Genomic DNA, 57,671 nt, shown 5'->3' with positions numbered 1-57,671 from the left:
GCCGCACTCTCCGGCACTGGCTGACCGTGGTAAAGCCTTCTTTCTTTCAAGAGGGGGAGGAGCGATTGGGCGAGGAGATCCGCGAGCCGCTTCGGCAGGCATGGGAGCGGTGGGTGGCGGGACAGCTCGACTTGTACCGCGACCGACCTCTCCTGGAGCTGCTTCCTGCCTCCGGGCGGGAGCGGATTGACGAGGCTATGGCTGAGGTGAGCCGTCTCTTTTTGGGGAAGGCGCGGGAGTACGTGCGCTCACAGGAAGGCGTCGAGACGCTGCAGCAGATGGTTCGCGGTCTGGTCGGCGGCGGGGGCGGCATGTTTGGCGGCCTGGTGGGCATGTTCCTCGGCGATGACAAGATCATCGGCAAGCTGCTGCCCCATCTCGACGAGCTGCTGCGCAATCCGGCGCTTGCGGGGAAAATCCATCAAGTGCTGAGCAGCGAGGCGGACAAGCTCTTGCACAAGACTGTCGGTGAGGTCGTCGAATGGATGGGCAGCGAACAGGTGGAATCCTGGGCGAGGGCCATCTTCGCCAAGCTGGAGCAAGAAGCGCTGCGCTTGGCGGACAAGCCGGTGTCCGAGCTGCTCGCTCCGTTCCGCCAGACGATTGTCACGGAGCTGATCCCGAAGGCCGCCAGGTGGATGGTGGAAAAGCTGGAGACGAATATCGATGCGCTGTTTGAAAAGCTGCCGATTCGCGAGATTGTGACCAGGCAAGTGGAGAGCTTTCCGATCGAGCGGATCGAAGAGATGGTCGTGGGCATTTCCGGACGGGAGTTTCGCATGATTACGATCCTCGGCTTCATCCTGGGCGGCGTTATCGGGCTGGTGCAGGGCGTGCTGGCTCTCCTGTTCACCTGACCGGCGATATTGAAACGAAACTGTAAACCCGTTGTAATGGTCCTGTAATATTTCCGGGGTAAGATAAAAGCACGATGAAAACCCCCTTAATGATATACTTTCTGCCGGTGTAGCCGAAAAGCTACCCTTTTTTTTTGCCCGCCCATCGGGTATATTGATGCAAGAGACTGGAATTATCGGATGGTCTGAAGAAAGGGGAGGGGGGCACTACAAACATGGCAACCAAACATGAACAAATCCTTCAATATATAGACAAACTGCCAATCGGCTCCAAAATATCGGTGCGTCAGATCGCCAAAGACCTCGATGTCAGCGAAGGAACGGCCTACCGCGCCATCAAGGAAGCGGAGACGCAAGGCTATGTCAGCACGATCGAGCGCGTAGGCACCGTGCGGATTGAGAAAAAGCAGAAGGAAAATATCGAGCGGCTCACCTTCGCCGAGGTGGTCAACATCGTGGACGGCCACGTGCTGGGCGGACGCGAAGGACTCCACAAGACGCTGAACAAATTCGTCATCGGCGCGATGCAGCTGGAAGCGATGATGCGCTATATCGATGCGGGCAGCTTGCTGTTGGTCGGGAACCGTTTTCAGGCGCACAAGATCGCGCTGCAGCAGGGGGCGGCGGTGCTGATTACCGGCGGCTTTGACACCAGCGAAGAAGTGAAGCAGCTGGCCGACCGTCTGGCCCTGCCGATCATCTCCTCCAGCTACGATACATTTACCGTCGCCTCCATGATCAACCGGGCCATCTACGACCGCCTGATCAAAAAAGAGATCGTCATGGTCGAAGACATCCTCAAGCCGCTGGCGGAAACGCCGGTCTTGCTGCCTTCTGATCCCGTAGCCAAATGGCATCAATATACAGAGCTGTACCACGACACCCGTTTTCCCGTCGTGGATGAGCAAATGAGACTGATCGGAATCGTCACCTCCAAGGATATTATCGGACATGAGGAGACGGCCACCGTCGAAAAAGTGATGACGAAAAATCCGATCACCACGTCGCCGCGCGTCTCTGTCGCCTCCTCCGCGCACACGATGGTCTGGGAGGGCATCGAGCTTCTGCCCGTCGTGGACAATCAGCGCAAGCTGGTCGGGGTGCTGAGCCGCAACGACGTGCTGAAAGCCTTGCAGTACACGGCCAAACAGCCGCAGATGAGCGAGACGTTCCCCAATCTGATCATGTCCCACTTCCGCGAGGAGCGGCAGGGAGATGAACTGGTCTACACCGGCGAGGTTACGCCGCAGATGACCAACCATCTGGGAACGATCGCGAGCGGCATCATGACCACCGTCATGGCCGAGGCAGGCTGCAATCTGCTGCGCAATCACCGCCGCGCCGATATGGTGCCGGAAAATATCACGGTCTACTTTTTGAAGCCGGTACAGATGGAGAGCAAGATCCAGGTGCGGCCGCGCCTCTTGGATATCAGCCGCCGCTTCGGGAAGGTGGAGGTGTCGGTCTATCAGGGGGACGTCCTGGTGGGCCAGGCGATGGTGTCGGCGCAGATTATTGATCGGTGAGTGAAAAGAAGAGGTACGTAGCAAAAGCTGGGTCATTGTTCCCAGCTTTTTTCATGGTGTGGGGAGCAGTGGGGAGTGAAAGACGGGTAGGAAGTGACTTTTCATACATGCAAATCGTCTTGATAAATATGGAACTAATTCTAGGATTGGTTATCGATAGCGTCTGATCGCATTCCTAAGAAATGGGGGTGTGAATACCTTGCTTGGAAGGTATATCGCATTGCTGATTGCTTCTTTGGTTTCTATTCTTTATTTCATCTGGAGGAACCCGGATCAACATGTGCTGGTCGTCTTTGTGTACAGCATCGTGATCGTCGTTGTCTTTTTTACTGTATCCATCCCCGTTGCGTTTCTGGCGGATGTCCTCACTGAACGAATGAAGCAGATCAGGTGGGTGGTTGCCGCTCTCATCCAAATCTTTCTAACGATTCTGGTCCTGACGCCTATCCTGTTAATCCCACTATTATTATTGTATTTACGTCGCAGCACCGAACTTGATTTTCACTTGTTTCTGATGTTCTCAAGCCCCTTTTGGAAACCTGTCCTATTCAACTCCCTCCTCTTTTGGGGAGTAGACGAGATGGTTCGTGCTGTTCAACTTCGATTCTGTCACCGCCGGATATAATTACCTAGGTTCGCCGGAATGAAAATGCGCCTTAAGCTTATTTATATATTCCCATCGAGAAAGTCACTCACAAAATTCGGAGGGAGACACCTGCTAAGGAGTTGGATAGTGCCAAAAAAGCAGGATCTTTAAGACCTTGAAACTATCGATAAATGCAATTAAATCCGTTGGATTTATACAATATTTTACAATATATGTATTATATGGTACTGTATTTTTATAATTAATTTAAACTGAGGGGAGATTAAATTTATGAAGAAAAGATTAATGGGTTTATTTAGTGGTTTAATATCAGTAGTGATATTATCCACACCCGTTTATGCTGAAGATGTTGAACACTTAGAGTTGGCACCAGTAATTAGTAAGGAGAACCAAATTGAGCTTTCCTGGAATAAGATTGGTGAACGTTATCAAGTTTTTTCAAATGGGGAATTAATCTATGACGGCGAAGACACCAGTTATAAACATGTAAAGTTATATGATTCAACACCGTATAGTTATTTAATTAAAGCATTCAATAAAGAAGATGAAGTTATTGATGAAGTAAACGTAAAAACCATGACTCGTCCCAAAGAGAATACAGAACTATTCTCGAAGGCTTCGAATGAAACTGTTAGTAAAATGAAAGAAAATCCCCTTACAGATTTACAGATTGATACCATTACAAGTAATAAAATGGTAATAATTGATTGGCCAGATATCGAGGGTGTTAACAATTACCGAGTATTTCGTGAAGGCGAATTTCTATTCGAAACCAATGAAAGCAAAGTTGTAGACAAAAGAGTTAAACAGGGTAGCCAATATATTTATAGTATTGAAGGTGAGAGGCAGATCAGTGAGGAAAAGAAAGTCGAGATACTTCGTCAAATAAAATCAAGTGGATTTGGAGCAACCGACTTAGCTAGTGAGGAAACTTTTTATCAAGCGATAACTATAATACGTGAAATAGATTTAGGTGAAAAAATTGAGTTGGATTCAACTGTACCTGTGCCCAAAAAGTGGCAACTGCGGTATAGGACATTTATACCGGAGAATATGGTACCCAATCCGTTTCCTGATTTGGACAATAAATACGAATATTTTGGTGGAGATGGGAGTGATAGGGATTTTAATCCGGCCGATGATCGTTATCGGACACATACAGAATTAAGGGTATGTATATTTTGTAATAGCAATGGAACTGGAGCATCAGTTGGGATTACAAGCATAGACGTTTCACCAACCAAAGCTTATGATTCAAACAAAGAACTGGTTGCCGTTTCAAGAGAAGGTTCTGGAGATATTAATTTTCGATATGAACCAATTGTTGACCAGAAAAACGGTAAGGTAGAGTTTGTATTCGATCATGCTGCAGGTAACCCATTAGTACCAGGTCCGGACATTGATTACTATTACCACGGTAGGTTTTGGGGCGGTGGTACTTATTCCGTTGATGGAGGAAATGACCTAGCTCCCAGTCATGAATTTTCAATAATAGAGCCTGGGAGTAATCGTTGGGTTATAAAGCATGCGACTGCCCATCGAGATTTTAATCGTTTGTTTCCACCTTTGGATCACTTCTTTAATTTTGGTAGATAAGATGTTGAAGGGATGGTGGAGTTTCACTATCCCTTCAGTACTTAATTAAAGAGAAGATGGTGGAGCGGACAGTTACACCCCTTGCGGGGCGGAGCCCGGAGCCAAGCAGGGGAACATGCTTCTTCCCCCCACGGCCGCTTTCCTAGCATTTTTCAAAAAGCAGCATACAAACTAACATTATTCTCCAAGGAATCCGAACATAAAAAAAGACAACCGTCGGCACTGCACTCGGTTGTCTGAAGCAAATAGAATGTCACACACGCTCATTATAGCGTAGGCAAAAAAAGATTAGCCAGAAAAAACAGTTGCCAATCCAGGAAAATGATTCCCGCTACGAGCTTTTTTTCATCTCCGCCATCCAGGCCGAGCGGTAGCGCAAGTAATTGCGGGTCCCCAGCACCAAATTCATCACGCCCACGAAAAGGAGCAAGAGTCCCACCACGATCCGGATCGTGTCCAGATCGTCAAAAGAGAACTGGTTCAGGCCAAACAGCGAAACCAGCACCCCGAGCGATATATTCATCTTGCCCAGGATCATCCGGGAAGCGAGCGGGTGGGTGCCGCGCTGGCGAGCCGTCACACTGTAGTAGACGCTGGCGACAAGTGAAGCGACCACGCCGGTCATATAGGTAGCAAACCACATAAAGGGAGTCATCCTCTCTACCAAACTAGGATTATCCTACTAAAGATTGCAAATCTGGTCAAATTCATGTATGGGAATGTTTGTTCTGGTTATCCTTTGTGGTATAATTTTCTTGTACAATCCAAGACAGCTTTCCAGGGCGGCGTGCTCATCCCCATTTCCGAGGAAAGGGGGTGATGCGTTGACTGTATTTGAAGCTATCAGTCTGATGCTGTCTTTCGGTTCCCTGGTCGTTCTCCTCGTCACCCATGATGCAAGCAAAAAGAAATAGCCTGCCTCGCAGCGGAAATGAGCAAGGCGGCCATTTCACCGGGCGGGCCGCTCCCCTGAGAAGCTGGCACCGATTGTACATGGACCGGAGCGCGGCAACGCTTCGGTCCTTTTCTTTCACTATACCGTAATGCTTTCCGGCTTGTAAAGGCAGCGAAGATCAAAACCTGTCGAGGATTGCGGTATAATGAAAGGGGAAGAAAAGACGACGGAATCGCAGGAGAGGGAGGAAAAACATGACCCCCTTTGTGCATTTGCATGTGCATACGGAATACAGTCTGCTGGACGGAGCGGCGCGCGTCGAGGAGCTGGTCAAGCGGGCAGCGGAGCTGAACATGAAGGCGCTCGCAATGACCGACCACGCCAATTTGTACGCGGCCGTCCCTTTTTACAAGGCGTGCAAGCAGGCAGGGATCAAGCCGATCATCGGCATGGAGGTCTACGTCACGGAGGGCAATCTGCAGGACCGGGTGAGGAGCGCACCGCCGCCCAGCCATTTGATTCTGCTGGCGGAAAATGACCAGGGCTACGCCAATCTGCTCCGGCTGGCGACCATCGCCAATACGGAGGGCGCGTACATCCTGCCGCGTGTTAATAAGGAGGCGCTCTTCCAGCATGCCGCCGGACTGATCGCGCTGAGCGGCTGCCTGGAAGGGGAGGTGCCACGCCTGTTGCTTTCGGGTGACAGCGAGGGGGCGAAAGCGGCTGCCCGCTGGTACCTGGAGGTTTATGGACCGGATCGCTTTTTTCTGGAGCTGCAGGATCACGGGCTGGAGCGGGAACGCAGGCTGAATCAGCGGCTGCTGCGGCTGGGTCACGAGACGGGTCTGCCGCTGGTTGCCACCAACAATGTCCACTACGTCTACCAGCAGCAGCACCGCGAGCATGACATCTTGCTCGCGATCGGCGAGGGCAAGACGATAGATGAAGAAAATCGCTTTCGCTATGAGACGGATCAGTATTATCTGAAAAGCGCAGAGGAGATGGCCCAGCTCTTTTCCTATGCGCCGCAGGCGTTGGAGAATACGGTCCGCATCGCGGAGAGCTGCACGTGGGAGCTCGCCTTTGGCCGGCATATTCTGCCCTCCTATCCGCTGCCGGCGGGCGCAGAGCCGGATCGTTATTTGCGGGAGCTCTGCGAGCAGGGCTGCATCGAGCGGTACGGAGCGATTACCCCACAGATCAGGGAGCGGCTGGATCACGAGCTTTCCGTCATCACGCGGACAGGCTTTACCGACTACTTTTTGATTGTCTGGGACTTTATGCGCTTTGCTCACGAACAGGGGATCCCGACCGGACCGGGACGGGGCTCGGCTGCGGGCAGTCTGGTCGCCTACTGTCTCAAAATCACCAACGTCGATCCGCTCCGCTTTCAGCTGCTTTTCGAGCGGTTCCTCAATCCTGAGCGTGTGACGATGCCCGATATCGACATCGACTTTTCCGTGGAGCGCCGCGACGAGGTGATCCGCTATGTGGCGGACAAATACGGGCGTGACCGCGTCGCGCAGATCATCACATTCGGGACGATGGCGGCCCGGGCGGCCGTCCGCGATACGGGCCGGGCGCTGGGACTGTCGATGGCGCTGATCGACCGCGTCGCCAGGATGATCCCGCAATCGCCGGGGATGACGATCGACAAGGCTTTTCAGCTGAATCCCGATCTGGAAAAGCTCTGCGCGGAGAATGCCCAGGCGCGGCAGTTGATCGAGGCCGCGAGAGGGGTGGAGGGACTTCCCCGCCACGCCTCCACGCACGCCGCCGGTGTAGTGATCGCGCCGGAGCCGCTGACCGCCTACGTGCCGCTGCAGACAGGCAGCGAAGGGCTGATGCTCACGCAATTTCCGATGGAGGATCTGGAGGAAATCGGCCTGCTGAAGATGGACTTCCTCGGCCTGCGCAACCTGACAATCATTCAGGAAACGCTGCGCCATCTGGAGAAAGCGGGCGTGGGTCTCGACCTGGAGACGATCCCGACGGACGATCCGAAGACCTTTCAGATGCTCAGCCGCGGCGAGACGACGGGCGTCTTCCAATTGGAGTCAGCCGGCTTTCGCCACGTGCTCCGCGACCTGAAGCCCACCGGACTGGACGACATCATCGCCGTGCTTGCGCTCTACCGGCCAGGACCGATGGAAATTATCCCGCAGTACATCCGGGCCAAGCACCGGGAGACGCCGGTGGAGTTCGCCCATCCCGACCTGGAGCCGATCCTCCGCGAGACCCACGGGTTTATGATCTACCAGGAGCAAATCATGCAGATCTCCTCCAAGCTGGCCGGATTCACGCTGGGCGAGGCGGATATTCTGCGGCGCGCGGTCGGCAAGAAAAAACGGGAGCTTCTGGCGGAGCAGCGGGAGAAGTTCGTCGCGGGCTGCATCCGGCAGGGCTATGGAGAGAAGCTGGGCCATGATATCTACGACCTGATCGTCCGCTTTGCCGATTACGGCTTCAACAAAGCCCACTCCGTCGCGTACGGCATGATCTCCTACCAGATGGCCTACCTGAAGGCCAACTACCCGCTTGCCTTCATGGCGGCGCTGCTCTCGCTCTCCATCGGCAGCCAGTCGCGCATCGCGGAATACACGGAGGAAGCGCGCCGCCTCCATCTGCAGGTGCTGCCGCCGGATGTGAACGAGAGCGAAGCGTTCTTTACGGTCAGCGGAGATGCCATCCGCTTTGGACTGGCCGCCGTCAAAAATGTCGGCTACGGCGCGATTGAATCGATCGTGCGCGAGCGGAAAAACCGGCCGTTTCGCGATCTGTTTGACTTTTGCGCACGGGTGGACGGCCGGCTGGTCAACAGGCGCGTGGTCGAATCCCTGATTCTCTGCGGGGCGCTGGATTCGCTGCCCGGCCATCGCAGTCAGCTGATGGTGCTGCTCGATGAAGCGATGGGCAAGGCGACGGGAAAAAGGCAGGAGCGGGACGCGGATCAGCTCAATTTGTTCGCCGCAGACAGCACAGCCGACCCGGTGCGCCAGCCGGCCGAATATCCGGAGGTGCCGCCCTTTTCCCGCACGCAGCAGCTCAAAGAAGAGCGGGATCTGCTCGGCGTCTACCTGTCCGGCCATCCGCTCGACCAGTACGCGCATCTCTTCAACCGTCCGGAGGTGCCGGCCATCGCGTCGCTGCCGGAGCTTGCGCGCGAGCAGACGGTCAAGGTCGTCGGCATGATTACGCAGGAAAAACGGATCCAGACGAAAAAAGGAGAGCCGATGGCATTTCTCCAACTGGAGGACAAAACCGCCCAAGTGGAGACGGTCGTCTTTCCAAAGGTGTACGCCAAGTATGCAGAGCTGCTCCGGGAAGAGAAAATCGTGGTGGCCGAGGCCCGCATCGATCATCAGGACGACGCCGTGAAGCTGATCGCCAGCCGCTTCTGGGACGCGTCGCTCTTGCCCAAGCCTGAGCTGGAGCCGGTGCTGTTTGTCAAAATTTCGCCGCAGCAGGAGCAGGATTCGACGCTGCACCGTTTGCAGCGCCTCTTTGTCGAAAAAAGAGGAACGATTCCCGTGGTTTTGTACTATGAGGGGAAAAGACAGACAATTCGCCTTCCGGACGCGTTTCGGGTAGAGGTAAATGATTCATTTTTGGAGCTAGCGCGAGAAATTGTGGGGCCTAACAGCGTAATTCAAAAAGAATTGCCCATAATCGGGGGAGGATGAGTGTTGTCCTCCCTTTTTTGCCGATTTCGGCGGGTTTACAGGAGAACGCGTTTTGCTATAATGAGAACATAATTAAAAAAGTGGTCAGACCACTAAGCGCTTGTTCAGTATGCTCATCCGAACATATACATAACAAAGAGGAATGGAGTGGTAGATGTGTCTAATTTGAGAGAGGAAGCACTGGAACTGCATCGCAAGCATCAGGGGAAACTGGAAGCTGTCACGAAAGTGCCCGTACGCAATGCGCGCGATTTGAGCCTCGCGTATTCCCCAGGGGTAGCCGAGCCCTGCAAGGAAATCTTTGATGATACGGCGAAAGTATACGACTATACCATGAAGGGGAATCTCGTGGCTGTCGTCAGCGACGGTACGGCCGTACTGGGTCTGGGCAACATCGGACCGGAAGCGGCGATGCCGGTGATGGAGGGAAAAGCCGTTCTGTTCAAGTCTTTTGCCGGAGTGGACGCATTCCCGATCTGCCTGAATACGACAGATCCCGAGAAAATCATCGAGACCGTGAAGCTGCTGGAGCCTACCTTTGGCGGGGTCAACCTGGAGGACATCGCAGCGCCTGCTTGCTTCGAGATCGAAGAGCGCCTGAAAAAAGAGACCAATATCCCGATCTTCCACGATGACCAGCACGGGACCGCGATCGTTACGGCAGCCGGCCTGATCAACGCCTTGCGCGTGGTGAACAAGAGCCTGGACGAAATTCGCGTGGTCGCCAACGGTGCGGGCGCAGCCGGCATCGCGATCATCAAGCTGCTTTTGTCCATGGGCGTGAAAGACGTGATCATGTGCGACACCAAAGGGATCGTCTACGAAGGCCGCACCTTCGGCATGAACCCGATCAAAGAAGAGATGGCCAAAATCACCAACCGCGAGAAGTTGGAAGGCACCTTGGCTGACGCGATCAAAGGGGCAGACGTATTTATCGGCGTCTCTGTCGCCGGGGCCGTTACCCAGGAGATGGTCAAATCGATGAACCGCGATCCGATCATCTTCGCGATGGCTAACCCGACTCCGGAGATCATGCCTGACGAGGCGAAAGCAGCAGGCGCAGCCGTCATCGGTACAGGCCGCTCTGACTTCCCGAACCAGGTAAACAACGTACTGGCGTTCCCGGGCATTTTCCGCGGCGCGCTGGATACGCGTGCGACCTGCATTAACGAAGAGATGAAGCTGGCAGCGGTCTACGCCATCGCCGATCTGATCTCCGAGGAGGAACTGTCCGCCGAGATGGTGATTCCGGCACCGTTTGACCCGCGTGTGGCTCCGCAGGTAGCTGCAGCCGTAGCAAAAGCGGCGATGGAGACAGGAATGGCACGGGTGTCTGTCGATCCGGAAGCCATTCGTGAAAAAACAGCCAGACTCACGGCGATCTCTTATCAACAAGTGTAACGTGCGGACGTAACCTAACGAACACCCTCCAGGAGCTCTCATGCCCCTCGGAGGGTGCTTCACGGAAGGCCATCAGGGAGGAGGAGCTTCAGGATGCTTGATTCGTTACAGGAAAAAAAGGTATACGAAGGCATTCTCCTGCAAATCCATGAACTCGTTCAGGAGAAAAACTTGCGCCCCGGCGACAAGCTGCCGTCGGAGCGGGAGCTGTCTGAGCAGCTCGGAGCAGGCCGTTCTTCTGTACGGGAAGCGCTGCGTGCTTTGGAATTGCTCGGTCTGATCGAGACCCGCAGAGGGGAAGGCACCTTTCTCAGGCATTACCGCCACAACCGCTTAATCGATATACTCGGATTTTTTATCCTCCGCGACTACAAGACAAAAAAAGACTTGATTGAGATGCGCAAAGTGCTGGAGCTGGACGCTGTCCGGATGGCCTGCCGCAGAGCGACGGCCAAGCATTTTGAGGAGATGGAGCGGATACTGGCCGCTGCAGAGGAACGGATCGAACAGGGAGAGATCCCGACCGAAGAGGATTACCTGTTTCATCGCGTGATCTGCCGCTCCAGCCGCAATTCTATCCTGCACCGGATCTGGGCGCCGCTCGTCGAGTACAGCAATTCCGTTCGCAATGAATCGCTCGCTCGCGAGGGACGCGCCCGCTCCGCTGTCATGGAGCACAGGCAAATCATGGAAGCGATTCGTGCAGGAGACGAAGAAAAAGCGGTAGAACGGATGAGAGCGCATCTCGAAAATTCCAAGCTCTAGCTGCTCCTGCCCGCATTTGCGGCGGCTATTGGGCTGTGATATGATGATGCAGACCTGTATTGGACGATCAAGGAGGAAGCCAACATGTGGACGGTCATCTATATCGCTCCCAGCGAAAAAATAGCGGAACGGATACAGCAACGATTGACAGATGAAGGATTCCTGGCAAAAGTTCGCGAGGCGAAGGTCTCCAAACAGTACGAGATACTCGTCCCCGAGAGCGAGGTACATGAAGTCCAGGAAATACTCGGCACGATCCTTCACTGAAGAGAAAAGTGAGGTGTTACTGTGCTTAAAGATCTCTTTGGAAAAAAACGCAAATTTGCCACAGTCCCCTCGGAGACCCTAAGTCGCACCACACCTGCCGCGAGCGGCACGGTCGAGCCTGTGACGAAGGGAAAGGAAGTTCCCGAGGGCCTGATGAATAAGTGCCCCCACTGCGGCACCATCCATTACTCCAAGGACCTGGAGAAAAACCTGCTGGTATGCAAGAGCTGCCAGTTTCATTTTTCGATGTCGGCTCCCGAGCGCCTGCAATCGATTCTGGACGACGGCGCGCTGGTGGAGGAATTCGATACCGACATCGTGACAGCCAATCCCCTGGGATTTCCGGGTTACCTGGAAAAGCTGGAAAAGGACATGGAAGCGACCAATCTCAAAGAGGCCATTCTGACGGGCGAAGGACTTTTGGGGGGACAGCGCATCGTCATCGGTGTGATGGATTCCCGTTTTCGCATGGCCAGCATGGGCTCTGTCGTCGGCGAGAAAATTGCCCGCGCCATCGAGCGTGCAGTGGAGCGCAAGCTGCCGTTTATCCTGTTCTCCGCTTCCGGCGGGGCGCGGATGCAGGAGGGCGTGCTCAGCCTGATGCAGATGGCCAAGACCAGTGCCGCATTGGCTCAGCTCGACCGGGAGGGACTTTTGTTCGTCTCCGTGCTGACCAACCCCACCTACGGCGGCGTCTCCGCCAGCTTCGCCTCGCTGGGTGACTACAATATCGCCGAGCCAGGGGCGATGATCGGCTTTGCCGGCAGACGAGTGATTGAGCAGACCATCCGCCAGGAGCTGCCGAAAGACTTTCAAACAGCCGAGTTCTTGCTGAATCACGGGCAGCTCGATATGGTCGTGCATCGCAAAGACATGCGCGCGACACTGATGAAGCTGGTCGAGATGCACACGATTCGGGAGGGAGTATAGACATGGCAAACGAACTTCCCTTTGAAAAACCGCTGGTGGAGTTGCGGGAAAAAATCAAGGAGCTTCGCCGGTTTACCGAGGAAAAAGGCATCGATTTTTCCGATGAGGTCGCGCGCCTGGAGCAAAAGGCAAAAGATCTGGCGCAGCAGATCTACGGCAATCTGACGCCGTGGCAGCGGGTGCAGCTCGCGCGCCATCCGGAGAGACCCACGACGCTGGACTATATTTCTCATATTTTTACTGACTTTTTAGAAGTGCATGGTGATCGCCTGTTTGGAGATGACCTGGCGATCGTCGGCGGCATCGCCAAGCTGGATGGCCGTCCGGTTACCATCGTCGGCCATCAAAAGGGCAAAGACACCAAGGACAACATCAAGCGCAACTTCGGCATGGCTCATCCCGAAGGCTACCGCAAAGCCCTGCGCATCATGAAGCAGGCGGATAAATTCGGCCGTCCGATCATCTGCTTTATCAACACCTCGGGTGCTTATCCGGGGAAAGCGGCAGAAGAGCGGGGGCAGAGCGAAGCGATCGCGCGCAATCTGCTGGAGATGGCGAGACTCCGCGTGCCTGTCCTCTGTGTCGTCATCGGCGAAGGCGGCAGCGGCGGCGCTTTGGCGATCGGGGTAGGCAACCGCGTCTACATGCTGGAGAATTCCTATTACTCCGTGATTGCGCCGGAGAGCGCGGCAGCGATCCTCTGGAGAGACGCTAGTCTGGCGATGCGGGCGGCGGAGACGATGAAAATCACCGCGCCTGATCTCCTGGAACTGGGCGTCATCGACGGAATCATCGAGGAGCCGTTTGGCGGTGCCCACCGCGACGTCACCCTTCAGGCCGGACTCGTCCGTGCCCAGCTGCTGGAGGGACTGAAACAGTTGGAGCAGATGAGCGAGGAAGAACTGATACAGGATCGCTATCAAAAATTCAAACAGATCGGTTCCTACGCCTCCCTGTAAAGCAGGGGGCGTATTTTTCTTTCTTCTTGCCGGATATTCTGGTAAAATCGTAGGCGGAGTCGATACTTGTCAGATCTTTCAAAAAGTATGTCACAATGCCTTTGTTAGTGTAACAGATATTTTTTGTTCACTGATACAGCGTGTAGAAAAGCGGAATTGGTACATACTGTTTTCGTTTCAAGGCATCCTAATGACGGACAGAATGGGCGAGGTGGTTACATGCAGAAAATTGCAGTTTTAACCAGCGGCGGCGACGCACCCGGAATGAATGCGGCTGTGCGCGCAGCGGTCAGGAGAGCGGCGTATTACGGCATTCAAATGTACGGAGTGTATCATGGCTACGAAGGCTTGATGTACGGCGATATACAAGAGATGACGCTGGGCTCGGTCGGGGATATCATCCACCGCGGCGGGACCATTCTCTACTCGGCCCGCAGCGAGGAATTCAAGACGGAGACCGGCCAGCAAAAAGCGATCGATCAGCTCAATCGGCGCGGCATCGAAGGGTTGATCGTAATCGGCGGGGACGGCTCTTTCCGGGGAGCCCAAAAAATTTCGGAAAAAGGCATTCGGACGATCGGCGTTCCGGGAACCATAGATAATGACATTCCCTGCACCGATTTCACCATCGGTTTTGATACCGCGCTCAATACGGTGGTGGACGCCATCGACAAGATCAGGGATACAGCCACCTCCCACGAGCGCACCTACATCATCGAGGTGATGGGGCGGGACGCCGGTGACCTGGCATTGTGGGCAGGCCTTGCAGCCGGAGCGGAGTCCATCCTCATTCCCGAGGTGGACAACGACATGCGGGATATCGTCGAGCGCCTGGAAGCGGGCCATCGGCGGGGGAAAAAGCATACGATCATCATCGTGGCGGAAGGGGTAGGCAGCGCTTCGCATTACGCCGAAGAGATCAAGAAGCTGACCGGTCTGGAGACGCGGGTCACGGTTCTGGGCCATATCCAGCGGGGCGGTTCGCCGACAGCCTTTGACCGCATGCTGGCGAGCCGCATGGGAGCGGCTGCCGTCGACTTGCTGCTGGAAGGCAAAAGGGACCGCATGGTCGGCATCCGCAACAATGAGATCGTGGATGTAGACTTCCAGGAAGCACTGTCACAAAAGCATCATCTGGACTTATCGATCTATCAATTGGCTCGCACGCTTTCGATCTAGGTGCGGCCGTCAAATAGCCGAGGAGGGACTTCTCTTGTTGCGCAAAGCGAAAATTGTTTGTACCATCGGACCCGCCAGTGAATCCGTAGAGACCTTGAAAAGACTGATCCACGCTGGAATGAACGTCGCCCGCCTCAATTTTTCCCACGGCTCCCACGAGGAGCATGCGGCGCGCATCGCCAGCATCCGCCAAGCCTGCGCGGAGACCGGCAAGCAGGTCGCGATCCTGCTCGATACCAAAGGGCCGGAGATCCGAACCGGCGTGCTCGCGACCGAATCGGTAGAACTGGTAGAGGGCAACCGGATCACGCTTACGACCGAAGAGATCGCCGGCACCGCCGAGCGCGTCTCCATCACCTACGCGGAGCTGCCGCAGGATGTAAAGCCGGGTGACACGATCTTGATCGATGACGGGCTGATCGGCCTCACCGTGCAAGAAGTGCAGGGGCAGGACATCATCTGCGAGATCAAAAACGGAGGCACCCTCAAAAGCAAAAAAGGCGTCAACGTGCCGGGCGTCAAAATCAACCTGCCCGGCATTACCGAAAAGGACGCCCAGGATATTGAGTTTGGCATCGAACAAGGCGTCGATTTTATCGCGGCCTCTTTTGTCCGCAAGGCGTCCGACATTTTGGAAATACGGGAAATCCTCGAGCGGCATCACGCCAAAATCGACATCATCGCCAAGATTGAAAACCAGGAGGGCGTCGACAACGTCGACGAAATTTTGGCCGTAGCCGACGGGACGATGGTGGCCCGCGGCGATTTGGGCGTGGAGATCCCGGCGGAAGAAGTGCCGCTGGTCCAGAAAAAGCTGATCAAAAAGTGCAATGAGCTCGGCAAGCCCGTGATCACCGCGACCCAGATGCTCGATTCGATGCAGCGCAATCCGCGGCCTACCCGCGCCGAAGCGAGCGATGTCGCCAATGCGATCTTTGACGGCACCGACGCCATCATGCTCTCCGGTGAGACGGCGGCGGGCAAATATCCGGTCGAGTCTGTCGAGACGATGAACCGGATCGCCCTCCGCGCCGAGCAGGAGCTGAACTATCGGGAGATCCTGCACAGCCAGTCGCTGCATAAGCAAGTGACGATCACCGATGCGATCAGCCAGGCTGTCGCCAATGCGGCGCTGGATCTGGATGCGGCTGCCGTCATCACCGCGACGGAGAGCGGCCATACCGCCCGGATGGTGTCCAAGTACCGGCCCAAGGCTCCGATCGTAGCCGTGACGCCGCATGAGGGCGTGATGCGCCGGCTGGCCCTGGTCAATGGCGTCTATCCAGTCCTCGGCCCCGTGGCCAATACCACAGACGAAATGCTCGACTTATCCGTTCAGCAGTCGCTGCAAGCAGGCTTTGTGCGCCACGGCGATCTCGTCGTCATCACTGCGGGCGTGCCCGTCCGCGAAGTCGGCACGACCAATCTCATCAAGATTCACGTGATCGGCGATATCGTCGCCAAGGGACAAGGGATCGGCCGAAAAGTGGTGACGGGTCGGGCCGTAATCGCCCGTTCCTCTGCGGAGGCATTGGAGAAGACGGAGCCAGGCAGCATTCTCGTCATGATTGGGACCGACTCGGAGATGATTCCGGCTTTTGAGAGAGCGGCCGCCGTCATTACCGAAGAAGGAGGACTGACGTCCCACGCCTCCATCGTGGGTCTGAACCTCAATGTGCCGGTCATCGTCGGCGCGGCGAAAGCGACCGACCTGATCAGAGACGGGCAGATCGTCACGGTAGACCCTGAGCGCGGCCATATTTATACCGGACATGCCCGCGTGCTGTAAGCGCCGGTAAGAGACGAAAGCCCAATACGGTCAGATACGGAGAGAGGGTCAAAAATGGCCCCCTCTCTTTTGCGTGCGCAAAAAAAGTGAAGAACGGTGTATGATTAGCCCCTCAGTTCCGCATAGTTAGGAATAAAATCCTACACCTGGCGGGGTGACCGATGGGGTGCAAATCTGGTAGAATTGATTTTTCTGCGGCTTTCTCACTCTGTTTACGAGAAGCGTTGTCAAGACCCTTTTTTCTAAAAAACACAATATATTGTGTTGTCGAAAAATCTTTATCACAACATATAGAAAAGACTATTGAGTTTTTCAGGGAAAAAGAGTTAACTAGAGATGAGAGAGTTGAAGGGCACAAATGTTTGGCTGTGCCGGGTAAGTTATAAGCAGTTTGGCTATTTTGAAGGAGGAACCGTCATGTTGGCAACAGAAACGAGAACCCGATTTTTGCGGGATGAATTCTTGGCACAATATCCTGATTTTCCGGTACATATGACTCCGCTGGGGCAATTTGTCTACTACCGGACCTATTCCCGCTTTATTCCTGAACTCGGCAGACGAGAGACATGGAAAGAAACCTGCCGCCGCTCTGTCGATTACAATATGAAGCTGGCTTACCAGCACATTCGGAAAATCGGTCTCGTCCCTAACCTCGAGGAGCTTTCCACGGAGGCGGAGGGGCTGTTTGACAACATGTTCAATCTGAAGCAATTCCTGTCCGGGCGCACCCTTTGGGTGGGCGGTGCGGAAAACGGCGTAGCGGACTTGTATCCGCTGGCCAATTTCAACTGCTCTTTCCTGAACATCCGGTCCTGGGAGGATCTTTGCGACCTGTTCTATTTGCTGTTGGTCGGAACCGGCGTAGGCTTCAAGTGTACCAAGCAGATGGCGGAATCGTTGAAGCCGATTCGGACCAATGTCACCCTGCTCTCGTCCGAGTACAGACCGCTGCCGATGCATCAGCGTCTTGAGCGTTCGGAGCTGAAGGTGCTGGAAAACGGCTACGCCAAAATTTACGTCGGCGACAGCAAAGAAGGCTGGGTCGAATCGCTTCGCCACTATCTGCATATCTTGACGGATCCGGCCTATGAGCATATTCATACCGTAAAAATTTCCTACAACAGCGTACGCCCCAAAGGCGAGCGGCTGAAGCGCTTCGGCGGTACGGCCAGCGGGCATGAGCCGCTTCGCGAGATGTTCGAGGGCATCGACAAGGTGCTGAAAAACCAGATCGACGCCACCCTCGATCCGATTGTGACGGACGACAAAGGGTACGGAAAAATCCGCCCAATCCACATCCTGGACATCGGCAATCTCATCGGCGCCAACGTCGTCGTGGGCGGCGTGCGCCGGACGGCAGAAATTTTCCTGTTCGACCATGATGATTACGAGTGCCTGTTCGCCAAATACGGCATCAATGGCTTCTGGACGGAAGAGCAGCTCGCCCACCACCGAAAAGTGGGAGAACTGCTGGGTGACATCAAGCCAAACTGGTTTGACAGCATCCAAAAGGTAGGGGACGGCCGCTTCGGACTGGATCACCGCCGGATGTCCAACAACTCGATTGCGTTCAATCAGAAGCCGAGCCGCGAGTTCCTGCATCTGGTCTTCACGATGATGCAGCTGGAGGGCGAGCCGGGCTTCGTCAACCTGGAGGAAGCCAATCGCCGCCGTCCCAACGCAGAAGGGCTGAACCCGTGCGCGGAAATTCTGCTCGACTCCTACGGGGTGTGCAACCTGACGACAGTCAATCTGATGCAGTTTGTCATGGATAGCCCGGACGGCTCCAAGTATTTGGACCTGGATGGACTTTTGGACGCGCAGCGCAAATCCGCGCGGGCCGGCCTGCGGATGACGCTGGTGACGCTGGAGCTGCCGCACTGGGATGTCGTCCAGCAGCGCGACAGGCTGCTCGGCACCTCGCTTACAGGCGTCAAGGACGCGATTGCCGCCCTGGGCTATACAGAAGAGCAGGAGGTTGAACTTCTCCGGCTGCTGGGCAATGCGGCTCGCGAAGAAGCGGACAAGTACGCCTATGAGCTGCGCGTCAACTCGCCTTTGCTCGTGACAACAGTGAAGCCGGAAGGCACGCTTTCCCAGGTGGCCGGCGGCGTCTCCAGCGGTCTGCACTGGTCTCACTCTCCGTACTACATCCGCCGGATTCGGATCAATGCGGAGGATCCGCTCGCAAAAGCGGTGCAAACCCTGGGCTGGACCGTACACCCCGAGGTGGGAACACCGGGTGAAACGCATGAGGAGCGGATGGCCAATGCGCGGACGCTGGTGATTGACTTCCCGGTGGCGTCCGGTGCCAAAGAAACGAAAAACGAGGTAGACGTCAAACGGCAGTTCGATACCTACTTCCGCTTCCAGAAGGAATACACCGAGCACAATTCCTCCAATACGATCACGGTTCGTCCGGGAGAGTGGGAAGAAGTAGAAGAGATCGTATACGGCAACTGGGACAACTTCGTCGGCGTCTCCTTCCTGCAGCTGGATGGCGGCACTTACCAGCTGGCTCCGTACGAGTCCTGCACCAAGGAAGAGTACGAGCAGCTGAAGGCGAGCATGAAGCCTTTTGATCCAGCCATTCTCCAGCAGTTCGAGAAAGGCGTGGATTCCGACTTGTCGACAGCCGATTCCTGCGAAACCGGGGCTTGCCCGATTCGCTAAGGTCATCAAATCAATCATCGCAAAAACGACCGCAGCAGAACGAATTTTTTCGTTCCACTGCGGTCGTTTTCTATTCCATCCGGTACAACAGCCGATAGGGGGAGAGACGGAAGGCTTCCAGGCGGACGGGGCATGGGTCAGAGCGTCTAGGGTGCGGCTGATCAGCGGCGACGCCCCTAATGAATAGGCGGAAAGCACCTCGTCTGTGATACAATAAAAGGAGAAAGGAGCGATCCGTTTGAAGCAAGATGTCTACGCTCATCAAATACGTGTGCGATACAGCGAAACCGACCAAATGGGTGTGGTGTATCACGCAAACTACCTCAATTGGTTTGAAGTCGGCCGCACGGAATTTATTCGAGATACAGGGATTACTTATCGCGCTTTGGAGGAGAAGGGAATCCTGCTGCCCGTCACGGATGTCGGGCTTTCCTACAAACTCCCTGCCCGCTACGACGACTGGGTGGAGATCCGGACGAGACTGGAGGAACTCTCACCTGTACGGCTCACCTTTGCCTATGAACTCTACCGGAGGGAAGACGGACAGCTGCTCGTCAGCGGGTGGTCCAAGCATGCGTTTACGACGACGGAGATGAAGCCGATCCGGCTTTCTCGTGCGGTACCGGAGGTATATGCACTGCTTCAGGAGCGTTGTACAAGGGGGAGATCGTAATGCTCTTTCGCATCCTGCTCGTTCTGTTTATTGTAGTGCCGGCGATTGAACTATGGGGCCTGATTTCGGTGGGGAAAGTGATCGGACCCTGGTGGACCGTGGCGCTGGTCATCCTGACCGGATTCGTAGGGGCCTGGCTCGCCAAGCAGCAAGGGCTGCAAGTGATGAGGATGCTCCAGCTGCAGATGTCCCGCGGTCAGATGCCGGGAGAGACGCTGATTGACGGAGCGCTGGTGCTCTCCGGCGGCCTGATGCTGCTCATGCCCGGATTTTTCACGGACATCGTAGGCATTCTCTTTTTGCTCCCCTACACGCGGATGATTATCCGTCATCTGGTGAAGAGGTGGCTGTGGTCGCTGATCTCATCGGGTCGGGTTCATTTCTTTTTCCGACGGTAAAGCTGCTTGCGGTACAGCTGTTTGCGCTGTGTTCCCAATCAAAAAAGGAGGCGAATGTCGCCTCCTTTTTACGTCTCTTGCCCTTTGATATACTTCCAGAGGTCCATAAATACATTGGCTTTGACCAGCGCATTGATCAGGACCAGAGAGACGGGACCGATGATCAGACCGAGGAAGCCAAACAGCTGCAAGCCGACAAACAGGGCGACCAGCGTCAGCAGCGGATCCAAGCCGACATTTTCGGCGACGACCTTCGGCTCGATAATCTGCCGGAAGATCAGCACGACGCCGTAGAGGATCGACAAGCCGATCACCAGGGAGTAATTCCCCTTGAAAAACAGGTAGATGATCCAGGGGATAAAGACGGTCCCGGTGCCCAGGTACGGCAGCAAATCGACAAGTCCGGTCAACAAACCGATGGTCACCGCATACTCCACCCGCAGAATCAACAGGCCGATCATTACGATCGCGGCCGTGAGCGAGATCAGGGTCAGCTGCGCTTTGGCGAAGCCGAACAAAGCGCCCTTTAAATCCTGGAACACTTCGTCGAGCCGCCGGTTGACGCCGCTCGGAAGAATTTTCCGAAAACGCGCTTCCCACAGAAAGAAATCCTTGGAGATGAAGAATGCGCCGATCAGGGAGATCACGAACACCGTCGCCAGATTGGGCAGGGAGAGCAGGAAGTTTTTCAGCCCGTCCAGAAATTGCACAATCAACTGCTGTCCAGCGTGTGTGATGGATGTGATGCCCTGGCCGATGGTGTTGTCCAGCTTCTCTTTGTAACCCGCATCAAGCGTCGTCAGGAACGACTGGATTTGCTCATAGATGCCGGTGAGGAAATCCTGAGAAATCGTCCTTTGCAGATAGTGGGCCAGCTCCGTGGAGAAGAGTGGAAGTTTGCGCGCCAGCTCCCCGATTTCGACGACGGTCTCGGTGATGATCAGGGTGACGACCCCGCCGGACAGGGCGAGCAGGAGCAGCAGCGCCAGCGTGACGGACAGCCATCGGGGGATCTTCGCCTTTTTGGTCAAATAGGTAACCGGGCGATGGATCACCAGCGCGATGACTAAGGAGATGAGAAATGGGTACAGTAAGGGTAGTGCAAAAACCAGGATTCGGAAGCTGGCGTAGATGAGCAGGCAAACCCACAAAAACCGAATAATTTGAAAGAGGCGGATGGCCCAGTTTTGCCGGTTCAATAGAACTCTCCTTTCTCTGTATGGCAGGATTGCTGTCTCTTTTATGAAAAAAACATTCGCGCTGTTTCTCAAACATTATTTTACCAGGCAGGGCCCGGAGAAAGACGGCCGAAACTGCCGCGAAAACCACTCGTGACTGCTTTGTAACTATTATGCAGTATGCTGATAGGCGCAAGCAAGTTTTCCCTTCCGTGCCTGCTTTTTTACATCTTGTACTTTTATCATTCACAAAACTGCAATAATCTTTTATAATTGTGTCGAATTATGGTTGGATTCTTTTTATTGACATACAGCAGGACCTCTTGGTCTTTCCTCCCGTCTATGCGTATTTTGAAATACGAATGATGATCCGTTTCATTTTATAATCATTCATTTGTGGAGGGTGGTCGTAAAAGGAACCGCCACGACAACTACATATAGCATAGAGTGGAAAAGGAGAGAGTTACATGACAGCTACTCGTGGACTAGAAGGCGTAGTTGCCGCTCAATCTTCAATCTGTTCGATTGTCGATGGGGTACTTTGCTATGGTGGTATCAATATTGACGAGCTTGCGGAACACGCAACATTTGAAGAGGTTGTCTACCTGCTCTGGCATGGAGCCCTACCGAAGCGCGATCAGCTGGATGCTTTGAAAAAGCAGCTGGGTGAAAATGCTGCGGTGCCCCAAGAGGTGATCGACAGCATCAAATCCTACCCGAAAGGCGTACACCCCATGGCGGCGTTGCGCACAGCTGTCTCTTCGCTAGCGCTCTACGATGCAGAAGCTCAAGAGATGAGCCCGGAGGCCAACTACCGGAAATCGATCCGCCTGATGGCCCAGACACCGACTCTGATTGCTGCCTTTGCTCGCATGCGAAAAGGACTGGAGCCAGTCGCTCCCAATCCGTCCTATTCCATCGCCCAGAACTTCCTGTACATGCTGACGGGCGAAGCTCCGACCGAAACCGCTGTGAAAGCGTTTGATGTCGCCCTCATCCTGCATGCGGATCACGAGTTCAACGCATCCACCTTTGCAGCACGGGTGACTGTCGCGACGCTGACAGATATTTACTCCGGCATCGTGTCTGCAATCGGCACACTGAAGGGACCTTTGCACGGCGGGGCAAACGAAGCGGTAGCAGCTATGCTGGCCGAAATCGGCTCTGTCGACGAAGTCGAATCCTACATCCGCCAAAAGCTGGACAACAAAGAGAAGATCATGGGCTTCGGCCATCGCGTCTACAAAGACGGCGACCCGCGTGCCAAGTGGCTGAAGCAAATGTCCAAAGCGCTGACTGCGCAAATCGGACGCCCTGAGCTTTACGAGATGTCCGTGAAGGTAGAAGACATGGTAACAGGCGAAAAAGGTCTGAAGCCAAACGTCGATTTCTACTCCGCATCGGTGTACATCGCGCTTGGTTTGGAGAGCGATCTGTTCACGCCGATTTTCGCCATCAGCCGTATGTCTGGCTGGACTGCGCATATCATGGAACAATACGAGAACAATCGTCTGATCCGTCCGCGCGCAGATTACACCGGTCCGGTCAATCAGCATTATGTGCCGATCGATCGCCGCTAAGACCATCGCTTTTCCGAGCGTGGAGGAGTCCGTCACCCGAATGGAGAATGTACTCCTAAGCGCAAGCTTGAGAACTACCACCCGCGCGTGGTAGTTCTCCTACGTCTGGAAATATTTTCTACCATATTTTTCATACACTGGAGGGATTTTTCGTGTTTAAAAACCTGTCTCAGCCGACTGCTGGTCAAAAAATCACAGTAGACAACGGCAAACTCGTTGTTCCAAACAACCCCATCATCCCATTTATCGAAGGGGACGGTACGGGTCCAGATATCTGGAAGGCATCTGTTCGTGTCCTGGACGCAGCTGTAGAAAAAGCTTACAAAGGCGAAAAGAAAATCGAGTGGTTCGAAGTCTTCGCAGGCGAAAAATCCTTCAACCAATACGGTGAATGGCTCCCTGAAGATACGCTTACCGCTGTGCGCGAGTATCTGATCGCGATCAAAGGCCCGCTCACGACTCCGGTTGGCGGCGGCATCCGCTCCATCAACGTGGCTCTTCGTCAAGAACTGGATCTGTACGCTTGCGTGCGTCCTGTGCAATACTTCGACGGTGTGCCATCCCCCGTCAAACATCCCGAATTGACAGACATGGTCATCTTCCGCGAAAACACCGAGGACATCTACGCTGGTGTCGAGTGGGCGGAAGGAACGCCAGAAGTGAAAAAAGTCATCGACTTCCTGCAAAACGAAATGGGCGTCAAAAAGATCCGCTTCCCGGAAACCTCCGGCATCGGCATCAAGCCTGTTTCCAAAGATGGTACCGAGCGTCTGGTTCGCGCAGCGATCAACTACGCGATCGACAACAAGCGCAAATCCGTTACCCTGGTACACAAAGGCAACATCATGAAGTTTACCGAAGGCGCGTTCAAAAACTGGGGCTATGCTGTGGCTGAAGCGGAATTCGGCGACAAGGTATTCACCTGGGCGCAGTACGACCGCATCAAAGCCGAAGGCGGCGACGCGGACAAGGCGCAGAAAGAAGCAGAAGCAGCTGGCAAAATCATCGTGAAAGACGTGATCGCCGACGCCTTCCTGCAACAAATCCTGACTCGTCCGGCTGAGTACGACGTGGTTGCGACACTCAACCTGAACGGCGACTACATCTCCGACGCCCTGGCTGCACAAGTAGGCGGCATCGGTATCGCACCTGGCGCGAACATCAACTACCTGACCGGCCACGCGATCTTCGAAGCGACCCACGGTACCGCTCCGAAATACGCAGGTCTGGACAAGGTAAACCCGTCTTCCGTGATTCTCTCCGGCGAAATGATGCTGCGCCATCTGGGCTGGAACGAAGCGGCTGACCTGATCATCCAATCCATGGAGAAAACCATCTCCGCAAAAACCGTAACCTACGATTTCGCTCGTCTGATGGAAGGTGCGACCGAGCTGAAGTGCTCCGAGTTCGCAGATGCCCTGATCAAAAATATGTAAGCAGTTCCTTGCGAAGACACATCGAGACATCACTACCCCACTAAAAGCAATGGAGGCGATTTGAGAATGGCATTCCAACGCAAAAAAATCGCAGTGATCGGCAGCGGCTTCACAGGTGCAACGACGGCATTCATCCTGGGCCAAAAAGAACTGGGCGACGTCGTGCTCGTGGACATCCCGCAGCTGGAAAACCCGACAAAAGGGAAAGCACTGGATATGATGGAATCTTCCCCGGTACTTGGCTTTGACGCCAACATCACCGGTACGGCCGACTACGCGAATATCAAGGACGCCGACCTGGTGATTATCACTGCCGGAATCGCTCGCAAACCTGGCATGTCCCGTGATGACCTGGTGAACACCAATGCTGGCATTATGCGCTCCGTAGCGGAGCAGGTCAAAACCTATGCGCCGAACTCGATCGTGCTGGTTCTGTCCAACCCGGTAGACGCAATGACCTATACCTTCTTCAAAACATCGGGCTTCCCGAAAGAGCGCGTCATCGGTCAATCCGGCGTGCTGGACACGGCTCGTTTCCGCACGTTCGTCGCGATGGAGCTGAACGTATCGGTAGAGGACGTAACCGGCTTTGTACTGGGTGGCCACGGTGACGACATGGTGCCGCTGGTTCGCTACTCCTATGCTGGGGGAATTCCGCTGGAGAAGCTGATTCCAAAGGATCGTCTGGACGCCATCGTCGAACGCACCCGCAAAGGCGGCGGCGAAATCGTCAACCTGCTGGGCAACGGCTCCGCGTACTACGCGCCGGCTGCATCCCTGGTACAAATGGCGGAAGCGATCTTGAAAGACAAGAAGCGCATCCTGCCCTCCATCGCCTACCTCGAAGGCGAATACGGCTACCATGATCTGTACCTGGGTGTGCCGACCCTGCTCGGCGGCAACGGCATCGAGAAAATCATCGAGCTGGAGCTGACGGCAGAGGAAAAAGCGGCGCTCGACAAGTCCGCCCAATCCGTGCGGAATGTGATGGCTGTTCTTCAATAAGCACACTGCTTTTGGTGAATCGTGAATGTCTACGTAATAAAAGAAAGACGTCTCTTTTCGGAGGGGCGTCTTTTTTTGGTGTTTTTAATAAGCGGTGGAGGAACGGCGCTCTAATCTTTACAAAAAAATTACTTGTTTACCTCCCGGGGGTTTGGCAGACTGGACAGTGAGAAGACTAGAGAAAAGCCGAACGGCAGCGTAGGGGGGATGGATGTTGACGAAGATTCTTGTCGTCGATGACGAAGCATCGATTGTGAAATTATTGCAGTTTAATTTGGAAAAAGCGGGGTTTCAAGTGGTGACCGCCTTTGACGGAAAACAGGCATTGGACATGGCCCGCATGGAACAGCCCGATTTTATTATCCTCGACTGGATGCTGCCGAAGATGGAAGGCATGGACGTGTGCAAGACCTTGCGCCAAGAGCGGAATAATACTCCGATTTTAATGTTGACGGCCAAAGACGATGAACTGGATAAAATCCTGGGGCTGGAGCTGGGGGCGGATGATTATCTGACCAAGCCGTTCAGTCCGCGGGAAGTGATCGCCCGGGTCAAAGCGATTCTCCGCCGTACCCAGACGACAGCGGATGGCACAGCTGCACCGGATGAGGTTGTTCTGCAGTTTGGGGAAATCCGCATCTACCCGGAAAAATATGAGGTGTACCGCGGTTCGGAGAAAGTGGAGCTGACGCCAAAGGAATTTGAACTGCTCCACTATCTGGCCAGCCACCACGGGCGGGTCCTGACGCGAGATCAATTGTTGAACGCCGTGTGGAACTACGATTTTATCGGCGATTCGCGGATCGTCGACGTTCACGTAAGCCATTTGCGCGAGAAATTGGAGGAAGACACGAAAAATCCTCGCTACATCAAAACGGTCCGTGGATTAGGTTACAAGCTGGAAGGCTGACGGGAGGCCGGATTCGTTGACACGTTTTCGAATTAAACTCACCTTGACCATTCTCGGGCTGGTTTCCATCGTTCTCTTGGTGATGGGGATGTACTTCGCCAAGGTGCTGGAGCGATTCTACCTGGATACCCTGGGGGAACTGCTTACGCGCGAATCCAAGCTGGTCGCCCAATCCGTCCGATTTCCGGAGGTCCTCCGCGACAAGGAAGAGCTGGCCAGAAGGGTGCAGCAGGTAGCCTCGGAGGAAGAAGTGCGGATTACCGTCATTGATGTCGACGGGAACGTGCTTTTTGACAATATTCACAAGTCCGAGGAGATGGAGAACCACGCCAGCCGTCCTGAATTTGCCGCCGCTTTGCGCGGGGAGACGGGGATCGACAGGCACTACAGCGAGACGCTGGGCTACGAAATGATGTACGTGGCGGTCCCGGTCCGATCCACAGAGAACGTGATCGGCGCTGTCCGCTCCGCGATGTCGATGCAGGATATTGCGGATACGGTGCATAATCTGTGGTACACCCTGCTCACCGGTCTGCTGGTCACGATGATTCTCGCTTCCATCGTCGTCTCCCGGATTTCTTACAACATCACGAGCCCGATCGAAGAAATTACCCGCGTCGCGCGAAATATTACCCAGCGCGAGTACGAGAGCCGCGTGCGGATCAAGGCCCGGGATGAAATCGGACAGCTGGCCTCCGCCATCAACTTTATGGCCTCCAGCCTGGAACAGCAGATGTATGAAATCTCCGAAAACCACCAGCGGCTGACCGGCGTCCTGACTAACATGACCAGCGGAGTGATCTTCATCTCTGAGCATCGCCGGATCATGCTGGTCAATCCGGCTGTCGAACGATTGCTGGGGAAATCGGCCAATGAGCTGATCGGGAAACTGCATATTGAGGCGGGGAAAAACTTTGGCCTCAGTCAATACATTGACCGCTGCCTGGACCGCGGCGAAAAGTTTCGCCAGGAAGTCCACATCTACTATCCCCAGGAGCGGATTCTCGACGTGAACTTTGCTCCCTATATCAACTTCAAGGGAGAAGCCAAAGGGGTCGTGGTCGTTTTGCACGACTTCACGGAAATCCGCCGTCTGGAGAAAATGCGCAGCGATTTCGTCGCCAACGTCTCGCATGAACTGCGCACCCCGATCACCTCGATCAAAGGCTTTACCGAGACGCTGTTGGATGGCGCGATGCAGGACGAGGAGACCTGCCGCAACTTCCTGCAGATCATCTACGATGAGAGCGAACGCCTCTATCGGATGATCCGCGACATCCTGGACCTCTCCAAAATCGAGCAAAAACGGCTGACGCTTCAGCTCACGGAGGTCGACCTGCAGGATCTGATGGCCTCGACGGTAGCGCTCTTGCAGGAGCAGGCGCAGCGCAAGCAGATCTCCATCCAGCTGCCCGACCCGCATCCGCGTGTGACGCTGACGACGGACAAGGATTGCCTGCAGCAGATCATCCTCAATCTGGTCACCAATGCAGTGGTCTACACACCCGAGGGCGGAGCCATCTCGCTATCGCTTCGGCAGGAGAGAGGTCAGGTGCAATTCCAGGTGGCAGACACCGGCATCGGCATCCCTGAGGCGGATTTGCCGCGCATCTTCGAGCGTTTTTACCGGGTAGACAGAGCGCGTAGCAGAGATTCCGGGGGCACCGGCCTGGGGCTCGCGATCGTCAAGCATCTGGTGGAAAACCTGCACGGACACATCACCGTCCAAAGCGCAGAGGGAGAAGGAACGACCTTTACGGTGACGCTGCCTCTGCAGTGGTAGGCAGAGCCAGCCAAAACCTTTACACAAAGAAAACATTCTCTTTACCCCTGGTATACATTGGCCCTGTACGATTGGTCGTGACAGAGAAATGGAGGGGAAAAGGGTTATGACAAGACATGTGTTCGAAGAGCAGCTAGACGGTTTGCATCGCAAGCTGATGTCGATGGGGACATTGGTGGAAGAGGCCATTCATAAATCGATTAAGAGCCTGGTGGAACGCGATCTCCAACTGGCGGAGCAAGTGATTGCAAGCGATCATTTGATCAACGAGCTGGAACAGGAAATCGAGATGGGCTGCTTCCAGATGATCGCGCTCCAGCAGCCGGTTGGGGGAGACCTGCGCCGTCTGGGCACGATGCTCAAGCTGGTGACCGATCTGGAGAGAATGGGCGATCATGCCGTCTCCATCGCCAAGACCACGCGCCGTTTGATGGCAGAGCCCTATGTGAAGCCGTTGATCGATATTCCGCTGATGGCGGATCACGTAAAAGCGATGGTGCGCGACAGTCTGAATGCCTACATCGGTCTGGATAAGCAGGCGGCAGAAGAGATCGCGCTGCGCGACGACATCGTCGACAAGCTGTTCTCCACGATTTTCCGCGATTTGATCGATGTGATGACCAAGAATAGCCAATCCATCTCCCAGGGAACCCATCTGTTGCTGGTCGCGCAATACCTGGAGCGGATTGCAGACCATGTGACCAACATCTGCGAGTGGATCATCTACATGAGCACAGGGAAATTGACCGATCTGAATAAATAATGAACTTATCATCTAATGAGTATCTTTTTTAGAAAACCCGTTGCTGCCACGCAGGCGGGTTTACTTGTGCCATCTCAAACGGTACATTCGCCTAATCCCGGCCTGCTGCATAGAATAAACCGAATAGCCCACTCAATACCAGCGCTTAGCTTGTTTTCAGGAGGGATCGCGATGAATATAGGCCATGCAGGCGTGCGTCATTTCTATGCAGGCGGAAATACGGCAAGAGGGTACCGCTCGTTTTTGGATTCGATATGGACCGGGACAGAGGTTCGCATCATACTAACCGGAGATGTAGAAGGGCTGCCTTCGCAGCTGATCCAAGAAGCAGGAGAGAGAGCGATCCGGCAAGGCTTGCGGGTCGAGTGGATTCACTCCCCTTTTGTCAATGGAACCTATGACGGCATCGTCCTCCCCGATCGGAGGGCGGCGGTCGTAGACGGAGGTTATCCGCGCCAGTTCCAGACCAGAGCGCCGGGCTTGATCGAGCGCTATCTGGATTTGCAAGAAGCGGTGGATCGGGAAAAGCTGCAGCCCTATCGGCAGGAGATCGTGACGCTGCTGGAGCGGATTCACACGCTGACCACAGCGGCCCAGCAATCGTTTGCCGAGGCTTTACGCGTCCACGATGATTGGGAGGCTGTCTATATCGCTCATCTCGACAGAACCAAAGCCAATCAGGTGGCAGAAGAAACGGTACAACTGTTTTTCGGAAACGAAAAAGCCGACAAACCGGCCCGGATCCGGCGCATGTATCTGGGAGCCGCCACGCCGGACGGACCGCGAGACTTTGTCCCGCTCCTGACGGCGGCGGCTGAGAAGCGTTACCTCATTAAAGGCAGGCCGGGGTCGGGTAAATCCACGATACTGAAGCGGCTGGTGGCCGAAGCGGAAGCGCGCGGCTTCGACGCCGAAGTCTACCACTGCGGCCTCGATCCGAACAGTCTGGATATGGTCGTCCTGCCGGAGAGGGGGCTGGCGATCTTTGACAGTACAGCTCCCCATGAGTATTTCCCTGAAAAAGAGACGGACGAAGTGATCGACATGTACAGACGAGCGATCGAACCGGGGACGGATGAGAAATACAGGGAAAAGCTGATGAGATTCCGCACGCTCTACAAGGAAGCGACCAAAAAGGGAACGGCGCAGTTGAAAGAGGCGGAGGAAGCCCGCAACCGGCTGGCCCGGATCTATCGGGATGCTGCAGACCGGGAGAAAGTGTCAGGCTTGCAAGCGTCCGTCTGTCAGCTCCTGGGCCTGGCGTAGAGCTCTGTCCGGCTAGCGCATCCCCATCGAATGAAACCCGTCTGTCTGCTCATACTATCCCCAAAGGAGGTGAGCAGCCGGATGGGTTTTTCCTATATAGTGGCCCTCATGCTGATGGTCCAGCAGCCTCTGGACGCAACTGATTTTCTCCGGATTACCTGGCAGGGAAACCCGCTCGCCTATATTGATCGCACTGATATCACGCTTCCCTTTTCAGGCGTGCCGCTCCTGGATGAAGACCGGCTGGAGGAACTGAAAAAAGCGGTGGAAAAGCAAGTCTACCGGACTCCCGTGAACGCCGCCTTCGACCAAAAGGGGCAGATTGTCCCCGAACAGAGAGGACGGGCGCTGGATGAAAAAGCTTTTTCTCATCAAGTCTACACCTATTTTTACGGCAACGGACCGGCCGAGATCACCCCTGCCGTGCGAGAAGTGATTCCGCGCATCGACCGCGGCTTGCTGCAGGAGGTGCGGAAACGGAGAATCGCCCAATACACCACTTTTTTTAACCCCGCAAATCGCAATCGCTCTCATAATATCAAGCTGGCTGCCCTCGCGATTAACAACTATGTCGTCTTGCCGGGGGAGACGTTTTCCTTCAATAAAGTGGTCGGCAAGCGGACCCGGGAAAAAGGCTATCTGGATGCGCCGATCATCGTCAAAGGAGAGCTTTCCGAAGGAATCGGCGGCGGCATCTGTCAGGTTTCCTCCACTCTGTTCAATGCGGTGGATCAGGCGGGACTGCATATCGTCAAACGATACTCCCACAGCAGACATGTCCCCTATGTTCCTCCCGGCCGTGACGCCACTGTCAGCTGGTACGGACCCGATTTTGTCTTTCAAAACAAATAGGCCTACCCGATCCTGATCCGGGCGCAATCCGTGCATGGCCGCATGTTTGTCGCCATTCACTCCGTCCCCGAGATCGAGTACGAGCCGCGGAATGTCCCCAGCACCCGGTCCACCCTGCCGGAAGAGGTCCCATCCGGCCCCGACCTGCCGGAAGAGGTGCCCATGATCGATCGGGGCATCAAAAGATCAGACAGCTCCCTTTTGCAGGGTGCTGTTTTTTTGTAAAAGGCAGCAAATGCTGTGCCCAAAAGGGTTGGACGAAGCCAAGTTTTCCAACCGGCAGCTTGGACACAAAAAAACATTGAAATCATATCCAAAAACCCGTATAGTGTTTCGTGTGATAAAATTTCGTGCACGAAATAAAAATGAGGGAGGAGGCGAGCCATGAACAAGCCAGTGGCCATCCGTGACCTATTAAAGCGCCTGAACAAGACGATCAATACGATTGCAGGAAGAGAGCTGGAGCAGTTTGGCTTAACCGTTCCGCAGCTGATGGTGCTGCGGGCGATCAAGCAAAACAGTTTAACCATCGGCCAGATCAGCAAGGCCGTGGATCTCTCTTACAGCACGGTTTCAGGCATCATTGACCGGTTGGAGCGAGAAAAGCTGGTAGCAAGAACAAGAGACGAAAAAGACCGCCGTGTGGTCTGGATTCACATGACGGACAAGGTAAAGGAGCAGTTTGACAAGCTGCCCATTTTTTCAGAAGCGTACTACCATACGCTTTTTCGCGATTTTTCGGACGACGAGCTGGAACAAATCGTTCGCGCACTGGAAATCTTGATCTCGAAACTAGAGAAAGAAAGCTGAGGAGAAAGCATGAAGCGAAAACTAATCTTGTATGTCATCCTGTTCCTGATCATCGGAGGAGGTGCTGGCATTGGCTACTATTACTGGTATCAAGGTAGCCATTTTGTCACGACACAAGACGCCCGGATATCCGGTGATATCTATCGTGTCATGCCGCGAATTGCCGGCAAGCTTCAAGCGTTGAGCATCACAGAAGGGGATGCGGTGGTCGCCGATCAGATCGTCGGGCAACAAGACAGCACCAATCTGACGACCAATCTGTTGGAAAATGCGCTGCTTCGTGCACCGATTACCGGAACCGTGATCAAGACATTGGCGAAGGAAGGAGAGGTCGTGTCACCGGGCCAATCCATCGCCATGATCATCGATGAATCGAAACTGCATATCGCGGCCAATGTGGAAGAGACCGAAATCAACCGCCTGAAGCTGGGGCAAAAGGTGGATATTGTCCTCGATGCCTATCCGAACAAAAAGCTGGTCGGCCATGTCAGCCAGATCGGCCAGGCAACCAACTCTACGTTCTCGCTTCTGCCTGCTGTGAGCACCAGCGGCAACTTCACAAAGGTGACCCAGCGAATCCCGATCAAGGTAGCGATCGACGATGCCGCTGGACTTCATCTCGCCGCCGGATTGAACGCAGAAATCAAAGTGTACGTGAAGGAGAGGTAGAACCATGCACAAAGCGAGACAATGGAAGACGCTCGGGACGGTACTGGCAGCTGTTTCGCTGCTGGCAGCGGGATGCAGTGAACCGTCTGCGGCCGGAGAAGCCGAGAAGGTTCCGGTGGTAAAGGTATGGAAGGTCGACGTGGCAGCCGCCAGCACGATTTCCGGCGGGAAAATCGCGCCTTCGGATGAAATTCAGGTCGTATCCAAGCTGCCCGGAAAAGTGGCAGAGATCCATGTAAAGGAAGGCTCTGTGGTCAAGAAAGGGGATCTGCTGCTCACGCTGGATGCCGCGGATTACCGCGAGCAAACCAAGCAGGCAGAAGCCGCGATCGCCAGTGCCCAGGCAAGGCTGCGCGACACGCAGGCCGGGACGCGCACCCAGGAACTGCAGCGTCTGGCCAGCAACGTCGAGCAGGCCCAGGCGGCGCTCCAGGTCGCCGAGAATACGGCTAACCGGATGAAAGCCCTGTTTGATTCAGGCGCGATTTCCCTAGCAGAGTACGAAAAGGTCGGGCTCGATCTGGAGAAAGCGAGAGTGGCCGTCCAGCAGGCGGAGGCGCAGTACGATCTGGCCAAAGCGGGACCGACAGCGGATACCGTCGCTGCCTTGCAATCCGAAGTCAGCCGCCTTCAATCCAGCCTGGAGCTGGCGAAAAACAACTATCAAAACACGCTGATTCACTCCCCGATCAGCGGCATTGTCGCCCGCAAGAGCATCGATCCGGGCGAAATGGCACAGCCCGGCGTGCCGCTCCTGGTCCTGGTGAACATGGATCAGGTAAAGGTGGAGGCAAGCATTCCTGCCGAAAAAGTCAATCAGGTGAAGGTGGGCGAGCAGGTAGACGTGCATGTAAGCAGCCTTGGCAAAGTGTTCAAAGGTACGGTCGAATTCGTCAGCCCCATCTCGGATGCCAACAGCAGCTCCTTCCCGATCAAGGTCGTGCTGGATAATCGAGAGGGAGAGCTGAGAGCGGGGATGCTCGCCGAGGTATCTCTGCCGAATCAGACGCAGACGGCGAACGTCTGGAAGGTGCCTTCCTCTGCCATTCTGACGAAAGACAACAAACAGTATATTTTCAAAGTGGACGATGACGTGGTCCATCAAGTGGAGGTCTCCGTCGGAAGCGTAGCGGGAGAATGGGCGGAAGTGCTCCAGGGTGTGGCTCAAAATGACCGGCTGGTGCTGAAGCCGACAGAAGCGTTAACCGAGGGCGGAAAAGTCGTCGTCAACTAGCGGAGGTGGAAACTATGGCAGAAGCTTGGGCCCAGCAGAAGGAAGAGAGGAGTGGCGGGATGTGGATAACGCTCCTGGCCATTCTCATGGGGACCTTCGTTGCGATTCTGAACAACAGCCTGATTAACGTCGCTTTGCCTACGCTGGTTAACGTTTTCGGTTCCACGACAGATACGATCCAATGGGTCCTCACGGGATACATGCTGGCAAACGCGGTGGTGATCCCGATGAGCGGATCGCTGGGCGACAAATTTGGATACAAGCGTATTTTTTTGCTCTCATTGACCGCCTTTACCGCTTCCTCGGTTCTGTGTGCGCTGGCCTGGAGCGACACGAGCATCATCGCCTTCCGGATTATTCAAGGCTTGAGCGGGGGCTTTATCATGCCGATCGGCATGTCGATGATCTACATGGTGGTTCCCCGAGAAAAAATCGGGATGGCGCTGGGGCTGTTCGGGATCGCCTCGATGGTGGCTCCCGCCATCGGCCCGACGCTGGGCGGGTATTTGATTCAATACCTCAGCTGGAAGTTTTTGTTTTTGATCAGTGTGCCTGTAGGAATTTTCGCGATTATCATGAGCAGTGCCCTCCTCAAGGAAACGACGAAAAAGCCCGATCTGAAGTTCGACTATCCGGGCGCGATCCTCTCCATCATCGCTTGCGGCTCTCTGCTGCTGGCCTTGAGCAAAGGGCAATCCGAAGGGTGGACTTCATTTTACATCGTCAGTCTATTGTTCGTCGCCTTCTCTGCATTGGCGCTGTTCATCTGGGTCGAGCTCGGGAAAAAGGAACCTTTGCTCAATCTCAGCCTGTTTAAAATCCCGGTCTTTACGCTTAGCGTCATCACCTCCAGCTTCGTCATGATGGGGATGATGGGCGGGATTTTCATCATGCCGATCTTCCTGCAAAACATCCAGGGGATGACGGCGATGGATTCGGGCCTGCTGCTCATGCCGCAATCGATCGCGATGGCTGTAATGATGCCGATCAGCGGCAAGCTCCTGGACAAATACGGGATTGGACCGATTGCGTTGGTCGGCCTGTCGATCATGGGGATCATGACCTATGAGCTGCACAATCTGGAGGCCGATACGCCTCATCATTGGCTGAACACGATTCTGACCATTCGCGGACTCGGGATCGGGCTGTGCATGATGACGCTCTCGACGGTGGGGATGAATGCCGTTCCCCGTGCGATCGTCGGGAATGCGTCGTCCTTGTCCAATGTCATTCGCCAGGTGATGAGCTCGTTTGGGATCGCGATTTTGACGATGGTGATGACGACGCGCACCAATTTCCATTCGGCTGCGATCTCAGAGAGCATTTCGGTGACCTCCCTGACTGCCGCTGAATTTCTCAAGGGATTGACGGGCATGTATACGCAGGCAGGCGTGGATGCAGCTGCGGCGCAAGGAGGAGCCAGCTCCATGCTGGTAGGCTTGATCGTCAAGGAAGCGACAGTCCGGGGCATGGCAGATGCCCTGCTCATCTCGGCGATCCCGATCTTTGTCTCCATCCCGCTGCTCTACTTCCTGCATAAAAAACCGACCCCGCCAAAAGCAGCGGAAAACCAGCAAAAAGCGGCAGCCTAATCGCAACACTCTTTTATTTTTTCAAATATATGTTTTAATTACTGTATTGAGATAGACATTTGCACTCAACAGAGAAAGGGAGATGTAGCGCCCATGGCATTGCAGCTGGATGTAGTGTTGACCAAGCAGAAGAAGGAGAAACCTGATTTTGGCCGCTTGGGATTTGGACAGCATTTTACCGACCACATGTTTATCATGGATTACAACCCGGAGAAGGGCTGGTACGATCCGCGCATCGTACCGTACGCCCCTGTCACGCTGGACCCGGCAGCCATGGTATTTCATTATGGACAAGCGGTGTTCGAAGGGTTGAAAGCCTACCGCACAAAGGATAACCGGATTCTGTTGTTTCGTCCGGAAAAGAACATGCAGCGGATGAATATCTCCAACGATCGAATGAGCATTCCTCCGGTAGATGAGGCGTTCCTGCTGGATGCGCTCAAGAAGCTGGTCGAGATCGAGCAAGACTGGGTTCCGACGGCGCCCGGCACATCGCTGTACATCCGGCCGTTTATTTTTTCGACGGAGCCGTATTTGGGCGTCCGGGCGTCCCAGACCTACAAGCTGCTGATCATCCTGTCGCCGGTGGGGGCTTATTATGCGGGCGGCATGACCCCGGTCAAAATCCACGTGGAAAACAAATTCGTGCGGGCCGTCAGAGGCGGGACCGGCAACGCCAAAACGGCCGGCAACTACGCTGCCAGCCTGAAAGCACAAAATGAAGCGAAGGATCTCGGGTACGAGCAAGTGCTGTGGATGGACGGCGTGGAAGGCAAGTACATCGAAGAGGTCGGCGCGATGAACGTCTTCTTCAAGATAAAGGGAGAGGTATGGACGCCTGCTCTGAACGGCAGCATTCTGGATGGGGTTACCCGCAATTCCGTCATCCATCTGCTCCGCGATTGGGGCATCCCGGTTCAGGAAAAGCGGATTGCCATGGAAGAGATCTATCAGGCGCATCTCAACGGAGAGCTGGAGGAAGCCTTCGGCACCGGTACGGCGGCCGTCATTTCGCCGATCGGGGAACTGAACTGGAACGGCAACCAGCTCTGTATTCACGAGAAATCTGTCGGGGAACTGACGATGAAGCTGTATGAGACGCTGACAGGCATTCAATACGGAGAAGTCGAGGACAAATATGGCTGGACGGTGCAAGTGAACGAAACCGTTGCGAGCTCGTAAAAGACAACAGCAAAGGCACAGTGTTTCCCATAGGGAGAACGCTGTGCCTTTTTTTCAGGAACAGGGCCGCAGAGAGAATCACGCAGCTTCAAGAAAACGCCTTTATCACCCAGTAAACGATGCGCCCGACAATATACCCCAAAAAAATCGTCCATCCAATTCGAGCCCAGACGCTGAGCCCTTTGACGTATTCACGCAAGCTTTTTCTGCGAGGCGGCAGTTGGCTCACTTGTTTCCACTCCTTTAACGGGTTGGTTGTAGCGGATAAACAGGTAGATTCCGGCGAGGATGATCAGCCCTCCTACGTACTGCGGCAGCGTGACGACTTCGCCGAGAATGAAGTACGCGAGGATCGCGGTACCGACCGGTTCGCCCAGAATGCCCATCGAGATCGTCGTCGTATTCAGCCATTTGATGATCCAGTTCAGGATCGAGTGGCCGAGCAAAGTCGGAAACAGCGCCAGGCAGAAGAACCAGCCCCAATTTTCCGCCGAGTACCCGGTCAGCGAATAGCCGAGGGCGAGATCGTAGGCGACGAGGATGATGCTGGTAAACGAGTAGACGACCAAGGTATAGGAAAAGGACGAGAGATACTGCCGGATGTACTGGGCGATCAGCCAGTAGCCGGTAACGGTGGCCGCGCCGGACAAGGCGAGGATATCTCCCCACAGGGCCATGCCGCCTACCTGGAAATCCCCCCACCCGATGACAAAGCTGCCGACGATGGCCAACAGTCCGCCGGCAAGCGCGAGCGGCCTCACTTTTTCCCCGAAAAAGAAATACCCGCCGACAAAGGCAAAGAGGGGCTGGAGCGTTACCAGAACCGTAGAGCTGGCCACCGATGTATAGTTTAAAGACTCAAACCAAAGCAGGAAATGACTGGCCAGGAAAGCGCCCGAAAGCGCGCATAGCAGCCATTGTTTGCGGGGCATGCGCAGAATTTCGCCGATGGCGCCGCGGTTCCAAAAAAGGAGCGGCAGTGTCAGGACGACCGAGAAAATCAGCCGGTACGTGGCGATGATCGGCGATGGCGCATCGGAAAGTTTGACGAAAATCGCCGATGTCGAGATGGCCACGACCCCGAGAAACAAGGCGAGATAGGGTGGAAAAAAAGGCTTTTCTATCTGTTTGTTCATGAACAGCACCTCTTATGCAGGATCGGTAGCATGACTCCTATTGTACCTGTCTCTCGGAAAATTCACAATCATGCCACGTTGGTAGATCGAGGATAGAAGAACCGGACCCGTGGAACACTTTAGCATTATGAGAAAGTACAGGTTCTTCATCGTGCTGATGGTATTGTTCCTGCTGTTTCCGGAGCGGAGTGCAGCCGTTCCGCTTGCCAATGTCCAGGTCTTGATCGATGTCGGTCACGGAGGTGTGGATCCAGGTACATCATTCGGTTCGGTTTTGGAAAAGGAGATTAACTTGCAGGTGGGAAAGCGCCTGTACCGCCAGTTGACGGAGAAGGGGTATCGCGCGGTTCTTAACCGGGATCGGGATATTGCGCTGAGCGACGAGAATCACTGGCTGAAAAATCCCTCCCGCCATATCCGCGATCTCGCCCAGCGCCGTCATCTGGCAAAAGAGATGTCCCCCCAGCTGATGGTGAGCCTGCATGTCAACTGGTCATCGGATGCGAGGCGGCGCGGTCCGGTCGTGATTTACCAGCCGAATGAACAGAGCTACTGGCTGGCCTCGATTCTCCAGGAGAACCTGAACCGGCTGGCCAAGACGAATGCCCGCCCTGTCAAAGGGGGCACGTACTATCTGCTCAAACAGCAATACTGTCCAACTGTCATCATTGAGATGGGGTTTATCGGAAACTACGCGGACCGCCTCATGCTGACCACACCGAAGCAGCAAGAGCAGCTGGCGCGGGCGATCGGCGAAGGGATTGCCGAATACCTCATGCTGACGCATGAACTCAATGGAGAAGGCAGTCGGCAATCGAACGGAGAACCGCAGCGCAGCTGGTGGCAGCGCATCTGGAACGCCGTCCGCCACTAGTGTGAAAATGCCAACAGGTGAGGCCTCTTTCTGAATCCGGGGTAAGTCATGCGGATCGGACGGAGGCCGTTTTCTTTCCAAAGGGCCTTCTCCTCACGCTTTCACCAGGTGACCGCTCTCTTTTGCCAGCCAGGCGACCCCTATGTTAAGATGAAGGATAGCGAAAAAAAGAGAGGGTGCGGACGAAATGAGCCATTTGGTGTTGATTGACGGGAACAGTATCGCCAACCGGGCGTTTTACGCGTTGCCGCTTTTGTCCACATCGGCGGGATTGCACACCAATGCGGTGCTGGGCTTTACCACGATGCTGCTCAAGGTGCTGGAAGAGATGAAGCCGACGCATGTGCTGGTCGCTTTCGATGCGGGCAAAGTGGTGTTTCGCCACAGCGAATTTGCAGAGTATAAAGGAGGGCGGAGCAAGACGCCGCCTGAGCTGTCCGAGCAGTTCCCGCTGATTCGCGAGCTCCTGGACGCCTTCTCCATTCGGCGCTTTGAGCTGGAAGGCTACGAGGCGGATGATATTATCGGGACCCTCACCCTGCGTGCGGACGAAAACAACTGGAAAACGACCGTGATTACGGGCGACAAGGACATGCTCCAGCTCGTATCCGACAATGTCTCCGTCGCGCTCACCCGCAAAGGCGTCAGCGAGATCGAGATGTATACACCGAAGGAAATCGAAGAGAAGTACGGTTTGAAGCCGCTGCAAATCATCGACCTCAAAGGCTTGATGGGCGACAGCTCGGACAACATTCCGGGCGTGCCGGGCGTCGGCGAAAAGACGGCGCTGAAGCTGCTCCACGAGTACGGCTCCGTCGAGGCCGTGCTGGACAACGTGGACAAGATCTCGGGCAAAAAACTGCAGGAAAACCTGCGGGAAAACGTGGACAAAGCCAAGCTGAGCAAAGCGCTGGCGACGATCATGCGCGATGCTCCGGTCGAGGTGAACGTGGAGGAGACTTCGTACCAGGGATATGAGGCTGATCCCGTCGTGGACTTCTTCAAAAAGATGGAGTTTAAGTCGCTGCTGCCCAAAGTGAAGGGAACGGCAACAGCGGAGGGCGGAGAGGTAACGGAAGCCGCGCCCTTTTCCTTTGAAGTGGTGGAGGAGGGACAGACTTCACAGTTTGCGGACAAGCTGACCTCGCCGATGGCTTTTTACGTGGAAATGGACGGGGAGAACTACCACCATGCGCCGATCCTGGGATTTGGTCTGGCGGCCGATGGCGTCGCGCTCTACGTCCCTTGGGATGTAGCCAAGGAGTGGACGGCTTTTCGGGAGTGGCTGGCGGACGAATCCCGCGAAAAATGGGTATTTGACGGCAAACGAGATACCGTCGGCCTGGCCTGGCACGGGCTGGAGCTTGCCGGCATCCGTTTTGACAGCTATCTCGCTTCCTATCTGCTGAATGCGGCGGAGAGCAGCCCGCAGGTGGCCGATATCGCTGCACATTATGCCGAGATCCGGGTGCTGCCGGATGAAGAGGTGTACGGCAAGGGAGCGAAGCGGATCGTACCAGAGTCGGATGTGCTGAGCGAACACGTGGCGCGCAAGGCTGCAGCCCTGTGGCAGTGTGTGCCGCGCATCCGGACAGAAGTGGAAGCGAGCCGGCTGGATGAGCTGTTGAAGCGTATCGAGGAACCGCTCAGCCTGGTGCTGGCGGCGATGGAAAAGCAAGGCGTCAAGGTGAACGAAAGCCGATTGCAGCAGATGGGAGAGGAACTGGACGCCCAGCTCGAGAAACTGACCGAACAGATCTACGAGCTTGCCGGCACCTCCTTTAACATCAACTCGCCCAAGCAGCTTGGCGAAATCCTTTTTGACAAGCTGGATCTCCCTGTGCTGAAAAAGACCAAGACCGGGCCGTCCACCAGCGCGGATGTACTGGAAAAACTGGCCCCCTATCACCCGATTATTGAGGTGATTCTGCATTATCGCCAATTGGGCAAGCTGCGCTCCACCTATATCGAAGGACTGACCAAGGAAATCCACCCGGGTACAGGCAAGGTGCACACCCTGTTTAATCAGGCAACCACCGCGACGGGCCGCCTGTCCAGCACAGAGCCCAATCTGCAGAACATCCCGATTCGCCTGGAGGAAGGACGAAAAATCCGCGAGGCCTTTATCCCTTCGGAAGAGGGCTGGTACATCTTAGCGGCGGACTACTCCCAGATCGAGCTGCGCGTCCTGGCCCATATCTCGGGCGATGAGAATCTGATCGACGCCTTCCAGAAAGACATGGACATTCATACCCGCACGGCGATGGATGTGTTTGGCGTAGCGCAGGAGGAAGTGACGTCGCTGATGCGCCGTCAGGCCAAGGCCGTCAACTTCGGGATCGTCTACGGCATCAGCGATTACGGCTTGTCGCAGAATCTGAACATCACCCGGAAAGAAGCGGGAGAGTTTATCGAGCGTTATTTCGCCGTCTTCTCCGGCGTCAAGAAGTACATGGAGGATATCGTCCAGCAGGCCAAGCAGGACGGCTATGTAACCACCCTGCTTCATCGCAGGCGCTACCTGCCGGACATTAAAAGCAGCAATTTCAATCTGCGCTCGTTTGCCGAGCGGACGGCGATGAATACGCCGATTCAGGGAACGGCTGCCGATATTATCAAACTGGCAATGATCCGCATGCAGGAGAAGATGCGGGAAAAAGGGCTGAAGAGCCGCATGCTGCTTCAGGTGCATGACGAACTGATTTTCGAAGTGCCAGAGGACGAGCTGGAGATCATGAAGCAGCTCGTTCCCGAGGTGATGGAGCATGCGCTGGAATTAAAAGTCCCGCTGAAAGCGGATGTCAATTACGGGCGGAGCTGGTACGAAGCCAAGTAATGCCGGCTCGTCTCTTTCAAAAAACGGGCAGCGGCCGGGAGCGACCCGGTTCTCCCGGCAGACTGCCGGTCAGCTGCAACAGACATCGAGAGGAGGAGAAATCATGCCGGAATTGCCAGAGGTGGAAACGGTTGTGCGGACGCTGCAGCGTCTCGTCCTCGGGAAGACGATTGCCCGGGTCAGCGTGCTTTTGCCCCGCATCATTCGCAGACCGGATGATGTGGAGGAGTTCAAGGCGCTGCTGGCCGGCCAGACGATTCACGCCATCAAGCGGCGGGCCAAATTCATCCAGTTCGTGTTGGATCGGGACGTGCTCATCTCTCACCTCCGCATGGAGGGGCGCTACGGCTTGTATCAGGCCGAGGAGCCTGTCGAGAAGCATACGCATGTGATCTTTCACTTTACGGACGGCACGGAGCTGAGGTACCGGGATGTCCGGCAGTTCGGGACGATGGACCTGATCCCGCTGGGGCTGGAGACGGCCGAGGGGCCGCTGGCCAAGCTGGGTGTCGAGCCCCTGGACCCGAACTTTACGGCGGAGGTATTGCGCGGCCTGCTCAAAGGGCGGACGACCAAAATCAAACCGCTGCTGCTGAACCAGGAATGTATTGTCGGTTTGGGGAATATTTATGTGGACGAGTCACTCTTCCGCGCAGGAATCCACCCGGAACGTCCTGCCGGCAAGCTGACCGCTGAACAGACCGCCCGGTTGCACGCGGCTATCGTGACGACGCTCTCGGAAGCCGTGGAGCAGGGAGGCAGCTCGATCAAGTCCTACGTGAACGGCCAGGGAGAGATGGGGATGTTCCAACAATCCCTCCTGGTTTACGGGCGCAAGGGAGAACCGTGCACCAAGTGCGGAACCCCGATCATCCGCTTCGTCGTTGGCGGACGAGGCACACACATCTGTCCAGCCTGTCAAAAAGCAGGCAAGCGAACAAAACAGTGAGAGCTGCAAAAGGGAGGGTGAACGAATGATTCTGGGATTGACAGGAGGCATCGCCACAGGTAAAAGCACAGTCACCGCTATGCTTCGGGAGAGAGGGATACCTGTCATCGATGCGGACCAGATTGCCCGCGAGGTGGTGGAGCCCGGTAAACCGGCTTATGAGTCGATCGTTCGCTACTTTGGAGAGGAGATCCTGCTGCCTGACGGTCAGATCGACCGCGCCAAGCTGGGGGAGATTGTGTTTTCCGATGAAGCGGAGCGCCAGAAGCTCAATACCATCGTCCACCCGGAGGTCCGCCGCGTCATGCGCGAGCAGGCGGAGGAGGCCGAAAAAAACGGCGCCACGATCGTTTTTCTCGATATTCCGCTGCTCTTTGAAAGCAGGCTGCAGCACATGGTAGACAAGGTAGTCGTCGTCTACGCCCCGGCCGAAATGCAGATGGCCCGGATGATGGAGCGGGACGAGTTTGATGAAGAGCAGGCGGAAAAGCGTCTGCGCGCCCAGTGGCCCATCGAGCAAAAGAAGGAAGAAGCCGATTTTGTTATCGACAACACCGGATCCCGCGAAGAGACGGAAAAACAGGTGGAGCAGCTGGTGCGCAGGCTGAAGGCGGACGTGGCTCCATGACCAGGAGCAAGAGAGCGTTCTTGTTTCTTTTTGTTCTGATGGCCGTCTTTTTCCTGATCAATACCCCGATGGTCTGGAAGTGGATGTATCCGATCAAATATGAAAAGGAGATCCTGGAGGCTTCCAGCCGGTATCAAGTCGATCCCTACCTGATTCTCGCGGTCATCCGTTCCGAGAGCGGCTTTCAGCCGGATCGGGTATCCAAGAAGGGGGCCATCGGCTTGATGCAGGTCATGCCGGAGACAGCGGAGTGGATCGTCGAACAGGCCAATTTGCAGCCAAGCGGGGAAAATTACCTGTACGATCCCGTGATGAATATTCACATTGGCACCTGGTATCTCTCTTTTCTGGAGAAGCGGTATGAAGGCGATCCGGTCAAAATGATCGCCGCCTACAACGCCGGGCCGGGCAAGGTGAGCAGCTGGCTGGCAAAGGAGCAATGGAACGGCAAGCGGGAGACGATCGAGGACATTCCGTTTGGAGAAACCAGACTGTACGTACAGCGGGTCCTGTACTACCATGACCGCTATCAAAATATCTATTCGAATATGCTGGAGTAAGAGCCGCGTCCTTGTGGAAGGGAGCGGCTTTTTGATTTTTCCCGCAAAAGTTGTGAAAGCGGGTGGCGAAATGAGGCAAAATAAGGACAAAGTAATCAGACAAATCGTCCAAATATTTATTTTTCAGTAAAACACATTGATAATTGTGACATACTTATTATAATAAGAGTAACGGATAAGTGTAACTTAATAAGGAAGGGGTTTCTAAATATGACTATCAAAATTGGTATTAATGGTTTTGGCCGAATTGGGCGCATGGTATTCCGCCGTGCCGTTCAGGACCCCAACATCGAAATCGTCGCGATTAACGCGAGCTATCCGCCTGAGACACTGGCACATCTGTTGAAATATGACACCATTCATGGACGGTTTAACCATAAAGTGGAAGTAGAGGGCAACAAGATCCTCGTCGACGGAAAACCTACCGTCGTGCTCTCTGATCGCGATCCGCTGAAATTGCCTTGGGGCGAGCTCGGGGTCGAGATCGTGGTGGAAGCAACCGGCAAGTTTAAGGACCGTGAAGGGGCTGGCAAGCATCTGCAGAGCGGCGCGAAAAAAGTAGTGATCACCGCTCCGGCGAAAGAAGAGGATGCCACCATCGTGATGGGCGTAAACGAAGGAATCTACGATCACGACAAGCATCACATCGTCTCCAACGCATCCTGCACGACCAACTGCCTGGCGCCAGTCGCCAAGGTGCTGCATGACGCTTTTGGCATCGAGCAAGGCCTGATGACCACGATCCACTCGATTACCAACGACCAGGTGAACATCGACAACCCGCATAAAGACCTTCGCCGCGCACGTGCAGCGGGCGAGTCGATCATTCCGACCACGACTGGTGCGGCCCGTGCGGTGGGCAAGGTGCTGCCCGAGCTGAACGGCAAGCTGAACGGTTTTGCCCTGCGCGTCCCGACACCTAACGTCTCCGTCGTGGACCTGGTCATCAATACGAAAAAGCCGGTAACCGTCGAGGACGTAAACCGCGTGCTTCGCGAGGCTGCAGACGGCAGCATGAAGGGGTACCTGGAATTCTGCGACGAGCCGCTCGTCTCCAGCGACTTCAACGGCAACGACCACTCGTCGATCATCGATGGACTTTCCACCATGGTGATGGGAACGAATCAGGTAAAAGTTATCGCCTGGTACGACAACGAATGGGGCTACTCCTGCCGCGTCGTAGACCTGGTGCGTCACGTATCCGAGGATCACAACCGCAACCGGAGCGAGGAAAAGGCTGCTGTAGCCGCGAAATAAGTAAGCATGGGAGGATGTGCTGCCGATTATCATGGCAGACATCCTCCTTTTCTTTGCTGCGCACGGGGAAAAGCTCCCGCAACTTCGCCAACCGGGCCAATCTGTAATAAAAACTCATAGTAAGAAGGGGGTTTCCCGCAGAACAGGAGGATAAAGCCAAATGATCAGCAGCGGGAGTCGCAGGACTTGATGGCAACGCAGGGGGATCGCGTGGAGGCCGAAAGCGAGCTGGTGAAGCGGATGTACACGGAAAACGTGGAGCCGGTCGCTTCTGTCCAACGAAACGAGATCGAATAAACGGAACCGCGCGATTTTGAAATCGTCGGGGAGACCACGGCACACGGCAGCAAAAAAAACCGGAGCGATTGCCTGCTCCGGTTTTTTGCCGTGGCCATCTTGCACATGGGTATGATGGGCCAGACCTTTCTTTTTGATGGCTGACTCGTCCAGCCGACAGCGTTTACGATACTGTCCCTGTCAGATCGCTGATGGAGAACAGCTGGTCGTCCTCGAAGCCGGTGATAAACAGCTTGAGGTTTTCCTTCAGGTCCAGATCATAGCTGATTCTTACGTCATTTCCCCGCCCGTCTTTAATGATCCGGATCGTCGGGCGATGGCAGTAGTCCGGATCGACCCGGCAGACGACGCCGACCTCACCGGTATTGAGCACGACGCTGCTCCCGATGGGGAAAATGGCGATGTGGCTGCGGAAGGCATTAATCAGCCGATGCTCGAACAGATGGCCGCCCGCTCCCATCAGGTATTCGAGGGCGTCCTGCGGCATGTAGCGCTTGCGCCAGGGACGCGGGGAGGTGAGCGAGTCATAGATGTCGCAGATCCCGACAATTTGTGCATATTCATGAATATTCTTGCCCTTCAGGCCTTGCGGATAGCCGCTGCCGTCGAGCCGTTCATGGTGCTGCAGACAGATGTGGGCGGAGAGGAGCGAGATGTCATGCTCTTTGCGCAAAAGGTTGAATCCGAGCATGCAGTGCTGCTTGGCGATTTCCATCTCCGCTTCGTTCCAGCGCTCTTTTTTCTGCAGCAATTCAGCGGGCAACTGCACTTTGCCGATATCATGCAGCATCGCCCCGACACCGAGCTCGATCAGTTGGCTGCGGTTGTATCCGATGGACATGCCCACCGCCGTCGCGAGCACGGCCACGTTTACCGAGTGATGGTAAAGGGATGGGGAATGCGTCGAGATGTTGGCCAGATGAGTTACCATTTGCTTGTTTTGCATCAGATCGTCCAAAATCGAGCCAAACGCCTGTTGGAAGTGAAGGCCCATCTCCTTGAGCGAGATTTTGCGGGCCAGTTTATTGGAATTCGTAATTTGCTTGACGGTTTTCTCGATCGTCTCTACTGCTACCTGACGGGTCTCCGGGCGGATGACATCTTCTACCACGATGTCCTCTGTCCGCGGATCGTCTATGTACAGGGAGTCGACGCCAGAGCGAACCAGTCCCTGAATCAGGCGCTCTGTGAGGGTCATGCCGACGCCCAGCAATACTTTGCCGTCCTCGGTAAAGACCGTACGTCCCACTTTCATCCCGGGTTGCGCATGTCTGATTGACACGAATCTCATAGATATCCCTCCAGCTTGTACCATAATTGTACCTAAACAGACAGTCACATGAAATAGGCCCAAGGATTGACTTGACTTCCGCTGTGAAATTGAGGGACACTTAAGTGAGTATTGACTGTATGGGAGTTGATTTCGGATGCGATGTCCGTTTTGTGAATATAATGGGACTAGAGTCCTAGATTCCCGCCCTTTTAATCATAATAAATCGATTCGCCGCAGAAGAGAATGCGAAAAATGCGAGCGCCGTTTCACGACATTTGAAGTGGTGGAAGAGACCCCTCTCTTGATTATCAAAAAGGACGGCACGAGGGAAGAGTTCAGCCGCGAGAAGGTGCTGCGCGGACTGGTGCGCGCCTGTGAAAAGCGTCCCGTGACGCTGGAGGAGCTGGAGAACGTCGTCAATGAGATCGAGCGGGAGCTGCGCAGCTGCGGACAGGCCGAAATTCCCAGCAAGGACGTCGGCGAAAAAGTGATGGAGCGGCTCTACCATGTGGATGAGGTGGCCTATGTGCGCTTCGCCTCTGTCTACCGCCAGTTTAAAGATATCAACGTCTTCATGAAGGAACTGGAGGAGCTGCTGTCGCAAGCGCGAGGCAGCGGGGAGTAGGTCTGGCAAGTGAAAAGTGGGAACATTGGCGACGGGCGATGCAGCCTCCGCCTGTTTTGTCGTTCAATAGAGACGACGCTTCCAGTCAGTCTCGTATCTATCACCCCCCGGACATGCTATAATAGGAACACCAGATTGGACAGGAAGGGAACAGATAGATGAGTCGTCTCGTGTGGAACGAATTGACACCCAAGGATCGCTATGTGGTACGGATGAAAAGACCGCTCAGCTTTGCGGAGCTGGGCTATGTCACGCAGCTTTATCTGCCGATCATCGGTTCCGATTCGTTTTCCCTCTACATGCTGCTCGTGCATGAGGTGCAAGAGGAGAGCGGGGCGGCCGTGGAAAGCACGCACCGCAATCTGATGCTGATCAGCGGCCATTCGCTGGACCGGCTGCTGTCGGCCCGCGAGCGCCTGGAAGCACTCGGCCTGTTGACGGTTCGCCGCCGGGAGAACCTGCAGCGGGACTATTTTTATGAATACCTGGTCAAGCCCCCGCTGACGCCGCATGAATTTTTTGCCGATTACGTATTGTCACTCATGCTCTTGAACAAAGTCGAAAATATACGCTACCTGCAGCTCCGGCAAAAGTATGCCGATCCCCTCGGAGCGGCTCTGGATCAGGAGTACACGATCACGGACAACATCACCAAAGATTTTCACGAAGTGTTTCAATCCTTGAAACCTTCCGAGCTGGAGGTGCATCGCGGCTCGGAGCGGGAGCATTTCCTCTCCGACCTGGAGAAGCGCTATCCGGCCGCACCGATGGAGGCCGCGTTTGAGCCGTCTGTGGATCATCCGCTGAGCCTCTCTTCGCTCCGCCATTATCTCCCGGACAATGCCAAGGCCGATCAGGTCTTTTCCCGTGATGGGGTAGAGCTGCTGTACAAGCTGCATCATTTCTACCAGCTGGACAGCTGGGGATTGGGCCAGGAGCTGCGGGACTGGACGCTCTACCGCCCGGACGGCTCGCTGGACAGCGAGATTCTGCGCAAGCGGCTGATTCAGCGGTACACGGACGGCAAGCTGTCACGGACTCTGCCGAAGCCCATTCCCGGGGAGGAAGAGTGGGGGCCGGGACAATTGCCCGAGGCAGGCAGCGAGATGTTCGTGCGGATCTGCCGTCAGCTCTCGCCGCTCATCCTCCTGGAAAAGGTGGTCGGCGGCCGGGTGAGCAAGGTATTTTTGGAGCGCGCCGAGACGCTGGTCTTTCACGACGGGATGACCAGCGAGGTCGTCAATGCGCTCTTGCTCCATACGCTGAGCAGCATGCAGATGGAGCTGCCCAAGGCCTATCTGGAGACGATCCGCGACAGCTGGAAGGCCAAGCGGATTGCGACGGTAGACGAAGCCGTGCGGCAGATCCTGGACCGCGCCGAGCAAAAGGCGCAGCACGTCGAAAAAACGAAGACATCCAAGGCTTCCAAGGAGACGCCTCTCAGGCGCAACGGCCGTGCCGTCCTGCAGGACAAGCTGCCGGCCTCCGTCGAATGGCAGCTGTCGCAGGAGCGGGAGCCGAGACCGCAGCAGGAGGCGCCGAATCAGGTGAAGACGATCGAGGATGATCCGGAGCTGAAAAAGATGCTGGAATCCCTGCGTAAGCGGAAGAAAGGAGTGTGAGCGGATTGATGGAATCCATCAGTGAGTTTATGCAAGAGCTGGCCAAGCGGACCCCGCGGAATCTGCTCACGCCGGAGCAGCAGCTGGACAAGATGCTTCGCTCCTCCAGCTATCTCCAGGCTTTTCAAGAGGCGCATCCCGAGCTGACCCGCGAGGATTATCTAAAAGCGTTGTCGAGTGTCTATACAGCGGTCAAGGAGCAGTATTGGTGCGAGCGCTGCCCGGGGCTGGACAAGTGTCCCAATCTGGTCAAAGGCCATCGCAACCGGCTGGAGCTGGTGCAGGGGACGATCGTAAGCCCGATCTCTCCTTGCGAGAAGCAGCAGGTGTACGAGGAAGACCAGCGGCGCCGCAGACTGATGCGCAGCTACTCGATCTCCGAGGAGACGCTGCAGGCCAGCTTTGAGAAATTGGAGCTGGACGCGGGGAATCGGGCTGCCGTCGCGGCCGGACTGCAATTTTGCGAAAAGGTCGGGTCGGGGGAAAAGATCAAAGGCTTGTACTTGCACGGGCCGTTTGGCGTCGGCAAAAGCTATCTGATGGGGGCGGTTGCCCGCGAGCTGTCCGAGCGCAACATCGCCTCGCTGATGGTGTATGTCCCCGATTTTGTGCGGGAGATGAAGGACTCGCTCTCGGACCAATCCCACGCGAGCAAGCTGGAGGTGCTGAAAGACGTACCGGTGCTCATCCTGGATGACATCGGCGCAGAGAACCTGACGCCGTGGGTGCGCGACGAGATCATCGGGGTGATCCTGAACCACCGCGTCAACAATCACCTGCCGACTTTGTTCACCTCCAACTACTCGCTGGAGGAGCTGGAGGAGCATATGTCGATCTCCAACGGCAACCGGATCGAAAAAACAAAGGCGGCCCGCGTCTTGGAGCGGATCCGCCACTATGTCGAAGTATTTGCGATCATGCGGAAGAATCAGCGCATCGAGAGCTGATGACCGGATCGGGCGGCCGTTTTCCCGGCGCGATCGTCATCCGGGAAGCATTCCGCACATCCCTTGTAAACATCAGAGGAAGAGCGACGAGAGGTGCCATTTGGTGAAAGCCAGCACCTCTCTTGCTATATGAAAAGGGCCGTACAGCACATGAGAGGTGACGCCGACGGGCGAAGCGTCGATCTCCAGGCGGCGGGCGATGTCGATCGCCCGGGCGAGATGGTAGTCATGGCTGACGACGAGTGCGCGGGAGAGCCCGTTTTCCCTCATGATTTCCCGGCTAAACTTCAGATTCTCATAGGTATCCCGCGCCCGGTGCTCCAGCAGGATATGCTCCTCCGGCACGCCTTGCTCCATCAAATAGTTTCTCATCACAGCGGCTTCGGTAGAGGTTTTTCCCTCTCCCAGGCCGCCGGAGACGAGCAGATACGGTACATACCCCTCCCGATACAGCTCCAATGCGCCGTCCAGCCGTTCGCGAAGGCCGGGACTGGGTCGGTCTCCCCACACGGCGGCGCCGAGGATGATGGCGACGTCCGCCTGCCGCGGAACGGCCTCCTGAATGGTTCGTTCCATTTTCCACAGCAAGTACCCCGTCCAGCATCCGGCGATGGCCAGCAAGACGGCGAGCGCGCGAATGAGGATGCGGCCCCGGCTCTTTTTTCTCGTTTCGTTTGCAGCGTTTTCCTTCGATTTCCTCTGCGGCGCATTCATCTCTCCAATTAGCTCCCATTTCCTAGTTTTTCTCCCGGTGTACAAGCTCTGCTCCTCTGCGCGAACAAAGCCCCGCGGGCATGAAGTCCGTTTCCTTGTCACTGGTAGGGACGTATTCACAGGGCGATAGGTTACATCTCTGTGAAGGATGGGGAGGGTTAAGAGCCATTCTCCCATTTTTCCCCTCATGTAATATTTTCCTGATGCCGATAACCAATAGGGAAGGGAATTGCAGAGTGCAAATACAAACAGGGGAGGAAAGTCATGTTTTGGAAAAAAGTAGTGATGGGGTTTCTCGCCATGCTGCTCATGTGCAGCGGCGGAAATCTGGGGACAGCTCTGGCTGCAGATGAAATCTCGCGCCTCGTGCTGTCCAAAAACGAGTTGACCTTGGAGACGGGAGATACCCACTCGCTGTCGGTGACAGCCGTCTATGTCTCGGGAAAGACCGAAGACGTGACCGTGAAAGCGGAGTGGAACAGTGAAGATATTAGTGTGGCGACCGTACATGCCGGCACGATTACGGCCAAGGCGGTAGGCACATCGGTCATCAAGGCGGAGTACGCCGGAAAAATGGCCGTAGCCGCGCTGACCGTAAACAAAAAGCTGAAAGGCCTGATCGTAAGTCCCCAGGAAGTGGATATTCGCAAGGGACAAGAGGTGCAGCTCAAGCTGGAGGCCCTCTACAGCGACGGTACTTCGGAGCCGGATGTCTCTAGCAAGGCGGATTGGGCAACCGATCAATCGGCTGTCGCAACCGTGACCAATGGGCTCATCAAGGGACAATCGGCGGGTACGGCGACCGTGACCGCCAAATTTGGCCGGCTCAGTGTCGTGGTTCCGGTGAGCGTCGAAATCGCGCATCGCCTGGAACCGGATCAAAAGCAGCTTTCCCTGTTGACCGGCCAATCGGAAAAGGTAAAGCTCAAGGCGATCTACCCGGACGGCACCTTCAATGAAAATGTGTCCGACCTGGCCGAATGGTCCAGCGACAATGACGCCGTGGCCGACGCGATCAAAGGCGAAATCAAAGCATATGGGCCGGGCACAGCCGTGATCACAGCCAAGTACGGCACGAAGACGGCCGCGATTCGGGTAGAGGTGGACAATACCCGCGCACTGAAAATAGAGCCCCAGGACGTATTCATGCGGGTTGGGGAAAGAAAGAGCCTGGCGCTGACGGCCATCTACGCAGATAAAGACGATGAAGTCGTCACGGCGGCTGCGGAGTGGAGCTCTGACAAGCCAAACGTCGTCTCTGTCAGCAAAGGGGAGATCATGGCGCACGCCTCCGGCGAAGCGGTCATTACCGCCAAATACGCGGACAAGACGGTCCAAGTCCGTGTAGACGTGGAGGTTCCCCGCTATCTCGACCCCAATCCGACCTATCTGGGCATGCGCAAAGGGGATACGAAAAAGATCGAGCTGACGGCTTCCTTTGTCTCCGGACCGCCGGAAGACATCACAGCCAAGGCCGAATGGTCCTCGTCCAACAGCGACGTGGCTTTTGTCAAAGACGGAGTGGTGACCGCCTACAAAGCGGGATCAGCCGTAATCACCGCCAAGTACGGCGGCAAGCAGGTAACGATCCCGGTGGATGTGGATCTCCCGCAAAAGCTGACGCTGAGCGAAACCGCGCTCAACCTGCAGATCGGGAATTCCTCGACGGTGGAGCTGACGGTTCTGTATTCCAACGGAGACAGTGAAAACGTGACGGCAAAGGCAGAATGGAAGAGCAGCGCGGACAGCGTCGCGACCGTCCGCCAGGGAACCGTCATCGGCGTGGGCACAGGGGCCTCTACCATTACGGCCAGCTACGCCAATCGTTCGGTCAGCCTGCCTGTCAATGTCGGCGTCATTTCAAGCATCACCCCAAGCCCGAACAAGCTGGTGATGAAAAATGGCCAGACGGATACGATTAAGCTGACAGCTGCCTACACGGACAATACGACGAGAGACGTCACCGCTCAGGCAGTCTGGAAGAGCGCCAAGCCGGAAGTAGCTGATGTGGTCCTGGGGAAAGTGACCGCACGAGCATCCGGCAAGACGACGATCAGCGCGGCCTTTGACGACAAGACGGTCACGATACCAGTCGAGGTGGATCAGGCTCAGACGCTGACGATCGAGCCGCGCGTGGCGATTCTGACGATCAATGAGACGGTCAGCCTGGTCCTGACCGGGACCGATGCATCCGGCCAATCCCGCAATGTGAGCGAGGAGGCGGAGTGGAAGTCGAGCAATCCCAAGGTGGCCGATGTGGACAAAGGCCGGGTAATCGGCTACGGCAGCGGACGCGCCACGATCACCGCCACCTACGGCGGCAAAAGCGTCAGCGTTCCGGTAGAGGTGGGCATCGTCACCTCCCTGGAAGCCAACAAGCGCTTCGTCTCGCTGAAATCGGGCAAGAGCGCCACGGTCTCGCTGACCGCCAAATTCTCCGACGGCCGCACCACCGATGTGACTGCCGATGCCGATTGGAATGTGAGCGGATATAAAGTAGCGGACGTCTCCAAAGGCGTCATTACAGGCGTCGGCTACGGCAAGACGACGGTCACCGCCCGTTACAACGGCAAAACCGTCTCCATCCCGGTAGAAGTGGACATGCTGAAATACCTGAAGACAGATGTGGTTCAGGTGGAAATGAAAAAAGGGGAGACGAGAAAGGTAACGGCGATTGCCACCTACACGGACGGCACGGAGGAAGATGTGACCAAGCCCGCGCTCTGGACGACCTCCCGCCTGCTCACAGCTGATGTGAAAGACGGCGTGATCAAGGCCACAGGCACAGGAAAGGCTACCATTACGGTGACCTACGGCGGCAAGCGCACGCCTATCGTCGTGATTGTGAAATAAGGATGTTTGCCAGGAACTCACCTTCCCGAAGCCCAGCTGAGGATTTCGCCCGGTTCGTAGCGGAAAGTCTCCGAAGGCAACAATCCTAACACCAAAAGGGGGCTGTCCAATAAGTCCCCAAAATAAAAAGTTGGGCGGAAAAACGTAATGTTTTCCGTCCAACTTTTTTGTGCGGCTGCTTTTGCAGGAAAGTAGCGAGGCGGATGCCTGCCACTTTCAATAGATTGTGGGCCAATGCCACAATCCCAAACTCGACGTGAACCTTGTCCAGCCCCCGTAAGGAGAACCGTCGGAACGACCGGTTGCCCTTGAGGTGACCGAACACGCTTTCTACCTCCACTTTACGCCGAGCATAGATCGCGGACTTCTCGTCATCCTCAAGGGCTCTTTTGGCCTTTGCCTTTAACTCTTCCCATATCGTGTTCCAGTGTACCTGGCGATTCCCTTTTGCTTTGGTGCACGAGAGCTTGAGCGGGCAATCGCTACAATCCTCACATTCATAGATCTTGAAGCTTTGCTCCAGGCCAGAAGCGTTTTTTTTCGTCTGGTATTTCTTAAAGCGAACGTATCGACCATTCGGGCAAACAAAGCGATCATCCTGCTCTTCATACGTCCAGTTGGAAGCGTGCCGGATGTCCTTCTGGTATCGTCGGGTTTTCTCCTTCAAATAGTTGCCGTAGGGTATGAGAAACTCAAATCGCGGCTGTTTTTCTTCGCCCATCGCATACAAGTAGTTTTCCTCGCTGCCATAGCCAGCGTCGGCAATCACGGTTTTGGGCATCGGCAACGAAGACGCCGCCAATCGCTCCATATGCGGAATAAAGCATCGTGTATCCGTAGGACGCTGATGGATGCTGTAGAACAAAACAAACTGGTTTTCCGTGGCCATTTGCACATTGTAGCCTGGCTTCAGTTGGCCATTTTTCATGTGATCTTCCTTCATGCGCATAAACGTGGCGTCCGGATCGGTTTTCGAGTAGCTGTTGCGATCGCCAAAGCAGGCTTTCTGCTGCTCATACTTGGCGAAGCGAGGAAGGAAATCCTTCCGAATCTGTTTCAGCGGCCTCTTCAAGGCACTGCGCGCTTTGCGCAAGGCTTTCCGCTCTTCGCTGCCGCTGGTCTGCGTGAGCTGTTCGGTTAAGCCTTCGACTCTTTCCTCCAGCACGGCCGCTGCTTCTTCGAGCTTGGCAGGGAGCTCTTCCGGGTCTGCCGCTGCATATTCGCCAGCTTCTTGCTGCGTGAGCGTATGAATATGCGCAAGGGTGGCCTGCACCTTTTCCTTGAGCTTTTCCTCGAAGCGAAGCGTGGATTTTTTCCACACAAAAGAGTACTTGTTCGCATCGGCTTCAATCTTTGTGCCATCCAAAAAGTACTGCTCCATCGAAATGTAGTTGTCCGCGATGAGCTTGCGGATCATCGTTTCAAACAGTTCGTCCATGAACGCTTTCATGCGCACGCCGCGAAAATCGTTCAAGGTACGGAAGTCAGGCTGCTGCATCGCCGCCAGCCACATGGCCGGGAGGTTCTCACGCAACAGCTTTTCAATACCGCGGCAGGAATAAACCTTTTGTGAGTAGCCGTAAAGGATCACCTTAAGCATCATTTTGGGATGGTAGGAACTGCGGCCTCCGCCCGTGTAATGAGCAAACAACTGCTGATCCGGAATGGCTTCGATCATTTCATCAATGACACGAGCCACATGATGGGTGGGAACATACATCTCCAAATCCAGAATCATCTGAGCCTGCTTGTTATCGTACGGTTTGAAGGTAGGGGCAAGATGTCGCGTGGGCATCATTTTTTCTTCCACATCCTGTAGAGGAAGAGCCAGTTGCATGGTATAATCATGATTAGTAGTCGTCCGATTACGCAAGAAAATCGTCCTTTCTTGAATTGGTAGTGTGGTAACTTCCATTTTACAAGAAAAGACGGTTTTTTTGTGCTTATTTTTTACATTCAACAAAAACGGGGCGCCCAGAAGTCAGTTTATGCTGACTTTCTGGACAGCCCCTTTCTTCTTTCTAAAGAATGCGAAGGGTGCAAAAAGTCCTCCTGGCATCGTATGTCCGCCTGGAGTATTCATCCCGAAATGCCTATCGCTTTTCATACTTTGGCAGGATGCGCCACCAATATCCAAATACTACCATATGGAAGAGAGGCTTTTATCGGTGAAAGACGGGCAGGGGAGGAGACCCATGGTCATTCGTCGAAAGCAGCATGTGCTGATCATGCTGGTTGTATGGATAGTGGGGCCTTTCGCTGCGATTGCCGCGGATAAGCCAAATCCGAACATGCTGCGTGCAGATGAGCGCGATCATATCAGGGGAGGCGGCGGCGGGGCAGGCGTCGCCCCCCACGAAATTCAAAACTTCCAGGTGCTGTATTCGCGGTATGCGGCGGCCGGCTGGGACGGGAAGGTGCCGGGCGGATCCGGCAGTGCGGGGCCATCCGGGGACAAAAGCGGCCCCTGCGACGACAGCGGCCGGCCGAGCGGGCAGTGCCTCGCGAGGCGGACTTGCGGGAGCGGCCACGCGGGCCAAAGACGCATGGCGGAGCGCTGTTGCCAGGATAGGAACGAGAGCAGGGCTGGCCCCATCGGGAGGAGCAGCCCGAGGCGCGGGCAGTGCCGCATCGGGGACCGGCCACGCCGTGAGAAACAGCAAGTCCCCACGGGAAATGACGAACCTCCTCCGCCAAGCCGGAAAGAATGCCACTTTACTGGCAAGCCGAGCAGGCGGCAGTCTGATGAGTTTTTCACGGGCGGCTGGAAGCAAGATCAGTTCGGCAGTGCAAGCAGTCGTCCGTCCGGGCCGGGCGATGGCGGCCACGAAGAAAAGAGAGCCGTATCATTTGCTGGGCAAGATGGAGGATCCCGTATCGTATCGAAAGGCCAGGTACGGAGATGAGCACCGGGGCATGTACCGGGATGAGCAGGGGATCTTGCGGGAAGCGGACGGTGCGATTGCCTGGGGTTTCATTGGACAGTATCGGGAGAAAAATCCGGCTCTCTATGAGGAGTTCATCTACCCCACATACGAGCATGGCGAGCGCGTCGAATATTGGGGCGGAAAAGTGGCGGCATGGGCAGACGAAAACCGCATGGATATTGAGGATGCGGCAAAGGTGATTGCGTTTGTCCCGGAAGAACTGCGGAAAGAAGCAATTGAGAATGCTTATTTACATGTTGCTGTGAAAGCGGCGCAAGACGGAGGAGATTTGCCCGATATGGGGGCTGTATTTCCTCTGGCAGTGGCGGGCTCAATCAAACGTATGGGCAAAGCGACGGGGAAGGTTACGCAAACGTCTGAGCCGAATGGAGGTAAGAGCGGTTTAGTGCAGGGGGCTGAGGGGACGGGTGATATTCCCAAGAGAACATATGAGCCTAGCCCTAAACATGACCCTAAAAGTGGATGGGGGAGTCCAAATCCAATTTCGGACGCTGAAACAGGGCAAAAATTATTGGATACAGCTTACTCTTCATCAAAGAACAAGCAACTTTACAACATTTATGAGGGTAAACTTATTAAATTTCAACCAGATGGAGAAACAGGATGGCATCCATACGAAGTTACGAATCCTGCTAAAGAAGTTCCTGCTGATGTTTTAAGACAGTTGCTTAAAGATGGTAAGATTACGAAGGTGGAGTACAATAAACTATTAAAAAACAAGTGAGGTGCTTCTTTCTGAGGACTTTTGGAGATAAGAACACATTTGCTATTCAATATGAGTTTGAAGATAACCCTTTTAATGAAATCAGTTTGACTGGTGAAACATGGGGGAAGTTTGAATTATTTGTACGTGGGATGGATGTCTGTCGATATAAAAGAGTGGATAACGAAACTACCTATCAATGGAATTTGATACACATTGTCGAATGGTTTAGCGAAAATCTAAAGTCCATTTTGAGTGAAGAACCATTCCCCCTCCCTGTTGAAGGACAACACTCACTTGAACTTTTGGATAATTGTCTGTTGTTTGAATCAGACGACGATGATGAATTTGATGCTTGGTTCGATACAAAGCAAGAATGGGAGTTTAAACACTCTTGGTTTTCAAATAGAGCAGGTTCTTTTTTGCCTGATGTATTTTTCAGAAGGGTTAACGATAAAATAGAGATTGCTTGGAATAATGAATTAACTTACTCTTCGGAAGGAATTTCATTCATTAATCCAATTGGAATTGAATATGTACCACTAGGCATCTTTGAATCCACTATCAAAAATTTCATCGAAGACTTCTTGGAAAATCTTCTACAAAATTCTAAAAACAAATGTGATGCAGAAGAAGTTTATCAAAAATTAATGGAATTAATCAAATAGTCGGTTCTATTGTGGTGGGGGCTACCCAGTGCCGAATGAACTCAAATGCTGGAAGCAAAAATCTCAGCCCTCCCTACTTATCAAAAAAACCGGACAATCCTCGCCGCAAAAAACAGCTCAGCGAAGGCTTCGCCAACAACTTGGCGAGGCCATTGCTTTTTAAAGAGGGACTAAAAGATTAGGTGGAAATACCTAAAAACAGTATTGGATCCAACCGATAAAGAAAGAGTGGGGCAGGAAAAAGATTTCCCAAGCCCGAGACAAGACATTATCGATATCTTTTTATCCGAGAAAAGGAGAGTTGAGTCCGTATAATTGTGTAA

Annotated in this window: 47 protein-coding genes and 1 pseudogene (1 of these 48 cut by a window edge); 42 read left to right on the top strand and 6 right to left on the bottom strand. The window is 54.9% G+C overall.

Going from position 1 to position 57,671, the window contains the following annotated elements; all coding sequences use genetic code 11:
* The 4 genes from JD108_RS16890 to JD108_RS16875 all read left to right on the top strand — a co-directional run.
* Positions 1 to 857, top strand: the 3' portion of a protein-coding gene (locus JD108_RS16890; RefSeq protein WP_198827158.1) for a DUF445 domain-containing protein. Its footprint begins 304 nt before the window's first position; 857 of the gene's 1,161 nt are visible here — the last part of the coding sequence; its start codon lies beyond the left edge, outside the window; the stop codon is at positions 855 to 857.
* A gap of 215 nt (positions 858 to 1,072) precedes the next feature.
* Positions 1,073 to 2,383: a DRTGG domain-containing protein gene (locus tag JD108_RS16885; RefSeq protein WP_198827157.1), complete on the top strand. Its 1,311-nt coding sequence runs from the start codon at positions 1,073 to 1,075 to the stop codon at positions 2,381 to 2,383.
* Between the two features lie 190 nt (positions 2,384 to 2,573).
* A complete protein-coding gene (locus tag JD108_RS16880; RefSeq protein WP_198827156.1) occupies positions 2,574 to 3,008 on the top strand; it encodes a hypothetical protein in 435 nt (144 codons plus the stop codon).
* Positions 3,009 to 3,260: 252 nt separating this feature from the next.
* Positions 3,261 to 4,586 (top strand): fibronectin type III domain-containing protein, encoded by a 1,326-nt coding sequence (locus tag JD108_RS16875; protein ID WP_198827155.1) that lies wholly within the window; start codon positions 3,261 to 3,263, stop codon positions 4,584 to 4,586.
* A gap of 331 nt (positions 4,587 to 4,917) precedes the next feature.
* On the opposite strand, the gene JD108_RS16870 is transcribed toward JD108_RS16875, so the two are convergent.
* Positions 4,918 to 5,229 carry a YtpI family protein gene (locus JD108_RS16870; protein ID WP_198827154.1) on the bottom strand — a complete coding sequence of 104 codons (312 nt, stop codon included), beginning with the start codon at positions 5,227 to 5,229 and terminating at the stop codon, positions 4,918 to 4,920.
* Positions 5,230 to 5,410: 181 nt separating this feature from the next.
* Between JD108_RS16870 and JD108_RS22435 the strand changes: the two genes are divergently transcribed.
* From JD108_RS22435 to JD108_RS16815, 12 genes are all read left to right on the top strand, one after another.
* Positions 5,411 to 5,500: a putative holin-like toxin gene (locus JD108_RS22435; RefSeq protein ID WP_228728182.1), complete on the top strand. Its 90-nt coding sequence runs from the start codon at positions 5,411 to 5,413 to the stop codon at positions 5,498 to 5,500.
* Positions 5,501 to 5,735: 235 nt separating this feature from the next.
* Positions 5,736 to 9,164 (top strand): DNA polymerase III subunit alpha, encoded by a 3,429-nt coding sequence (locus JD108_RS16865; RefSeq protein ID WP_198827153.1) that lies wholly within the window; start codon positions 5,736 to 5,738, stop codon positions 9,162 to 9,164.
* Between the two features lie 156 nt (positions 9,165 to 9,320).
* Positions 9,321 to 10,565, top strand: a complete 1,245-nt coding sequence (locus JD108_RS16860; protein WP_198827152.1) for an NADP-dependent malic enzyme — start codon at positions 9,321 to 9,323, stop codon at positions 10,563 to 10,565.
* A gap of 93 nt (positions 10,566 to 10,658) precedes the next feature.
* A complete protein-coding gene (locus JD108_RS16855; RefSeq protein ID WP_198827151.1) occupies positions 10,659 to 11,330 on the top strand; it encodes a FadR/GntR family transcriptional regulator in 672 nt (223 codons plus the stop codon).
* A gap of 84 nt (positions 11,331 to 11,414) precedes the next feature.
* Positions 11,415 to 11,597: a glutamate decarboxylase gene (locus tag JD108_RS16850; RefSeq protein WP_198827150.1), complete on the top strand. Its 183-nt coding sequence runs from the start codon at positions 11,415 to 11,417 to the stop codon at positions 11,595 to 11,597.
* A 21-nt stretch (positions 11,598 to 11,618) separates the two neighbouring features.
* Positions 11,619 to 12,527: an acetyl-CoA carboxylase, carboxyltransferase subunit beta gene (accD, locus tag JD108_RS16845; RefSeq protein ID WP_198827149.1), complete on the top strand. Its 909-nt coding sequence runs from the start codon at positions 11,619 to 11,621 to the stop codon at positions 12,525 to 12,527.
* 2 nt (positions 12,528 to 12,529) lie between these two features.
* On the top strand, positions 12,530 to 13,486 hold the full coding sequence (gene accA / locus JD108_RS16840) for an acetyl-CoA carboxylase carboxyl transferase subunit alpha (RefSeq protein WP_198827148.1): 957 nt from the start codon (positions 12,530 to 12,532) through the stop codon (positions 13,484 to 13,486).
* A gap of 219 nt (positions 13,487 to 13,705) precedes the next feature.
* Positions 13,706 to 14,665 (top strand): 6-phosphofructokinase, encoded by a 960-nt coding sequence (gene pfkA, locus JD108_RS16835; protein ID WP_198827147.1) that lies wholly within the window; start codon positions 13,706 to 13,708, stop codon positions 14,663 to 14,665.
* Between the two features lie 34 nt (positions 14,666 to 14,699).
* Positions 14,700 to 16,454, top strand: coding sequence for a pyruvate kinase (gene pyk, locus JD108_RS16830; protein ID WP_198827146.1), 1,755 nt, complete (start codon positions 14,700 to 14,702; stop codon positions 16,452 to 16,454).
* Positions 16,455 to 16,871: 417 nt separating this feature from the next.
* Positions 16,872 to 19,127, top strand: coding sequence for a ribonucleoside-triphosphate reductase, adenosylcobalamin-dependent (gene nrdJ / locus JD108_RS16825; RefSeq protein WP_198827145.1), 2,256 nt, complete (start codon positions 16,872 to 16,874; stop codon positions 19,125 to 19,127).
* A 238-nt stretch (positions 19,128 to 19,365) separates the two neighbouring features.
* Complete coding sequence (locus JD108_RS16820) at positions 19,366 to 19,800, top strand: acyl-CoA thioesterase (protein ID WP_198827144.1); 435 nt, start codon at positions 19,366 to 19,368, stop codon at positions 19,798 to 19,800.
* Positions 19,800 to 20,198: an FxsA family protein gene (locus tag JD108_RS16815; RefSeq protein WP_198827143.1), complete on the top strand. Its 399-nt coding sequence runs from the start codon at positions 19,800 to 19,802 to the stop codon at positions 20,196 to 20,198. Before JD108_RS16820 ends, JD108_RS16815 begins: the two co-directional genes overlap by 1 nt.
* A 68-nt stretch (positions 20,199 to 20,266) precedes the next feature.
* On the opposite strand, the gene ytvI is transcribed toward JD108_RS16815, so the two are convergent.
* Positions 20,267 to 21,397 carry a sporulation integral membrane protein YtvI gene (gene ytvI, locus JD108_RS16810; protein WP_198827142.1) on the bottom strand — a complete coding sequence of 377 codons (1,131 nt, stop codon included), beginning with the start codon at positions 21,395 to 21,397 and terminating at the stop codon, positions 20,267 to 20,269.
* A 446-nt stretch (positions 21,398 to 21,843) separates the two neighbouring features.
* Between ytvI and citZ the strand changes: the two genes are divergently transcribed.
* The 13 genes and pseudogenes from citZ (at position 21,844) to JD108_RS16745 (ending at position 36,458) form a co-directional block, all read left to right on the top strand.
* Entirely contained in the window at positions 21,844 to 22,956 is a 1,113-nt protein-coding gene (gene citZ / locus JD108_RS16805) for a citrate synthase (RefSeq protein ID WP_198827141.1), read from the top strand.
* Between the two features lie 152 nt (positions 22,957 to 23,108).
* Positions 23,109 to 24,392, top strand: a complete 1,284-nt coding sequence (gene icd, locus JD108_RS16800; RefSeq protein WP_198827140.1) for an NADP-dependent isocitrate dehydrogenase — start codon at positions 23,109 to 23,111, stop codon at positions 24,390 to 24,392.
* Positions 24,393 to 24,458: 66 nt separating this feature from the next.
* Positions 24,459 to 25,397 carry a malate dehydrogenase gene (gene mdh, locus JD108_RS16795; protein WP_198827139.1) on the top strand — a complete coding sequence of 313 codons (939 nt, stop codon included), beginning with the start codon at positions 24,459 to 24,461 and terminating at the stop codon, positions 25,395 to 25,397.
* A gap of 214 nt (positions 25,398 to 25,611) precedes the next feature.
* Complete coding sequence (locus JD108_RS16790) at positions 25,612 to 26,307, top strand: response regulator transcription factor (RefSeq protein WP_323958425.1); 696 nt, start codon at positions 25,612 to 25,614, stop codon at positions 26,305 to 26,307.
* Between the two features lie 16 nt (positions 26,308 to 26,323).
* Entirely contained in the window at positions 26,324 to 28,090 is a 1,767-nt protein-coding gene (pnpS, locus tag JD108_RS16785; RefSeq protein WP_198827137.1) for a two-component system histidine kinase PnpS, read from the top strand.
* A 106-nt stretch (positions 28,091 to 28,196) separates the two neighbouring features.
* Complete coding sequence (phoU, locus tag JD108_RS16780) at positions 28,197 to 28,853, top strand: phosphate signaling complex protein PhoU (protein WP_198827136.1); 657 nt, start codon at positions 28,197 to 28,199, stop codon at positions 28,851 to 28,853.
* A gap of 171 nt (positions 28,854 to 29,024) precedes the next feature.
* Positions 29,025 to 30,119: a hypothetical protein gene (locus JD108_RS16775; protein ID WP_198827135.1), complete on the top strand. Its 1,095-nt coding sequence runs from the start codon at positions 29,025 to 29,027 to the stop codon at positions 30,117 to 30,119.
* Between the two features lie 81 nt (positions 30,120 to 30,200).
* A pseudogene (locus tag JD108_RS16770) lies at positions 30,201 to 31,196 on the top strand (VanW family protein).
* Positions 31,197 to 31,355: 159 nt separating this feature from the next.
* Positions 31,356 to 31,781 (top strand): MarR family winged helix-turn-helix transcriptional regulator, encoded by a 426-nt coding sequence (locus JD108_RS16765; protein ID WP_198827134.1) that lies wholly within the window; start codon positions 31,356 to 31,358, stop codon positions 31,779 to 31,781.
* A 9-nt stretch (positions 31,782 to 31,790) separates the two neighbouring features.
* Positions 31,791 to 32,450: an efflux RND transporter periplasmic adaptor subunit gene (locus JD108_RS16760; protein WP_198827133.1), complete on the top strand. Its 660-nt coding sequence runs from the start codon at positions 31,791 to 31,793 to the stop codon at positions 32,448 to 32,450.
* 4 nt (positions 32,451 to 32,454) lie between these two features.
* Positions 32,455 to 33,684 carry an efflux RND transporter periplasmic adaptor subunit gene (locus JD108_RS16755; protein ID WP_198827132.1) on the top strand — a complete coding sequence of 410 codons (1,230 nt, stop codon included), beginning with the start codon at positions 32,455 to 32,457 and terminating at the stop codon, positions 33,682 to 33,684.
* 14 nt (positions 33,685 to 33,698) lie between these two features.
* Positions 33,699 to 35,276, top strand: coding sequence for a DHA2 family efflux MFS transporter permease subunit (locus JD108_RS16750; RefSeq protein WP_198827131.1), 1,578 nt, complete (start codon positions 33,699 to 33,701; stop codon positions 35,274 to 35,276).
* A gap of 93 nt (positions 35,277 to 35,369) precedes the next feature.
* A complete protein-coding gene (locus tag JD108_RS16745) occupies positions 35,370 to 36,458 on the top strand; it encodes a branched-chain amino acid aminotransferase (protein ID WP_198827130.1) in 1,089 nt (362 codons plus the stop codon).
* A 191-nt stretch (positions 36,459 to 36,649) separates the two neighbouring features.
* Here JD108_RS16745 and JD108_RS16740 read toward each other — a convergent pair whose 3' ends face one another.
* On the bottom strand, positions 36,650 to 37,594 hold the full coding sequence (locus JD108_RS16740; protein WP_198827129.1) for a DMT family transporter: 945 nt from the start codon (positions 37,592 to 37,594) through the stop codon (positions 36,650 to 36,652).
* 127 nt (positions 37,595 to 37,721) lie between these two features.
* Here JD108_RS16740 and JD108_RS16735 point away from each other — a divergent pair, with 127 nt between their 5' ends.
* The 6 genes from JD108_RS16735 to JD108_RS16710 all read left to right on the top strand — a co-directional run bounded on the left by JD108_RS16735 (position 37,722) and on the right by JD108_RS16710 (position 44,698).
* Positions 37,722 to 38,468 carry an N-acetylmuramoyl-L-alanine amidase family protein gene (locus JD108_RS16735; RefSeq protein WP_198827128.1) on the top strand — a complete coding sequence of 249 codons (747 nt, stop codon included), beginning with the start codon at positions 37,722 to 37,724 and terminating at the stop codon, positions 38,466 to 38,468.
* A 187-nt stretch (positions 38,469 to 38,655) separates the two neighbouring features.
* A complete protein-coding gene (gene polA / locus JD108_RS16730; RefSeq protein ID WP_198827127.1) occupies positions 38,656 to 41,304 on the top strand; it encodes a DNA polymerase I in 2,649 nt (882 codons plus the stop codon).
* Positions 41,305 to 41,407: 103 nt separating this feature from the next.
* Positions 41,408 to 42,253, top strand: coding sequence for a DNA-formamidopyrimidine glycosylase (gene mutM, locus JD108_RS16725; RefSeq protein ID WP_198827126.1), 846 nt, complete (start codon positions 41,408 to 41,410; stop codon positions 42,251 to 42,253).
* A 25-nt stretch (positions 42,254 to 42,278) separates the two neighbouring features.
* On the top strand, positions 42,279 to 42,881 hold the full coding sequence (gene coaE, locus JD108_RS16720) for a dephospho-CoA kinase (protein ID WP_198827125.1): 603 nt from the start codon (positions 42,279 to 42,281) through the stop codon (positions 42,879 to 42,881).
* Positions 42,878 to 43,441, top strand: a complete 564-nt coding sequence (locus tag JD108_RS16715) for a lytic transglycosylase domain-containing protein (protein WP_198827124.1) — start codon at positions 42,878 to 42,880, stop codon at positions 43,439 to 43,441. The genes coaE and JD108_RS16715 overlap by 4 nt, the downstream gene beginning before the upstream one ends.
* Positions 43,442 to 43,651: 210 nt before the next feature.
* Positions 43,652 to 44,698 carry a glyceraldehyde-3-phosphate dehydrogenase gene (locus tag JD108_RS16710; protein WP_198827123.1) on the top strand — a complete coding sequence of 349 codons (1,047 nt, stop codon included), beginning with the start codon at positions 43,652 to 43,654 and terminating at the stop codon, positions 44,696 to 44,698.
* Positions 44,699 to 45,158: 460 nt separating this feature from the next.
* On the opposite strand, the gene JD108_RS16705 is transcribed toward JD108_RS16710, so the two are convergent.
* Complete coding sequence (locus JD108_RS16705) at positions 45,159 to 46,286, bottom strand: HD-GYP domain-containing protein (protein WP_198827122.1); 1,128 nt, start codon at positions 46,284 to 46,286, stop codon at positions 45,159 to 45,161.
* Positions 46,287 to 46,422: 136 nt separating this feature from the next.
* Here JD108_RS16705 and nrdR point away from each other — a divergent pair, with 136 nt between their 5' ends.
* From nrdR to dnaI, 3 genes are all read left to right on the top strand, one after another.
* Entirely contained in the window at positions 46,423 to 46,893 is a 471-nt protein-coding gene (nrdR, locus tag JD108_RS16700) for a transcriptional regulator NrdR (RefSeq protein ID WP_198827121.1), read from the top strand.
* Between the two features lie 158 nt (positions 46,894 to 47,051).
* Positions 47,052 to 48,515: a replication initiation and membrane attachment family protein gene (locus tag JD108_RS16695; RefSeq protein WP_198827120.1), complete on the top strand. Its 1,464-nt coding sequence runs from the start codon at positions 47,052 to 47,054 to the stop codon at positions 48,513 to 48,515.
* Positions 48,516 to 48,523: 8 nt separating this feature from the next.
* Positions 48,524 to 49,462: a primosomal protein DnaI gene (gene dnaI, locus JD108_RS16690; protein WP_198830161.1), complete on the top strand. Its 939-nt coding sequence runs from the start codon at positions 48,524 to 48,526 to the stop codon at positions 49,460 to 49,462.
* Positions 49,463 to 49,534: 72 nt separating this feature from the next.
* On the opposite strand, the gene JD108_RS16685 is transcribed toward dnaI, so the two are convergent.
* Positions 49,535 to 50,176 carry a YdcF family protein gene (locus JD108_RS16685; protein ID WP_198827119.1) on the bottom strand — a complete coding sequence of 214 codons (642 nt, stop codon included), beginning with the start codon at positions 50,174 to 50,176 and terminating at the stop codon, positions 49,535 to 49,537.
* Positions 50,177 to 50,440: 264 nt separating this feature from the next.
* Between JD108_RS16685 and JD108_RS16680 the strand changes: the two genes are divergently transcribed.
* Positions 50,441 to 53,029, top strand: coding sequence for an Ig-like domain-containing protein (locus tag JD108_RS16680; RefSeq protein WP_198827118.1), 2,589 nt, complete (start codon positions 50,441 to 50,443; stop codon positions 53,027 to 53,029).
* Positions 53,030 to 53,114: 85 nt separating this feature from the next.
* Here JD108_RS16680 and JD108_RS16675 read toward each other — a convergent pair whose 3' ends face one another.
* Positions 53,115 to 54,827: an IS1182 family transposase gene (locus tag JD108_RS16675; protein ID WP_228728181.1), complete on the bottom strand. Its 1,713-nt coding sequence runs from the start codon at positions 54,825 to 54,827 to the stop codon at positions 53,115 to 53,117.
* A gap of 397 nt (positions 54,828 to 55,224) precedes the next feature.
* Between JD108_RS16675 and JD108_RS16670 the strand changes: the two genes are divergently transcribed.
* The 3 genes from JD108_RS16670 to JD108_RS16660 all read left to right on the top strand — a co-directional run bounded on the left by JD108_RS16670 (position 55,225) and on the right by JD108_RS16660 (position 57,348).
* Complete coding sequence (locus JD108_RS16670; protein WP_198827117.1) at positions 55,225 to 55,935, top strand: hypothetical protein; 711 nt, start codon at positions 55,225 to 55,227, stop codon at positions 55,933 to 55,935.
* A 10-nt stretch (positions 55,936 to 55,945) separates the two neighbouring features.
* The gene (locus JD108_RS22430; RefSeq protein ID WP_228728180.1) at positions 55,946 to 56,701 is read left to right on the top strand and encodes a hypothetical protein; all 756 of its coding nucleotides are present in this window, start codon (positions 55,946 to 55,948) and stop codon (positions 56,699 to 56,701) included.
* 86 nt (positions 56,702 to 56,787) lie between these two features.
* The gene (locus JD108_RS16660) at positions 56,788 to 57,348 is read left to right on the top strand and encodes a hypothetical protein (RefSeq protein WP_228728179.1); all 561 of its coding nucleotides are present in this window, start codon (positions 56,788 to 56,790) and stop codon (positions 57,346 to 57,348) included.
* Positions 57,349 to 57,671 lie beyond the last annotated feature (323 nt).

The sequence above is a fragment of the Brevibacillus composti genome, from assembly GCF_016406105.1.
In the GTDB taxonomy this organism is placed as follows: domain Bacteria; phylum Bacillota; class Bacilli; order Brevibacillales; family Brevibacillaceae; genus Brevibacillus; species Brevibacillus composti.
This window is presented reverse-complemented; position numbering and strand designations above follow the sequence as displayed.

What these genes read in the sequence shown, in the direction of transcription:
- mutM (WP_198827126.1), top strand. Translation starts at nt 41,408, where the DNA reads ATGCCGGAATTGCCAGAGGTGGAAACGGTTGTGCGGACGCTGCAGCGT.
- citZ (WP_198827141.1), top strand. Translation starts at nt 21,844, where the DNA reads ATGACAGCTACTCGTGGACTAGAAGGCGTAGTTGCCGCTCAATCTTCA.
- JD108_RS16755 (WP_198827132.1), top strand. Translation starts at nt 32,455, where the DNA reads ATGCACAAAGCGAGACAATGGAAGACGCTCGGGACGGTACTGGCAGCT.
- phoU (WP_198827136.1), top strand. Translation starts at nt 28,197, where the DNA reads ATGACAAGACATGTGTTCGAAGAGCAGCTAGACGGTTTGCATCGCAAG.
- JD108_RS16710 (WP_198827123.1), top strand. Translation starts at nt 43,652, where the DNA reads ATGACTATCAAAATTGGTATTAATGGTTTTGGCCGAATTGGGCGCATG.
- JD108_RS16760 (WP_198827133.1), top strand. Translation starts at nt 31,791, where the DNA reads ATGAAGCGAAAACTAATCTTGTATGTCATCCTGTTCCTGATCATCGGA.
- JD108_RS16670 (WP_198827117.1), top strand. Translation starts at nt 55,225, where the DNA reads ATGGTCATTCGTCGAAAGCAGCATGTGCTGATCATGCTGGTTGTATGG.
- JD108_RS16865 (WP_198827153.1), top strand. Translation starts at nt 5,736, where the DNA reads ATGACCCCCTTTGTGCATTTGCATGTGCATACGGAATACAGTCTGCTG.
- dnaI (WP_198830161.1), top strand. Translation starts at nt 48,524, where the DNA reads ATGGAATCCATCAGTGAGTTTATGCAAGAGCTGGCCAAGCGGACCCCG.
- JD108_RS16715 (WP_198827124.1), top strand. Translation starts at nt 42,878, where the DNA reads ATGACCAGGAGCAAGAGAGCGTTCTTGTTTCTTTTTGTTCTGATGGCC.
- JD108_RS16815 (WP_198827143.1), top strand. Translation starts at nt 19,800, where the DNA reads ATGCTCTTTCGCATCCTGCTCGTTCTGTTTATTGTAGTGCCGGCGATT.
- JD108_RS16875 (WP_198827155.1), top strand. Translation starts at nt 3,261, where the DNA reads ATGAAGAAAAGATTAATGGGTTTATTTAGTGGTTTAATATCAGTAGTG.
- JD108_RS16765 (WP_198827134.1), top strand. Translation starts at nt 31,356, where the DNA reads ATGAACAAGCCAGTGGCCATCCGTGACCTATTAAAGCGCCTGAACAAG.
- JD108_RS16680 (WP_198827118.1), top strand. Translation starts at nt 50,441, where the DNA reads ATGTTTTGGAAAAAAGTAGTGATGGGGTTTCTCGCCATGCTGCTCATG.
- JD108_RS16885 (WP_198827157.1), top strand. Translation starts at nt 1,073, where the DNA reads ATGGCAACCAAACATGAACAAATCCTTCAATATATAGACAAACTGCCA.
- mdh (WP_198827139.1), top strand. Translation starts at nt 24,459, where the DNA reads ATGGCATTCCAACGCAAAAAAATCGCAGTGATCGGCAGCGGCTTCACA.
- nrdR (WP_198827121.1), top strand. Translation starts at nt 46,423, where the DNA reads ATGCGATGTCCGTTTTGTGAATATAATGGGACTAGAGTCCTAGATTCC.
- JD108_RS16870 (WP_198827154.1), bottom strand. Translation starts at nt 5,229, where the DNA reads ATGTGGTTTGCTACCTATATGACCGGCGTGGTCGCTTCACTTGTCGCC.
- accA (WP_198827148.1), top strand. Translation starts at nt 12,530, where the DNA reads ATGGCAAACGAACTTCCCTTTGAAAAACCGCTGGTGGAGTTGCGGGAA.
- JD108_RS16675 (WP_228728181.1), bottom strand. Translation starts at nt 54,827, where the DNA reads ATGATGCCCACGCGACATCTTGCCCCTACCTTCAAACCGTACGATAAC.
- polA (WP_198827127.1), top strand. Translation starts at nt 38,656, where the DNA reads ATGAGCCATTTGGTGTTGATTGACGGGAACAGTATCGCCAACCGGGCG.
- JD108_RS16740 (WP_198827129.1), bottom strand. Translation starts at nt 37,594, where the DNA reads ATGAACAAACAGATAGAAAAGCCTTTTTTTCCACCCTATCTCGCCTTG.
- JD108_RS22430 (WP_228728180.1), top strand. Translation starts at nt 55,946, where the DNA reads ATGTACCGGGATGAGCAGGGGATCTTGCGGGAAGCGGACGGTGCGATT.
- JD108_RS16745 (WP_198827130.1), top strand. Translation starts at nt 35,370, where the DNA reads ATGGCATTGCAGCTGGATGTAGTGTTGACCAAGCAGAAGAAGGAGAAA.
- JD108_RS16735 (WP_198827128.1), top strand. Translation starts at nt 37,722, where the DNA reads ATGAGAAAGTACAGGTTCTTCATCGTGCTGATGGTATTGTTCCTGCTG.
- JD108_RS16855 (WP_198827151.1), top strand. Translation starts at nt 10,659, where the DNA reads ATGCTTGATTCGTTACAGGAAAAAAAGGTATACGAAGGCATTCTCCTG.
- pfkA (WP_198827147.1), top strand. Translation starts at nt 13,706, where the DNA reads ATGCAGAAAATTGCAGTTTTAACCAGCGGCGGCGACGCACCCGGAATG.
- nrdJ (WP_198827145.1), top strand. Translation starts at nt 16,872, where the DNA reads ATGTTGGCAACAGAAACGAGAACCCGATTTTTGCGGGATGAATTCTTG.
- JD108_RS16705 (WP_198827122.1), bottom strand. Translation starts at nt 46,286, where the DNA reads ATGAGATTCGTGTCAATCAGACATGCGCAACCCGGGATGAAAGTGGGA.
- JD108_RS16850 (WP_198827150.1), top strand. Translation starts at nt 11,415, where the DNA reads ATGTGGACGGTCATCTATATCGCTCCCAGCGAAAAAATAGCGGAACGG.
- JD108_RS16695 (WP_198827120.1), top strand. Translation starts at nt 47,052, where the DNA reads ATGAGTCGTCTCGTGTGGAACGAATTGACACCCAAGGATCGCTATGTG.
- coaE (WP_198827125.1), top strand. Translation starts at nt 42,279, where the DNA reads ATGATTCTGGGATTGACAGGAGGCATCGCCACAGGTAAAAGCACAGTC.
- JD108_RS16750 (WP_198827131.1), top strand. Translation starts at nt 33,699, where the DNA reads ATGGCAGAAGCTTGGGCCCAGCAGAAGGAAGAGAGGAGTGGCGGGATG.
- JD108_RS16775 (WP_198827135.1), top strand. Translation starts at nt 29,025, where the DNA reads ATGAATATAGGCCATGCAGGCGTGCGTCATTTCTATGCAGGCGGAAAT.
- JD108_RS16685 (WP_198827119.1), bottom strand. Translation starts at nt 50,176, where the DNA reads ATGAATGCGCCGCAGAGGAAATCGAAGGAAAACGCTGCAAACGAAACG.